We start from the raw sequence: 57,671 nt of genomic DNA, 5'->3' as shown, positions 1-57,671 counted from the left end.
GTGAACAATCCCATTTTTCTGATGGCCGAGGCCCCAGTGTCGGATACCGTAGTTATTGGCATTTTCTTCCAACGCTTTTAACTGATTGGCAGAAAGCGGATCCGCCACCGGAAGGTGTTGGTTGATGGTAGGGGTATTATGGTCGGCCGTAGCAAAGGTACGTTCAGGATATAGCACTTTAATGCCACGGTTTTTTAAACCTAGAAAGGCTACCGGACTGGTAACCTCATGGATTAAATGACGGTCGATAAATAACACGTCGGGACCTCCCTCTATCTTCCGTACTACATGTGAATCCCACACTTTATCAAATAACGTCTTACTCATTTTTATTTAGTTAGATTTTGTTTTTTTGTTGTTTAGTGTCTCAAATTTTTTTCGATTCATCATATCAGATTTCTCGCTCCATTACATATCGCTCGAAATGACGATAAGGATGTCTTATTTACACAAACTTATTCAATGCATCCAAGTAAGCATTCGCAGAAGCTCTTACGATATCTGTACTGAATCCGTATCCCATGTACGACTGATCGTCGTGAATGACACGCATATCCACTTTGCTTACATCATCACTTCCTCCGTGAATGGAATGGATATTGAATTCTTTGATTTCATTGTGACTTCCGATGATACTTTCGATTGCTTTAATGGTAGCGCTGACAGGCCCGTTACCGGATGCCGTTGCTTCCTGCTCTGTACCTTTGTAGTTTAGTTTAATAACCGCTTGAGGATCGCTTTGATCGCCGGTGATAACCTGTAGCGAGCTGATTGTAACGCCGTTTTTAAAGTTCGTTTCTGCTTCGTCTCCCATCAGGCGTAACAAATCGTCGTCTTTAATTTCTTTCTTTTCATCGGCCAATACGAGGAAACGCTGGTAAGTCTGATCCAAATCAATGCGTTCAATCGCGTAGCCCAGTCGTTCTAGGTGATGTTTAAGCGCATGCCGGCCACTACGGGCGGTCAGGATAATTTCCGATTGATCTATACCAACATCTTCCGGATTGATAATTTCGTAATTTTCGCGGTGTTTAAGTACACCATCCTGATGAATGCCGGAGCTATGTGCAAAGGCGTTACGTCCAACAATAGCCTTATTGGGCTGCACAGGCATACGCATCATCCGGCTTACCATGGCACTAAGCGGATATAGTTGTTTGGTATTAATATTCGTCTGGAATTGGAGCGTTTGGTAATGCGTTTTCAGTGCCATTACCACCTCCTCTAAAGAGGTATTGCCGGCGCGTTCGCCGATGCCGTTTATTGTACATTCTACCTGCCGAGCGCCGTTTTGAATTCCCGAAAGACTGTTAGCGGTAGCAAGACCTAAATCATTGTGGCAATGAACGGAGATAATCGCTTGATCAATATTCTTGACATTTTCCTTTAGGAAGCGGATTTTAGCGCCGTATTGTTCGGGCAGGCAATAGCCGTTAGTATCAGGGATGTTCACAACCGTTGCGCCGGCAGCGATTACTGCTTCAATCATTTGAGCCAAATACTCATTGTCTGCTCTTCCGGCATCTTCCGCATAAAATTCGACATCCTCCACAAATTGTTTGGCATATTTCACCGCTTCCACAGCGCGTTCGAGAATGGCCTCACGGGTACTGTTAAATTTGTATTTTATGTGCATGTCCGAAGAACCGATACCCGTGTGGATACGGGGGCGCTTCGCATATTTTAAAGCCTCTGCTGCACAATCGATATCGCCTTTATTTGCACGCGTGAGCGCACAAATGATGGGTTCTCGGACAGCCTTTGATAATTCAACCACACTTTGGAAATCACCTGGACTGGATATAGGAAAGCCCGCTTCGATAACATCTACCCCCAACGATTGCAGTGCCTCGCCAATAATGATTTTTTCGGGTGTAGTAAGTTGCGAGCCTGGAACCTGTTCTCCATCACGCAGCGTGGTGTCGAATATGTATAAGTGATTAGGGTTATGTAACATACTGGGTGTTTTTTATTTCTCTTGTGTATTATAGGATAGCGGTTGTCTGTTCTACTATCTTTTGTATTGTTTTTACTGCACCTTTCTCTAGTACTATTTTATTGTCCAAACAGCTAGGTAATTGTGTCTCATAGTGACCGACATAAATCAATGTTTTTCCAAAGCTACAAAGTTCATCGACAACCGTATTGAAATGTTCGGTCTGCGCATGATCCAGTCCTTGACAGGGTTCATCCAATATCAAGAGTGATGGATTTTTAATAATAGTTCTGGCCAATAAAACGAGGCGCTGTTTGCCTAATGGCAGCGAGGTCAACAGTCTGTCTTTATCGGCTGTAAGCTCAAAGAAATCCAGGAGTTGCGTCACCTTCTGTTGCTGCTCATAGCTCAATTGTCGGAATAAGCCGATACTGTCGTAAATACCGGAGGCGATTGCTTGCCAAACCTTTGCCGTTTTATCAAAGTACCAATGTAACTCGGGCGATACGATGCCTAAGCGTGCCTTAATATCCCAGATGCTTTCTCCACTTCCCCGCTTTTTGCCAAAAAGATGAATTTCATTTGCATAAGCTTGCGGATGATCGCCGTTTATAAGGCTTAACAAGGTGGATTTTCCCGAGCCGTTATGTCCCTGAAGAAGCCATTTTTCGCCTTTGCGTACAGTCCAGCTGATATTCTTTAATACTTCTTTTTCTCCATAGCGAACATGGATATTTTCCATGTGAACCAATACGTCGGCAGCTTCCTTTGCCTCTTGCTGTAGGAAATAAGGCAAGGGCTTTTGTTTACGCATCTCCTCTTTGGATAGATGGTGAATGGATGGCAAACGTTTTATTTGTCCGTTTTCAATTTCCGCAAACCGGTTGATACAGCGGGGTATGTTTTCATCATTTGTGATGAGGACCAAGTGTACCCCTGCTTCGACGAGTTCCTCCAAAAACCGATTCAGCTTGTCGCGCGACGCTTTATCCAGTCCGGTATAGGGCTCGTCAATAATCAACAGTTGTGGTTTTAGCCAGAGCGCTCTTATCAATTGCAACTTTTTATGCTCACCGCTCGACAGCTCAATAAGCTGCGTGTTCTTGAAATCGATAAAGTCAAAAAGGCTTAAGTACTTTTCGACTTCTTCGAAGGCTAGGTTTTCCTCTTTGGAATAATGCATTAACTCAGCATATACCGTTAAGGTATCGTTTCGTTGTTGCTTGTTGTAACGCTGTTGATAATAAAAGTTCCGGTCGCCTTCCAGATTTGTAAACTGATACCAGTTAGACACATATAAGGCTCTTGCGGGGAGGCTGGAAGATTCACTGAAAAAGAACTGCATGTCACCGCTTGTTTTTTCAAGTCCAGCCAGTGCCTTTCCCAGTGAACTTTTTCCGGAACCGCTTTTTCCTCCAATAAGCCAATGCTCCCCCGGAAGGATTTGCCAATTTAGCTGATCCAATACAACATGATGTGCATATTGAAGACTCAAATGGGTAATATGGACGACGGGATTAATCATAGCCTACTGGGCTGAGTGCCTTTTTAATGTAATATCTTTGTTCTGTGATGCAAACTTATATAAATTGCTTTTTATATACAATCAAGCCTTTTTTAGTACTGTAAAGCGCAATTTGAAATGGGACAGTTTAAAAGCTGTTACTCGATATCGGCCAAAAGACGACCAAGTCATGCTTTTTTATGCTGTTTTAATGGCCTTCATCGCCGTCATTGCTTTTCGTAATACTGCGCCTACTTTTTCTACAGGATGGTTGCGGATGGCATCATTAACCGCAATTAATTCCTGATTGTCAACCGCTCCATCTTTTCCTTCGTTGTAGTTTTTTCCGATGATATCGGTATCCACAGTTTTCATGAAATCAGCTAATAGCGGTTTACAAGCGTGATCGAATAAATAACAGCCATATTCAGCCGTATCCGAAATGACGCGATTCATTTCAAATAGCTTTTTACGGGCGATGGTATTAGCGATTAACGGTGTTTCATGTAAAGATTCATAATAAGCTGACTCCGGTTTAATGCCTGCTTCTACCATGGTTTCGAAGGCCAGTTCCACGCCGGCTTTAATATAAGAAACCATAAATACCGCATGATCAAAGTACTCTTGTTCTCCAATCTTGACATCGCCGGCAGGCGTTTTTTCAAAGGCTGTTTCACCTGTAGCGGCGCGCCAAGCCAATAAGTTTTTGTCGCCATTGGCCCAGTCTTCCATCATGGTGCGGCTAAATTCGCCACTCATGATATCATCTTGATGTTTTTGGAATAGGGGACGCATGATGGTTTTAAGCTCTTCGGAAACTTCAAAGGCCTTAATTTTGGCTACATTGCTTAATCTATCCATCATTGCCGTGATACCTCCTTGTTTTAACGCTTCCGTAATGACTTCAACACCATATTGAACAAGTTTTGAGGCATAGCCTGGTTCGATTCCTTTTTCTACCATTTTGTCGAATGATAGGATAGAACCCGTTTGTAAAAGTCCGCATAAGATCGTTTGCTCGCCCATTAGGTCCGATTTTACTTCAGCCACGAAAGACGAACGCAGTACGCCTGCTTTGTGGCCACCAGTGCCTACGCAATAGGCTTTGGCTTCCGCTAGCCCCTTACCTTGTGGATCGTTTTCGGGGTGAACCGCAATGAGGGTAGGTACACCGAAACCACGTAAATATTCAGCTCTCACTTCTGAGCCCGGGCACTTCGGTGCAACCATAATCACGGTGATGTCTTTGCGGATCTGTTTTCCTTCTTCAACAATATTGAAACCATGCGAATAAGACAGTGTAGCACCTTCTTTCATTAAAGGCATAACGGCATCAATGACAGCAGAGTGTTGTTTATCAGGCGTTAAATTGCTCACGAGATCAGCCGTTGGAATAAGTTCTTCATAGGTGCCTACCGTGAAGTTATTGTTGGTAGCATTTTTCCATGAGTCTCTCTTCTGATCAATCGCTTCTTTTCGGAGGGCGTAGGAAACATCCAGCCCGCTATCCCTTAAGTTGAGCCCTTGATTTAAGCCTTGAGCACCGCAACCTACGATGACGATTTTTTTACCTTTTAATGCGCTCACTCCATCTGCAAACTCGCTAATGTCCATAAATTCGGCGACGCCTAATTGATTCAATTTCTCTCTCAGTGGTAGGGTGTTAAAATAATTTGCCATTGTTTTATCTAATAATGTTTATCTTCTATTGTGTTTGTTGTTTTTTTATTGCTCTTCGTTGTGCCTGTGCATAACCGAAATGGAGATTGTCGTGGCCAACGGATGTCACCAGTACGGATTCTATATCCTGCAGCAATGCACCATAAGTGGCGGTCTGATAAGCCTGAACGTTTTGAAATACGCCTGCCTTATAGTCGTCCTCAATTTGCTGAATAGTACTTAAGCTCAGCTCTTTTAATGCTTCGACTTCGGCCGCCTCCACAAAATATGTCGGCTTAGAACCTTTTTCGTAGGTGCCGACAAATTTTACACCGGATTTATCCGTCCAAATGCCTGTACGCACATAGCTCAGCGTTTGGGTACTCACTACGATATGTCCGAAGTTCCATATGATGTTGTTGTTAAACCCTTCAGGAATCTGATTTAATTCGGCTATGGATAATCCATCTAGCAGTTCGATGAAAGCCTTGCGGGCGTCGATGATAAATTTAAATACAGTCTCCATAGCGCTTACATGGTAAATACTTTATCCTGTTTATTGAGGTATTCATTTTCAACCACCTCTTCTGCTGGCTCAGCTTGTTCAAACTGCTTCAATTTTTTATGGAATCCTTCACTGTCCTTAATGATGGCAATGCGCGCACTTCTCACAAATTCAATTAAGTTGTACTCCGCCAAAGCCTCTGTAAGCTTGTCAATTTCCTCCCGATGTCCGGCGGTTTCAAAAACGGTGTAATCATTTCGGATTACGACCGCATGTGCGCCATATTCACGTAATAAACGTTCGATGGGGGCCTTTTCTGTCACGATACTTGTAGGAACCTTGTACAGCGCCTGTTCTTGCCAAATAACCTCATCGTTGGTATTGTAATAGGTTTTCAATACCTCGACTTGTTTTTCAATTTGCCTGCACAGTTTGCGCACCACTTCCTCCGATTCGGTAATTACAATGGTGAAACGGTGGATGCCATGTACCTCTGAGGGAGACGTGTTTAAGCTCTCAATATTGATTTTACGACGAGAGAATATGATGGCAATTCTGGTGATCATGCCGATGCTGTTCTCTGTGTAAACGGTGATGGTATATTCTTGTTTTTCCATTCTTTTAATTCAAAAGGTAAAATTCAAAAGTTAAAAACTAGGCAGCTTTGTTTTTTAAGACAATGGTTGCAAGGATCTTTGCTATCTCTTCAACTTCTACCACCAAAGAATCTGTTTTATTTTTATCTATGTTTAATGTTGGTCAAAGATTGAAGAAAAAGTCATATCAAATTTTGTGTCTTTTACAAACAAAACAATCTGTTTCGAAAAGAGAAATGTCCTTTCCTTTATATCATATATTTTGTTGACTCCAAAAGACATTTTTTCACTTTTACCATCCCTAAGGGGAACTTTTTATTTTTGAATTATTGATGTCTTGGTTATTTTAATAAGGCATCAATGAGCCCTTCGGGGTTTTTACTTTTTATTTTTGACTTACTTTAGTCTTATTTCACTCACACTACTTCCTTGCGGTACCATTGGGAAAACATTGTTTTCTTTGCCAACCATGACCTCTAAAAGGTAAGCGCCGTCGTGGTCTAGCATTTCCTGCAAGGCCTCGCGCAGTTGGGCGCGTTGATCGACGCGTTTTCCGGGAATGTAGTATCCCTTAGCTACGGCTACGTAATCGGGGCTTGTGATATTCACAAAAGAGTAACGTTTATCATGGAACAGCTGTTGCCATTGACGTACCATACCTAAGAATTGGTTGTTTAGAATCAGGATTTTAACCTTCGCGCCGAATTGCATAATGGTGCCCAATTCCTGAATCGTCATTTGTATGCCGCCGTCACCGATAATGGCAATCACATTGCGTTCAGGCGCACCATACCAAGCGCCTATGGCCGCTGGAAGACCGAAGCCCATAGTGCCTAAGCCACCAGAGGTTACATTGCTTTTCGACTGTTTAAAGCGTGCATAACGGCATGCTACCATTTGGTGCTGGCCAACATCGGTTACGAAGACCGCGTCGTCATGTGTTAATTCGTTCAGTATATTGATCACTTCGCCCATGGTCATCTCGCCTTCCTCTGGTTGCAGCTCGCTGTTGATGACTTCTTTCACCTCTTCTTGTTCGAGCGTGCGGAATTTTTCTAGCCATTCTTGGTGTTGATTGGCTTGAACTAACTCGGTGAGTAAAGGCAATGTCTCTTTACAATCGCCCCATACCGGTACGGTAGCTTTTACATTTTTGTCGATCTCAGCCGGATCGATATCTAAATGAATGATTTTGGCTTGTTTTGCATATTTATCTAAGCGCCCCGTCACCCGGTCGTCAAAACGCATACCGATGGCAATGAGTACATCGCACTCGTTGGTTAAAACGTTTGGAGCATAATTTCCGTGCATCCCCAGCATTCCCACATTTAAGGGATGTTCTGTTGGTAAGGCGCTTAAGCCCATAATCGTCCATGCAGCAGGAATCCCTGTTTTTTCTATAAAAGCTTTAAACTCCTGTTCCGCTTTGCCGAGAATGACGCCTTGACCGAAAAGGACAAAAGGCTTTTTTGCTTGGTTGATCAATTCGGCCGCTTGCGCGATATATTCTTTACGAATGATGGGCGCAGGGCGGTAGCTTCTTACATGATTGCAAGAGGTGTAGCCCTCGTAATCAAATAATTGTAACTGTGCGTTTTTTGTAATGTCGATCAGAACGGGGCCAGGACGACCGGTGCTCGCTATATAGAATGCCTTTGCAATGGCCGCTGGAATTTCGCAGGCGTCGGTTACCTGATAATTCCATTTTGTTACGGGTGTAGTAATATTGATCACATCGGTCTCCTGAAAGGCATCGGTACCTAGTAGATGTGCAAAAACTTGCCCTGTAACACATACAAGGGGGTTGCTGTCGATCATGGCATCAGCCAAACCGGTAACCAAGTTTGTTGCGCCCGGGCCGCTGGTTGCAAATACTACGCCTGTTTTACCGGATGTGCGGGCATAGCCCTGTGCGGCATGGATACCACCTTGCTCATGACGCACCAATATATGTTTCAGTCGATCGTTGTAATCATAAAGCGCATCATAAATAGGCATAATTGCGCCTCCTGGATAACCAAATATAGTGTCTGCACCCTCCGCAATAAGTGCTTCCAATACGGCTTGAGAGCCTGAAATCTTTCTCGTTTTTGCCTTTTCCTCTAGCGTCGCTTGAGGTGCGTCTTTCGTTACTTCGAGCGTATTCATATCCTTTTTGTTATGGGTTGTTTGTTACTCGTTATTTTTATTAGTTGTCAGCTTTCAGTCGTCGCTTGTCAGCCGCCCTGCGCGTGCTGACATTGCTTTTATTCATCCGTTACGCAACCTTCAGCGGCATTAGAAACGGTCTTAGCATATTTATACAGTACTCCTTTGCTGACTTTCAAGCTGGGTTGTTTCCAGTTACGTCTCCTTTCAGCGATGATTTCCTCTGAGACCTTTAGCGTAATGGTATTATTGACCGCATCAATCTCGATGATATCGTCGTCTTCCACCAAACCGATTAATCCTCCTTCGTAGGCTTCCGGTGTGATATGTCCGACTACAAAACCATGTGTACCGCCGCTAAAGCGTCCATCCGTGATCAGCGCTACCGATTTACCCAAACCGGCACCTATAATAGCCGAAGTCGGTTTTAGCATTTCGGGCATTCCCGGAGCTCCTTTAGGGCCTTCGTTTTTTATAACCACAACATCACCTGCTTTCACTCTGCCATTGGCGAGGCCGGCTACTAGATTCTTTTCGCCGTCAAACACCCGTGCGGGCCCTTCAAAGCGTTCTCCTTCTTTTCCGGATATTTTGGCAACACTTCCCTTTTCCGCCAAGTTGCCATATAAAATCTGTAAATGCCCGGTAGCTTTGATCGGGTTGTCGAGGGTTTGCACGATATGCTGGTTCTTCATGTTGATGGGCTCCACGTTTTCCAGATTTTCCGCTAAGGTTTTGCCGGTAACCGTGAGGCAGTCGCCATGAAGCAAACCCTCATTTAATAAGTATTTCATCACGGCCGGCGTGCCACCGTGTTGATGAAGATCTTGCATCAGATATTTACCGCTTGGTTTGAAGTCCGCTAACACGGGGGTTGTATCGCTCATCCGTTGAAAGTCGTCCTGCGTAATTTCAACACCTATGCTTTTACCCATCGCAATAAAATGCAATACCGCGTTGGTGCTGCCTCCCAGGATAATGATGACACGTAATGCATTTTCAAAAGCCTTGCGGGTCATAATATCGGAGGGCTTAATATCCTTTTCCAAAAGAATACGGATATATTTACCTGCTTCCAGGCACTCTTTTCTTTTTTCTTCACTTACAGCAGGATTAGAAGAGGAGTAGGGAAGACTCATTCCCAAAGCCTCAATGGCAGAGGCCATGGTATTCGCGGTATACATTCCACCACAGGCGCCCGCGCCGGGACAGGTATGTTTGATGACTCCTATAAAATCTTCCTCACTAATGGTTCCTGCTATTTTCTTTCCAAGTGCTTCGAAAGCCGATACAATGTTTAAATCCTCTCCCTTATAATGCCCCGGGGCAATCGTTCCGCCGTATACCATGATCGATGGACGGTTAAGTCTTCCCATGGCCATAATAGATCCCGGCATATTTTTATCGCAACCTGGGATAGTAATGAGGCCATCGTAATATTGCCCCCCGCAGATAGCTTCGATACTATCGGCAATAATATCGCGGCTTACCAGCGAATAGCGCATACCATCTGTTCCGTTGCTCATCCCGTCACTCACGCCAATGGTGTTAAACACTAAACCAACGAGGTCACTGTCCCATACGCCTTTTTTGACTACTTGTGCCAGGTCGTTCAAATGCATGTTACAGGTATTGCCATCATAGCCCATGCTCGCGATCCCGACTTGCGCCTTATTCATATCTTCGTCGGTAAGGCCGATGCCATAGAGCATGGCTTGGGCAGCAGGTTGTGTCTTGTCTTGTGTAAATACCTTGCTGTATTTGTTTAGTTCAGTTTTTTGTTCAGTTAGCATGTCGCTTTTGATATATTGTTCTCTGTTATTTGCTTGTAAATATTACTGATCGGCTTTGCCTTGTTTTTTACAGGTTTTATGTGTCACATATTATTTCCCAAAATAGTAGCTTATAATTACAACGGCAATAGCTATATAGCATTTGTTAAATTTGATACTTTGTTTCCTTATTTTTGTCCTGTTCCGAATTTTATTTTGCTTTATATAGCCTTTTTGTTATTTAAATGGTAAGTAAATAGACTAAAACCTAATTCGGTATACGGTACATATTTATGCAAGCATAGTAAATTTTGCTGGTTTTCTTCCTAAAATGAGTCGAAGGGTAAAAAAACTTGTAAAAAAGAAGGCCCGGTAACCATTTGATTACCGGGCCTTCTTTTGCTTGCGACACTTTTAGTTATCGGCTGTTACAACACCTTCAGCTAGCACGGTAATTTTATTGTTGAGTACCTCGACTACCCCGCCTTTAATAATAATGACCTCAATATCTTTGTTCGTACGGATAATAACCTGGCCGTCTTCTAAGGTAGAAATAATGGGGGCGTGATCTTTCAAAATCTCGAAAGAGCCAGCGCTTCCCGGTACGGTTACAGATTGTGCCTGTCCGCTGAATATTGATTGGTCTGGTGTAATAATATTAAGTTCCATATATATCAGGTAATGCGTATCGGGCTTGTGGCCCGATACGCGATACTATCATTTTTACGCGTTTGCTTCTTCTAAAAGCTTTTTACCTTTTGCAATAGCGTCTTCTATGCTGCCTACCAAGTTAAATGCGGCTTCTGGATACTCATCAACTTCGCCATCCATGATCATGTTGAACCCTTTAATGGTATCTTTGATATCGACGAGTACGCCTTTTAATCCTGTAAACTGCTCTGCAACGTGGAAAGGCTGCGATAAGAAGCGTTGTACCCGGCGAGCGCGGGCTACTACCAGTTTATCCTCTTCCGACAGCTCGTCCATTCCTAAGATGGCGATGATATCTTGCAGCTCTTTGTAACGTTGTAAAGTTTCCTTAACACGTTGAGCGGTGTTATAGTGCTCTTCTCCCAAGATAGTAGGATTCAAGATACGGGAAGTTGAATCCAATGGGTCTACTGCCGGATAGATACCTAGCTCGGCTATTTTACGCGACAATACAGTAGTTGCATCTAAGTGTGCAAAAGTAGTTGCCGGCGCGGGGTCGGTTAAGTCATCCGCCGGTACGTATACTGCCTGTACAGAAGTGATGGAGCCTCTTTTTGTTGAAGTAATACGTTCCTGCATTAAACCCATCTCGGTCGCTAAAGTCGGTTGATAACCTACCGCCGAAGGCATACGGCCTAATAGCGCGGATACTTCCGATCCTGCTTGTGTGAAACGGAAAATGTTATCGATAAAGAATAAAATATCCTTTCCAGCACCTTCGCCGTCTCCATCGCGGAAATATTCAGCGATCGTAAGGCCAGAAAGTGCAACCCGTGCACGAGCACCGGGAGGCTCGTTCATCTGACCGAAAACGAAGGTGGCTTTTGATTCTTTTAAGGCTTCTGTATCTACTTGCTCCAGATTCCAATCGCCTTTCTCCATGCTATGTAAGAATTCATCACCGTATTTGATAATACCCGACTCGATCATTTCACGAAGTAAGTCGTTCCCTTCACGGGTACGCTCGCCCACACCAGCAAATACCGATAGTCCGGAATAAGCTTTCGCGATGTTGTTGATCAATTCCTGGATGAGTACGGTTTTACCTACACCGGCACCGCCAAATAAACCGATTTTACCGCCTTTAGCATAAGGTTCCAGCAAATCGATTACTTTGATACCTGTATAAAGTACCTCGGTTTCAGTAGAAAGGTCTTCGAATTTTGGAGGTAAATTGTGGATGGCACGTCCGCTTGATTTATCGAGTTCTTTAATACCGTCAATGGCATCTCCAACTACGTTAAACACACGGCCCTTAATATCGTCGCCAATCGGCATCTTGATAGGAGCTCCTGTATCTTTTACAGGCATGCCACGAACAAGACCATCGGTAGAATCCATGGCGATAGTACGTACGCGTTCTTCTCCCAAATGTTGCTGAACCTCTAAAACGATACGTTGTCCGTTTGCTTTTTCGATTTCCAATGCGTCGAAAATTTTCGGTAATTTAGCATCGCCTGCGAAGCTGACGTCTACTACTGGTCCGATTATTTGCGCTATTTTTCCGGTGTTGGACATATAAAGAAAAATGTTTTTTAAATAATGTACAGATTTATTGCCATTTAAGGGCTTTATTTCGGATTGCAAAAATACGTTTTCTAGTGGAATATCAAATACTTAAATGAAAAGATTTTTTATTCCTGAAAATTGCTCATCGAAGGATGTGTATTCTGACGTGTATTACAGGTGTTTTTTGAGCTTTTTTCTTTGTAATCAATTGTTTATAAAGGAATTCAATGTGATGACATAGTTAGAACCTGAGATCGAATATTATTTTCTGCTCAGACCGCTTTGCAATGGTTAGATTCAACAAAAAAGGACCAAGGAATAGCGGACTATTTCGAGGAGTTTTTAGGAAGAAGATGGACGGTAACTGCGAAGCATTGATGAGGGCCTATGAATGCAGAAATGCCGAATAAACCTTCACAAAGGAACCTTGCCCAGGATGGTTGTTGTATTTCTGAGCTCATAAAGAATAGGCGAACCCGGATTTAAAGATTGTAAGTGCTAGGTGGCTTATGAAAGAAGTAAATTTGAAGCAGTGAAAAACAATTGTTCCGTAAAATGTCTTAGAGTTAAAAGAATGGATTAAATTGTCCGGTTTAAAGTCTGTCCCGGTGTAAGGACGATGTTAAATTGTATATAAATGAAAAAACTATTAGTTACAGGAAGCAATGGTTTACTTGGGCAAAAAATAACGGAGGCTATATTGAAGTATGAACAGCCGCCGTTTGAATATATCGCCAGCTCAAGAGGTGTCGATCGATATGGGGAGTCGGCCTATCTATACCTCGATTTGGATATCACCCAGTATGAGCAAGTGGCAGAAGCTATCGACCGCCATCAGCCGGATGTTATTATCAATACAGCAGCGATGGCAAATGTGGATGCCTGTGAGCGGAATCCGGAAAAGAGCTATGAAGTAAATGTAAATGCGGTATCGAATTTGGTCGGCATATGTGAACGAAAGAACATCCATTTTATCCATCTCTCGACCGATTTTGTGTTTGATGGTGAAGAAGGACCCTATGAAGAGGACGACCTTCCGAATCCGGTGAATACCTATGGCAAGCACAAGCTTACAGCTGAAAAGTTGATCCAACAGTCTACGTGCCGATGGTCAATTGTACGCACGATTTTGGTTTATGGCATCGTGCGCGACTTAAGTAGAAGCAATATCGTGTTATGGGCAAAGAATGCTTTGGAAAGCGGACAGTCAATCCGTGTAGTAAATGATCAATGGCGTATGCCGACCTTGGCCGAGGATTTGGCAAAAGCCTGTCTGACCATCGCTGAAAGAAGTGCTACCGGCCTTTACCATATATCGGGCAAAGACATGTTCAGTATCTGTGAAATTGTAGAAGCGGTGGCGGAGCATTATCACCTCGATGCTTCCTTTATATGTAAAGAGCAGTCAGCGTCGCTAGGTCAAGATGCCAGAAGGCCAAAAAGAACAGGGTTTATCCTCGAAAAGGCCTATGAACGACTTGATTATGTGCCGCACAGTTTTGGAGAAGGTTTGAAGTTGCTGGATGAGCAGTTAAAGCTTTTGCAAGCTTAATACTGCCGCATCGATTACATGGGTTTGGATCCGCGTTTTACTTTTTAAATTCGCCGGCTTTCGGCACTTAAAAGCGGACTCGTTAAGTTTTGTGTTATTAATTTCTCAATCAGGGTGTAAAACCTTATCTTTAACCTTTAACCTCAAAACTATTTAAACGTATGGATCCATCTTTATCTCCGATATTACTGATTGTAGGCGCTGTTATCGCGCTGTTTTTATTGTTATATGTATTGCCGGTGAACTTATGGTTTACAGCGCAGCTTTCCGGGGTACGCATCAACCTTTTAAGCTTGGTACTGATGCGGTTACGGAAGGTTTCCCCTTCTTTGGTGGTTAACGCCATGATCACCTCCACTAAAGCAGGATTAAACATTACTTCCAATGATATCGAAACACATTATTTGGCAGGGGGCAATGTGAATAATGTGATAAAAGCATTAATTTCTGCAGACAAAGCGAACATTCCTTTAGATTTTAAGTTGGCCACGGCCATAGATTTGGCGGGGCGGGATGTGTTTGATGCGGTTCAACTGTCGGTAAATCCGCGTGTGATCAATACCCCTCCGGTTGCAGCAGTTGCGAAAGACGGGATACAGCTGGTCGCGAAAGCCCGGGTGACCGTACGTGCGAATATTAATCAACTGGTTGGAGGGGCTGGTGAGGAGACCATTTTAGCCAGAGTAGGAGAAGGCATTGTGACGACGATCGGCTCAGCGGGTAATCATAAGGAGGTTTTAGAGAATCCCGATAGAATATCTAAGACGGTGCTGGAAAAAGGATTGGATAGCGGTACAGCCTTCGAAATCCTTTCCATTGATATTGCTGATATTGACATCGGTGAGAACGTTGGAGCGAAATTGCAAACCGATCAGGCGGAAGCCGATTTAAAAGTTGCTAATGCCCGAGCTGAAGAAAGAAGGGCGATGGCAGTAGCCTCCGAGCAGGAAATGCGTGCCAAAGCACAGGAGGCGCGCGCTAAGGTGATCGAAGCGGAATCGCAGATCCCGCTAGCGATGGCCGAGGCTTTCCGAAGTGGGAATTTAGGCGTGATGGATTACTATAAAATGCAAAATATACAGGCGGATACCGATATGCGCGAATCCATTGCTAAACCGGGTACTGAAAATAAGGGGAAGAATAAGTAATAGCTTAAGCTGCCGAAAGTCGGCCTATAGTAGGCCATTTCTCCTCTGATTATGAACTTTGGGGGCGTATTATAACGCAGCACTTACTACGTATAAATAAAACCTTTTCCTAACTTTGCCCACTATATGAGCAATGTGAGTCGACCCATTACAGATGGAGATGTACTTTACGAGGACAATCACCTGATCGCTATTAATAAACGTGCCGGAGATATTGTGCAGGTGGACGATACAGGAGATGAACCGCTTGATGAAAAGGTAAAGCAATATCTTGCCAAAAAATATAACAAGCCAAATGGCGCCTTTCTCGGTGTGGTGCATCGTTTGGACCGGCCAGTAAGTGGCGTTATCCTATTTGCAAAAACAAGTAAGGCTTTAGATCGTATTAATAAGATGTTCAAAAGCCGGGATATGCATAAAACCTATTGGGCGGTAGTACGTAATAGGCCACGGGAGGATGAGGGAACTTTGATCCATTGGCTTGTTAAAAATTCTAATAAGAATGTAACCAAAGCTTATGATCAGGAAGTTAAAGGAAGTCTGCGTGCGGAGTTGCATTACAAGTTGATCGGCGAACTGAATGGCTATTATTTAATTGAAGTGAATCCGGTAACCGGTCGACCTCATCAGATACGTGTGCAATTAGCATCCTTGAATTGTCCGATAGTAGGCGACAATAAGTATGGTTATCCTCGCGGAAGCCTAAAAAGAAGTATTTGTTTGCACGCCCGAAAATTGATTTTTGAACATCCGGTTAAAAAGGAAGAGGTCCAGATCTTTGCAAGCTTGCCCAAGGATGGCTTTTGGGAACGTTTTGAGGTTTTTAGTTAAGTAGCGAGTAGTTAATAGTGAGCAGTGAAGTAGTGAACAGTGAGTAGTGAAGTAGTTATACTAGGGCTCAGCTTGTACCATCCCTTCGGGAGGCGAGCTTTTTGACTTTTGAATTATTGATGTCTTGCTTATTTTAATAAGGCATCAATGAGCTCTTCGGGGTTTTGACTTTTTACCATCCCTTCGGGAGGCGAGCTTTTTACTTTGATGGGGAAGTTGTAGTAGGGACTAGTTAATAGGTGTTGGTAGGCGTTAACAGTTAGCGTTTAGGTATTAGATGTAAAACCGGCACGTCTGACAGGCTTTTTGACTTTTTACTTTTGAATTTTTACTTTATAAAGCATGGAACGAATTTGGATATACCAGGGAGCAAAGCCTTTTTCTGATGAAGAGGAGGCCTTCATTCTCGAGAAATTAGCTGCTTTTACGTCCCAGTGGAAAGCGCATAAGGAACAACTGGCTGCGAAAGTAGAAATTAGATATCATTTGTTTATCATCATCAGTGTCGACCAATCAGTAGCCCTACCGAGTGGCTGCTCCATTGATAAATCGGTTCATATATTAAAAGAACTGGAACAAACGTTAAACATCTCGCTTTTTGATCGAATGCAAATAGCCTATCGTCAGGGAGACGAGATTCGGGTTGTACCTCGTGCAAGCTTTGAGCGGCTGTTGGCGGAAGGACAAATTAACGAAGACACGTTGGTCTTTAATAATATGGTTGATAACCGAAACGATTTGATAACTAAGTGGGAAGTTCCTTTTAAAGATAGCTGGCACGCTCGCGTATTTGCTTAGTTAGGGATTTTACTGTGCCCCATATAGCGGACGATCGTGTTGGCCTTTCTGTTAATGTAGGGCGTTGGTTTGGCGGGCGACCAGCGTCTTGGATTGGGTAGTACCGCAATAATAAGGGCGGCTTGCTTTTTCGTCAGCGAAGAGGGACCTTTTTTAAAATAGTTTTGTGTTGCCGCATATGCGCCGTAGAGGCCATCTCCCGTTTCGATGACATTGAGATAGACTTCCAGAATTCTCTTTTTGCCCCATAATAATTCAATGAGGATGGTAAAGTAGCTTTCAAATCCTTTTCGGACCCAAGAACGACCAGGCCATAGAAAAACGTTTTTTGCTGTTTGTTGACTAATCGTACTGCCTCCGCGCATGGCTTTGCCCGCCTGATTCTTTTCGTAAGCTTCTCGAATGGCCTTGATGTCAAATCCCACATGATTCATAAAATGAGCGTCCTCTCCTGCAATGGCTGCTCGCTTTAGGTTGTCAGACAAATCCTCGTAACTCACCCAACGCTTTTCGAGCTTCCAGTCTTTTCCATCTAATTTGCGTTCAACGCCGCGCTGCAACATAAGCCAAGTGATCGGCGGATTAATAAAACGTAATAGAAAGACCCAAGCCCCGGTAACGATGATAAAACATAAGGCTATATAGGCTAAAAACGGGCCGAATTTTCGCTCTCGAAGAAACGCTAATAATCGGTCTTTGACAGGAAACGCGCGCTTGCTCTTTTTATTTTTATACGAACTTTTCTTCCGAAATTGATTCTTTTTCGGCGTTCTTTTTATTGCCATTAGTAATAGGTAGTGTTGACTTTATCTGTAATCAGGGTGCAAACCTAAAAATAAAATATGACTATCCGATATTATATCTAACTAGAGGCAACCGCATTCAAATACAATAGCATGGTTGTGTTANTAACTAGAGGCAACCGCATTCAAATACAATAGCATGGTTGTGTTAAACCCAGAATACGCATTAGCTCATGAACTGCAATGAAATGCTCCTTTACATCCATTTCAATAGCTCATTCGCCATACCCCAGTATGTCTTATCCATATTTCATGCCTGTTTTTTCTGAGCGTGTTCGTTTTCAGAGGCCAGAAAGAACCTTTTGTACGAAATTCGTAATTCGTTTGCATACCTGCATGAAGGTTTTGGATCATTCCCTTTCGTTTTAATTCCCAACGCGTAATCTGGGTTAAAAGAGTTTAATTTGCGGTTTAATGGCAGCGACAGCGCCCAATACAAAAAGGTTAACTTAATAGACGAAAAAGCTAAAAAGGTTGAACAATAGTTCTTTAAGAATCGATATTTTTGTTTTGGTTCGGCCTAGCGCCTGCCGCTTATAGCCCTATACGCTAATATCCTATAATTTGAAGCAAATATATTATAAGAAACGTTTCCACGGGCCAGATAACTTTGTGGTCGTTCTAACCTTTATTTAAACGCCAAAGACGATTAACCGATTGTAATGAGAAAGAAAGAAAAGGATTTTATTCCCATCGCATTTATGCTATATCCCGAAAACGGGTCAATAGATTTTAATGGGCTCCGCCTTTTGCTGAAAAATTTAATGATACAATTTAAGTGTATACACCGTGGGCTTGGGATGCTTTTTCTACTTTTGAACTTATGTTTATCTTCTTTTGGTCAAAATAACTCTTTCGTATTAACAACCGATGCTTTAAAAGAACATGTGGCGTATTTTAACAGCATTGATTCGGAGGCCGTGGTAAATTTCATTCCAAACAGTCAGTCATTCAATTGGCTGGCCGAAAACATTCCCTTATTCGACTGTCCGGATTCCGCCATTGCACAAACCTATTACTATCGCTGGTGGAGTTTCCGCAAGCATTTAAAAGAGACCCCCGACGGTTTTATTTTTACTGAATTTATTGAGCCAGTGAAACATGAAGGAAAATATGGAGCTATCAGTTGTGCTCTAGGGCACCATATTTACGAAGGCCGTTGGCTGCGGAACCAAGCATATATCAAACAATACATCGATTTCTGGTTAATCAAAGAGCCGACATTTAAACCGTCTAAATTCCATTCTTTTAGCAGCTGGTTGAGCGACGCGGTATATAACTTATATCTGGTGCAGCAAAACAAAGAGCAGTTGGCAAAGTGGTTGCCTCTATTAGATAAAGACTATAAAAGATGGGAACAGGAACGTCAATTGCCCAGCGGATTATTTTGGCAATTTGATGTGAAAGACGGAATGGAGGAATCTGTAAGTGGCGGTAGAAGAATACAAAACAGAAGGCCTAGCATCAATAGCTATATGTATGGGAATGCCCAAGCTTTATCGGAAATGGCTAAATTATTCCGGATAGACAGTTTAGTAGATAAGTATAACCGCAAAGCAGACATACTTAAGAAATTGGTAGTGGACAGCCTTTGGGATCGAGAAAGAAAGTTTTTCAGCACGCGTCATCCAGATGGTCAATTAGCCGCAAGGGAGGCGATCGGGTTTATCCCCTGGTATTTCAACTTACCGCCTGATGAAAATGAATACGCGGAAGCATGGCTCCAACTTACGGATACTGCAGGATTTGATGCGCCTTGGGGTATAACCACCGCAGAGCGAAGGGAACCTACATTCCGCACACGCGGCACAGGGCATAGTTGTGAATGGGATGGAGCTGTTTGGCCCTTTGCTACGACACAAACCTTAAAAGCATTGTCAAATTGGCTAACGGCGTATAAACGGCACCAAAAAGTAGACGCGACGGTTTTTTTTGAAAAGCTTCGTCAATATGCAGTTTCTCATCAAAAAGACGAAAAACCGTATATCGGTGAATATCAGGATGAGAAAACAGGTTACTGGTTGAAAGGAGACAACCCTCGAAGCACTTTTTATAACCATTCCGGATTTTGTGATTTAGTAATCAGTGATCTGATAGGCTTAAAACCGGCTAATGGAAGTCGTATAACTGTAAAACCGTTGGTGCCTGCTGGTGAATGGGACTGGTTCTGTCTGGATAACCTATCCTACCAAGGCAGAACGCTGACGATTCTATGGGACAGAACCGGCGAGCGATATGGCCGAGGGAAGGGATTTCTGTTATTCGTGAATGGTAAACGCGTCGCTTCCAGCAAGAATCTGGGCGAACTGAACGCTAAAATCAATTAAAATGCGCTGCTTATATCTCTTACTAAGTTGTATATTGTTTTCTTCCGCCGCACAGGCTCAGCTGACATTGAACGTGTTAGACTTTGGTGCAAAAAATGATAGCTCAGCCCTCGCAACTCCTGCTATTAAAGAAGCCATTACAGAAGCCTCGCAGGCCGGCGGTGGAACGATTTATTTTCCCCCGGGGACGTACCTGACGGGCCCCATTCACTTAAAAAGCAATATTACCTTATTTATTGAGGCCGGGGCGGAACTGTGCTTCAGTGATGATTTTGATCATTACTTGCCGATGGTGCCGAGTCGATGGGAGGGAACGATGGTTACCAATTTTTCTCCTTTGATTTATGCCTATGAAGCCGAAAACATAAGCATTATCGGCCGGGGTACACTCAACGGAAATGGAAAGAAATGGTGGGCTTATTCGGAAGTTCACGTCAAGAATTCCCCGGAATCCAAGTGGCAGAAAGAATTCCATAAGCTGAATAAAGATGTATTGCATCCGGATTTACCAGGCTGGGTAGAACGAGGCTTCTTAAGACCTCCCTTTATTCAGCCCATGCATTGCAAAAATGTTCGTATAGAAGGGATTACCATTAAAAATTCTCCCTTTTGGACGGTCAACCCCGAGTTTTGCGATAATGTCACCGTGGACGGGGTAACCATCAACAATCCGCCCTCACCGAATACCGACGGCATCAATCCCGAGTCCTGCGCCAATGTACACATCTCCAATTGCCACATCAGTGTTGGCGATGATTGTATTACGATTAAGTCGGGGAAAGACCGTTCGGGGAGGAAAGAAGCGCGCCCTGCCGAGAATTATACCATTACCAATTGTACCATGTTATCCGGTCATGGCGGCGTCGTAATCGGTAGTGAAATGTCGGGCGACGTTAAAAAAATCGTTATTAGCAATTGCATTTTTGATGGTACCGATCGTGGGATTCGTATAAAAACCGCCAGGGGCCGAGGTGGCGTTGTCGAAGATATTCGGGTGAGTAACATCGTGATGAAAAATATTAAACAGCAGGCGATCGTGTTGGACATGCAATATGCCAAAACGGATCTTGAGCCCGTTTCCGAACGAACGCCGCAGTTTAGGAATATTCACTTAAGTAATATTACGGCGCAAGGCAAGCAAGCAGGTTATTTAAACGGACTGGAAGAAATGCCTATTGAGAATGTTTCTTTTAGCGACCTCGTCATGGAAACGGAGGAAGGCTTCGACGTACGGGCTTCTAAAAATGTAGCATTTACGAACGTCTTCATTAAACCGTCTATCGGCTCTGCAATCGTAGCCACAGACGTAAGCGGTTTACAAATAAACGGACTTCGAACGGCCGCCACTTTTAGTGGAAATGCGGCGTTGAAATTAAATAATGTAAAGCGGGCTTTTATTAGCAACTGTTTCGTTATGGAGCCTATAAAGACTTTTCTCGAAGCAGCTGGAAGCCAAACGGAAGCAGTGTTACTCAAGTCAAATGACCTCCGCCTCGTTCAAAACCGCTTGTTAATAACAGATGCCCCAAAAAATGCCATTATATTAGAAGAATGAATCAGATTAAAAAATATCGCCGCTTTTTTTTTCTTGTCGCATTGTTCGCATTGCTAACAAATAAACTGTATGGGCAAGATTTAAGCTTATGGTATGATCGGCCAGCTGTCGAATGGACCGAAGCGCTTCCCATAGGGAATGGAAAATTGGGAGCCATGGTTTTTGGCGGCGTAGAGGAAGATAGGATCCAATTTAATGAATCCTCCTTATGGACAGGAGGGCCTAGGGACTACAATCAAGCAGGAGCGAAGGATTACCTTGCTGAAATACGAAAACTATTAGCGGAAGGCAAACAGAAAGAAGCGGAAGACTTGGCTGGTCGTCACTTTATGGGTACTAAAACAACGGCGGATCCGCCGGAACCTTGGTTAGCCAAACTAAGAGACATCGAACGTTTACCTCAAAATCCTTCGCAAGAACATTTTGATGATAGGCAATGGCGCGTAATGGAAATTCCTACGTATGATGGATGGGAAAAGGCCGGTTTGCAGGGACTGGATGGTGCTGTTTGGTTGCGAACTAGTTTTGATGTTCCGAAAAGCTGGGTCGGACAGGATTTGGTAATCGATCTGGGAAAAATAAGGGATCAGGATTTTACGTACGTTAACGGAAAAATGGTCGGAACTACCTACGATGCGAATCAGGGTAGACAATACACTATCCCCAAAGAGTTGGTAAAAGCACACAATCAACTTGCCATCCAGGTAATCAATTATGACGATAAGGGCGGTTTGGTGGGTTATAAGGATCAAGCACGCAAGCTAAGGGTATATCGTAAAGACGGCAATGACGATGCAGGTGTTGAGCTGACAAGCAGCTGGAAATATTGGATACAGAACGATGAGGCTCCCCCGGTTGGCAAATATCAGGAAGCTTATCAGCCTTTTGGCGATTTATGGCTTCAATTCAAGCCACATGCGTCTTACTCAAATTATAGACGGGAGCTCGATCTGGAGCGGGCAATCTGCAAAACGAGCTATCAGGATAAGGGAGTTTCATACGAACGGACGTATTTCTCCAGCGCAGCGGATGAATGTTTGGGCATTCATTTAACAGCAGATCAACCTGGAAAGATTAGCTTTACGGCATCGCTCACTTCTCCTCATAAAGCCTATACCGTCCGGAAAGTAGACGATTCCACGATACAATTTGCCGTGCAGGTTAAACACGGTGCTTTAAAGGGGGAGGGATTCCTAAATGTCCGTCACAAAGGTGGAACGCTTCGGGTTGCTGGCGGAAAAATCGAAATGTCGGGAGCGGATGAGGTAACTTTATTTCTAACAGCAGCAACGAATTACAAGAATTATGACGATGTTTCGGCGAATGCCGTGGAAATAGCCGGATTGCGACTGAAAAACGTAAGGAATAAAACCTATGATCAAATAAAGCAGGCACACATTCGCGATTACCAACAGTACTTCAATCGGTTCTCGCTAAACTTCGGGACGGAGTCTGCTCCCGCCATACCGACCGACAAGCGAATTGCTCAATTCCTGGATGGGCGTGATCCAAGTTTGTTGGCTTTATTTGTTCAATACGGACGTTACCTTTTAATCTCCAGCTCGCGCCCCGGCGGTTTGGCCCCTAATTTACAGGGCATATGGAACGATCTGCTATCGCCCCCTTGGGGAAGCAAGTATACAACCAATATCAATGCAGAAATGAATTATTGGCTAGCAGAAAGTACCAACCTTTCTATGTTACAGGAACCTCTCTTCCGCATGATAAAGGACCTTAGCATAACCGGACAGAAAACCGCAAGCGTATACTATGATGCGCCTGGATGGGTGCTCCATCATAATACCGACTTGTGGCGTGGGACTGCGCCGATAAACAACCCAAACCACGGTATATGGGTAACAGGAGGAGCCTGGTTATGTCAGCATTTATGGGAACATTTTCTCTACAGCGGCGATAAGCGCTTTTTGCGCGAGCAAGCCTATCCTATAATGAAAGCTTCTGCCTTATTTTTTGATCATTTTTTAATTACAGATCCTAAAAGCGGGTGGCTGATCAGCAGTCCGTCAAACTCTCCGGAGCAAGGAGGTTTGGTTGCAGGGCCAACGATGGACCACCAGATTATAAGGCAGTTATTCAGAAATGTAGCCTCGGCAGCAACTACTCTCGGCGTAGATGAGGGATTTGCTGCACATTTGTTAAACAAAAGTGCCAAAATAGCACCCAACCAAATTGGGAAGTTCGGGCAGTTGCAGGAATGGCTGGAAGATGTGGACGATCCTGATAATAAACATCGGCACGTGTCGCATCTCTGGGCAGTATATCCGGGCAGTGAAATCAACTGGAAAGATAGTCCGAAATTAATGCAGGCAGCAAAAAAATCCTTGATTTTCAGAGGAGATGGTGGGACGGGATGGAGCTTGGCATGGAAAATTAATCTGTGGGCCCGTTTTAGAGATGCCGAACATGCTTATAAGATGGTCAGCAGGTTGCTGAGTCCGGAGGCGACGGGTGGGGGCGTATATCCCAATCTTTTTGATGCGCATCCACCCTTTCAGATTGATGGAAACTTTGGTGGCGCAGCCGGTGTGACAGAAATGCTGGTACAGAGCCATCTAGATGCTATTGATATACTCCCAGCCTTGCCAAACGCTCTTAATACCGGTGCAGTTAAAGGAGTCTGTGTGAGGGGCGGTTTTGAGTTGAGTTTTCAATGGAAAGAAGGAACCTTAACGCAATTGGAAGTACGCTCGCTGTTCGGCGGAAGCTGTTCAGTCCGATACCAGGATAAAAAAGTCCAATTTCAAACAGAAAAAGGGCAAAGATATGTATTGGATGGAAGCCTGAAGCTTCGTTAAATATTCAAATGAGGAGCTAATTGTTGGCTACCATGGTGAAGGGTACCGCAGGTTTAGCTTCTAAGCCTGTTGATGTCTTTTTTTTCAAAGAGGATCTAAGTGATTTTTCATATTGTAAAACGATTACGAAAACATGCATAGCATCAAGAGCAGCCTTATCTGTATACTGATCCTTATTAATTTTCAGTCGCTCGCACAAGAAGCCCGTAAGCGATATGATTTATCAAGAGATTGGCTAAGTGTGATGCACGAGACCGACTCATTGGCTTATTGGGGTTTCGAAAACAACGAATACAAACCAGTAGATTGGACGAGAATCGAAGTGCCCCACAATTGGGATACCTATGCGGGGTATCGCCGCTTAGTCCATGGCAACCGGCATGGCTACGCCTGGTACCGAAAGAAGTTCCGAATTGAAAAAGAGGGCGATCATAAACGTTATTTCCTTTATTTTGAAGGTGTGGGATCCTACGCTTCCGTATGGCTAAACGGAAAGAAGGTGGGCTACCACGCAGGAGGGCGAACTAGCTTTACGCTGGATATCAGCGATGCGATACGATTTGATGAAGACAATGTCCTTGCTGTACGAGCCGATCATCCGGCAGCTATCCGTGATCTTCCCTGGGTATGTGGAGGTTGCTCGGAAGAACGCGGCTTTTCCGAAGGTTCACAACCATTCGGCATCTTCCGTCCTGTACAATTATATGTTACCGACGCAGTCCGCATCGAACCCTTTGGTATTCATATCTGGAACGATACAACGGTTAGCTCAAAAGATGCCACCTTAAACCTTCATACAACGGTTAAGAATTATAGTCGGAAAACTGAAGAGCTAATGGTAATTCAACAAGTGAAGAATGCCCATGGACAAGTATTGGCGGAGGTAAAACAAAACCAGGTTTTAGCGGGAAAAGATACTGCTAAGGTGAGGCAAGTGATCCGGCTGCGCGATTCGGTTAACTTGTGGTCGCCTAAGCAGCCTTATCTCTATACAATTGTGACGCAATTATATGCAGGGAGTAAACTTGTAGATCAGGAGGAAACGGCCTATGGCATTCGTTGGATAAGTTGGCCTATTGACAGAAAAGATAGCGATAAGCGATTTTTTATTAATGGGGAACCTTTTTTTATCAATGGAATCGCCGAGTACGAGCATTTATTAGGCGGTAGTCATGCTTTTGGTGATGAGCAAATAGACGCACGGGTACAGCAAATACGATCAGCTGGCTTCAATGCCTTCCGGGACGCACATCAACCTCATAATTTGCGCTATCAGCAACACTGGGATAGCTTGGGTATATTGAGCTGGACCCAGCTGGCGGCTCATATCTGGTTTGATAACGACGCCTTTAAAGCGAATTTTAAAAAGCTACTTAGAGATTGGGTTGTCGAGCGGAGAAATAGTCCCTCGGTAATATTATGGGGCTTGGAAAACGAAAGCACCTTACCCGAGGATTTTGCAAGGGAATGTACGGAACTTATTCGGGAATTAGATCCTACAGCCTCTTCCCAAAGGAAGGTAACCACCTGTAACGGAGGAAGCGGAACCGATTGGGACGTGCCGCAAAACTGGACGGGTACTTATGGTGGCGATCCGATGACATACGACCAAGATTTAAAAAGACAGGTTTTGGTTGGAGAATACGGTGCCTGGCGCACTATTGACTTTCATGCAGAGAAGCCTTTTACCAAGGAAGATGCCAACACAGAAGATCGGATGCGCGAGCTGATGGAAACCAAAGTGCTACTCGCCGAGCAGGTGAAAGACAGTGTGGCCGGACACTTTTTTTGGTTGTTCAATTCGCACGACAATCCCGGCAGAATACAGGGAGGTGAAGGTGTTCGGGAACTTGACCGTATCGGTCCGGTAAACTATAAAGGACTTTTTACGTCTTGGGATGAGCCAACCGATGCTTACTATATGTTTCGCGCAAACTACGTGGATGCCAACCAATCGCCAATGGTGTATATCGTTTCACATACCTGGCCAAATCGCTGGACAAGCCCCGGAGAAAAGGATAACATTACCGTTTACTCAAACTGTGATGAAGTAGAGTTATTTAATGATGTAGAAGGGCACTCCTTTGGGAGAAAGAAAAGAAAGGGAATTGCCGAGCCCTTTGTCTGGAGTAAAGTGCCCGTTCAGTTCAATGTATTGCGGGCAAAGGGATATATAAAAGACAAAGTAGTGGCAGAAGATCTGATTGTATTGCAAGGGCTGCCGCAATCCCCCACTTTTAAGCAGTTGTATACGGCTGAAGAGAAGGTGAAAGATGCCGACGGATACGCGTATATTTATCGGGTAAACTGTGGTGGCCCTCGTTATGTCGAGGCCAAGGGAAAGGTATGGGAAGCTGATAGACAGTGGACTTCCAATGATACTTGGGGATCTTTATCCTGGACTGCTGATTTTGATAACCTGCCCGCGGCTTTCGCCAGTCAGCGGCGCACCTTTGATCCTGTAAAAGGCACCCAAAACTGGTCGCTCTTGCAAACTTTCCGCTATGGGAGAGATAAGCTCAGTTTCCAGTTTCCGCTGCCAGATGGCGAGTATCTTGTAGAACTGTATTTTATCGAACCATGGTTGGGAACAGGAGGAGGCTTGGATTGCAAGGGATGGCGGCTTTTTGATGTCGCTATCAATAATGAAATCGTAGACAGCAATGTCGATATATGGAACGAAGTAGGGCATGATGCGGTATTGAAAAAGAGCTATAAGGCAAAAGCGAAAGACGGGCAATTGCTTATTGATTTTCCGCGGGTGGCATCTGGGCAAGCGGTGGTATCGGCAATTGCAATCGCTGCAAAAGCCGAGGTGAGAGCCGCGAAAGCGGCGTCTCTTATTGTCCAACAAGCGGCTTTTGATGGCGACTCCGTTCTTTTAGAGCCATCGACATGGCTTGATATCGGCGATCAAGTGTTTACAGGAAAGACCGATTATTTTACGGATATTCCAGCTAATCTTTTTGGCGCTACGTGGCTGCGATTTGCTGATAATTCAGCAGATCAGCGCAGATCGCTTTCTTTTCGTGTCTCTAAAGCGGCTGACGTGTTTGTTATGGTGCCGAAGTCGAATGATAAACATGCCGTTAACTTATCGGGCTATGAAGATACCCAAACAGTAATAGCAAGTGCCGGAGAGACCAACTCAACTTGGCGTGTTTATAGAAGGCGTTTCGACGACAATAGCTTGGTGAGGCTATCATTTGGCGGAGATAAGCCTCCATTAGCGCCTGTTATAGTTGTGCCGGTAAGCGATTTGCAGTCGGCCCACGATTTAAAACCCAGTGTTACTTATAAGCCGGCTACAGCGCAATTATCTGAAGAAATCATTCCCGTTCAGTATTTAGAAAAAGAGGCGCTTAAACTTCCCCAAAAGGGAGCTTCGCAGATCACTTGGCCAATAAAAACGGGTGTCGCCGATACCTACAGTATGACTATTAGATATGCGAATGAACTACAAGAAGCTATCGATGGAACATTGACCCTGTGCATGCCCGACGGCACGATTTTACATGAAGAAAAGGTTCAATTTACATCTTCCCGTATAGGAAAATGGAGTTATTTGTATAGCCAGACGGCTACTATGATCAATGCCGGACAGTACCTGTTGAAATTGAAGATATCGCCAGCAAAGGGCTTGATTATTTCGAACCTGGAGGTTCAATAGGGTCAAGAATTTAAACAAGCTGTTAAACTGATTCGGCTGCAATCGATTCCGATAAAATGTGATGCGGTGCTATGCTAACATTCTATAATAAGTAGATAATAATCGCTAAAAATTTACAATAGTAAGCCTTGATATTTGTATTACTAACCAGAAGGGAACTAAGTATAATATAAACCTGTTCCATAAAAATAAGAGAAAATGGAAGGATGAATAATTTTTCTTGCATAAAATGTCATTATAACACTACTTTGTGAAATTAACCAATATATTACCATGAAGGATTTTCAAAAAAAACATCGAATAATTTTAATTGCCATCTTATTTTTGACGGCCTTTATATCAGGGACATATGCGGTTGAACAAGACGATTATACGCAGGTTATCACTAAAAGAGCGCAAAAGATCGTCGACAAACTGCAATTGGATCCTAAGAAGTCCATCGTTATTCGGGATATCATTGTACAACAATACAGGGACCTAAATGCAATACATACCGATAGAGAACAAAATGAAAAAGCTCATCAGTTGACCGGAGATAAAAGTGAGGAAAAATTGGCTAAACTTCATGGGAAATACTTAAAGCGTTTGGGTAAGGAACTAAATGAAGAACAGATTGAGCAGGTAAAAAATGAAATGACTTATAATGTGCTGCCGATTACCTATAAGGGCTACTTAGAAATGCTTCCAAGTTTAACGGAGCAGCAAAAAGCACAGATTCTTGCCTATCTTACGGAAGCACGTGAAAAAGCGATGGATGCGGGATCCTCAGAAGCGAAACATGCTTGGTTTGGTAAGTACAAGGGGAAGATCAACAATTATCTGTCGAAAGAAGGCGTGGAAACAAAAATTGCACGACAGGTTTGGGAGGAGAAGTTAAAGGAACAGCAACGGGGACAACCTAATTAATTCGCAGCAACAACCAAGCGTATTACTAACTAACCAAATAAAAATTAGATAACCAAACCTTATGAACTTTTTAATAAAAGAACCAGTTTCTGGCAGGGGCAAGCTCGTTTTATGGTGGCTGGTATGGTGTAGTATAATACCCATTTCGCAAACGTGGGCGACATCGAAGTCTATTCCAACCAGCAAAGGAAGAGCGCTGTTTGCGGCACGGATCAATATTCAAGGGACCGTAAAGAATGAAAAGGGTGAACCATTGCCCGGTGTAAGTATCAAGCTCAAGGGTAGCAAAACGACCACTACAACAGATCAGAATGGGGTGTTCCGATTGAATTTGCCCACAGGGAATGAGGTCTTGATCTTTAGTTATGTAGGGTACAAATCGAAGGAAATTGCTTTGGGCGGCCAACGCGCCATAGAAGTAGTTTTGCAGGAAGATAACAGTGCTTTAGATGAAGTAGTTGTAGTGGGCTATGGCACGCAAAAGAAAGCACATCTGACAGGGGCTGTGGAAACAATAACAATGAAAGATATTGAGGATTTACCTGTTAGTAATGTAGGGGCTGGTTTAGCGGGCAGAATATTAGGCGTGGGCGTAAGCGGGGGTACCGCACGCCCTGGTGTTCCGGCAACGCTTAGACTTAGGAATCCGGTGTCTATATCGAAAGATGGAGGTAATGATCAGCCACTGTATGTCATCGATGGAATTATTCAAGTCACCTCTCAAGGTATGCCAGACAATACGCTTTTTAATAGCCTGACTAGTGCCGAAATCGAAAGCATCAGCTTTTTGAAAGACGCTGCTGCAGCAATATACGGATCGAGAGCGGCTAATGGCGTTGTGTTGGTGACAACAAAAAAAGGCACTAAAGGTGCACCACGGATTAATTATAGCGGCTCATACGCTATTAACGACGAGGTTTATCGAACAAAGATGATGAGCGCTTATGATTTTGCAATGTACATGAACATCATGAACGGGCCAAACGGGGCGAATCAACAGCGGGAGGAAGATTATTTTTTTAGCGATGATGAGTTGGCGCATTTTAGGACTATCAATCATGATTGGCTAGATCCAGCATGGTCTTCTGCCTATAACACACAACACTCCATCAATGTCAGCGGAGGCTCTGATCGTGCCACTTATTTTTCCAATGTAACCTATTTTAAACAAGACGGAAATTTGGGTACCCTTAACTATGATCGTTGGAATTTTCGAGCAGGCTCGGATGTACAGGTAAGTAACAATTTCAAGGTGGGTTTGCAGGTTTCGGGAAATTATGTGAATAACGTAAAGACATGGAACAAAGTGGCTGGTGAGAATGACAACAATGATTATAAAACCTTGTTGACCATTCCGCGCTATATTCCTATGTATGTGGACGGTTATCCGGTAAAAGTTCCAGGAACTAATAATGATTTGTCTCAATATCATTTTTATGAAATACAGCGTCTCAATAACCTAAATACAGGGGTCACGAAAGGTATGACAGTGAATGTAAACGCGGAATACCAATTACCTTATGTAGAAGGTTTAGCTGCGCGCTTGAACTACGGACTGAATCTGGGAAATACGAACGCACAGCGTATCGGTACCACCTATACGCTATATCAATTTGACAGGCTCGGTCAGTTTAATCATATTTATGATGGAGCGACTACGAATGGGGAGGTAAATGTTAAAAACGAGAATCGGCTATCTTATATCAACGAAAATAGTAAGTCCTATCAGCTGAATTTTTCACTTAATTATGCCCGGACATTTGGTGATCACGATATCAGCGGATTATTCAGTGTTGAAAAATCAGAGGCGGAGTCTAATAGACAGGATGTGTCAAAGGATGATCCGATTTTGCAAAACAATGGCCAGTTTAATTCGGCTTTTGGAGAGATCGGCGGTGATGCAAGGGCTTATGAATCCGGCGCCTTGTCATACATCGGTCGACTGAATTACGCTTATAAGGATAAATATTTAGCGGAGTTCTTATTCCGTACAGACGCTTCCACCAAGTTTGCGCCCGAGAATTATTGGGGTCGGTTTTACTCAGGATCAGTAGGGTGGGTGCTGTCGCAAGAAGATTTTTTCAATGCAGAATGGGTTGACTTCCTGAAAATACGTTATGCCTTTGGTTTGCTTGGTAAAGACGATACACAAGCTTGGCTTTGGCGGCAACGTTATACGACCCAAAATGGTCAGGGCGCTGTTTTCGGTGGAAATAACGAGAACACAATCGGGATGAAGTTGGAGAAGTCTCCCAATCGCGACGCGACTTGGAGCGATGAATTTAAAAATAATATTGGGATTGATGCTCGATTTTTGGACAATCGACTCGCTGCCAATATTGAGGGATTTTATAATAAGTCGACGAATATGCTAATGGAGCCGACTGGGAATATTCCCGTTACTGTAGGAGGATCTATCGCTTCTGTCAATTTTGGAGCCATGGATTCCTACGGTATTGAGATTGGAGCTGGCTGGAGTGATCAGATAGGCAACGATTTCAATTATGGCATTGACTTGCGGTTCAATTGGTATGATGATAAGGTTAAAATCGGGAATTTCAATGACGTCGATTTGTTGAAGCCCTGGATGCCAAAGCCCGGTCAATCGAGCGATTACGGGATGTGGGGGCACGACTATCTTGGAATGTTCAAAACACAAGCGGATATTGATGCATACGTGAGCGAATACGGTATTACACAAGTGTTTGGTACGAATGCAGCTGACCTAAAGCCGGGAATGTTTTATTACCGCGATATACGGGGACAATTACAGCCAGACGGAACGTATTCCGGCCCCGACGGTATTATTGATGAGAATGACCAAATTAAGTTGGCTAATAAACAGAACAGCCACTATGGCTTTGGTACGACCCTTCGCGCTTCTTATAAGTCGCTAAGCTTTTCTTGTGTAATCAGTGGTTCTTGGGGAGGATGGTCTGAAATTGATGGTGCATCACGTAACAAATTAAATAACCAAATCAGTAGGATCTTTGAAAGCCGACCTGTGTTTTGGGGAGATATATATGATCCGGTATTAAATCCAACAGGTGTATATCCGAATCCAAATTGGGAGAATATCAGCTTAGCACCAACTTCGGAATTTTGGCGAGTAAGCTCTTTCAGAATGCAGATGAGAAGTTTCAACGTTAACTACAATTTGCCTAGGCAATTGGCTGATGCGATCAAGGTGAGCAATGCGCGGATATTCGTGTCTGCGATGAACCCCATAACGTTTTACAACCCCTTCGATTTTAAAGATGCAGATTTAGCTTATGATAGTTATCCAAATCTGCGCACCTATTCTTTAGGCCTAAATATAACCTTTTAATGCAATAACCATGAAAAGATATAAGTTAACCAGCCTGATACTGCTTGTAGTCGGTTTGATAAGCGGCTGCAAAAAGGATTTTTTGGAGGAGAAGAGAGATTTTACCGGCTATAATGAAGAAGTTTTTGCGGATCCGGTATTGGCACAGGCCTATGTGGATTATGTATATGGCTTGTTTTTGCCAAATGGAGGTAATAGCCAGTCGCTCATGTGGAACTTGGCAACCGGCGGTAGTACTTTCAGTCAGACTACAGAAGAACTAGCCGGAGAAAATGATTTCAATAAGCCCTGGGCACGTGTATCCTACCTACAAAGCCATGCGCTGCCTTATTTTGGAAGAAGAATCAACTCGAGTATCAATAATACTACATGGACTAGGCTGCGGCAAATCAATATATTTATTGATGAAATTGATAATCATGGGTTAGATGCTTCGGTTACCGGGCCTCTGAAAGGCCAACTTTATTTCTGGAGAGCTTTTCAATATTTTGATATGGTGCGTCTCTACGGCGGAGTACCTATTGTATTACATGTACAGAATGCATCTCCTGATAACAACGAAGCCAATTCGGTGCCTCGAAGCAAGACTTCAGAGTGTATTGAACAGATTATTGCTGATTTGGATATGGCGATGTCGCTATTGCCAGGTTCTTGGGATGGCTCCAATTGGGGGCGCATCACAAGCGGCGCTGCAGCCGCGTTGAAAGGTCGGGTTTTGTTAACCTGGGCAAGTCCGCTTTTTAATAGAAATGATGATGTTACTCGCTGGGAACGGGCTTATCAAGCCAACCAAGAAGCAAAAACTTTGCTTGAGTCGAATGGGTTCGGGCTTTACAAAAAAGGAGATTTGACAAATGGAGAAGCTTGGGCAAGCATGTGGTTTGAAGAAGTAAATAACCCCGAAGCAGTGCTTGTCTATGGTTTTAATGATCGAACAACCGATCAACTTAAGAAAAACAACTTTTGGGAGAAAGCGGTTCGTCCGAAAGAAGTGAATGGAGACGGCTCTATATCACCCACCCGTCAAATGGTGGAGGCTTTTCCAATGAAAGATGGAAAGATGCCGGAGCAATCGGCCTACACCTATGATGAAAAGAAATTTTATAAAAATCGCGACCCCCGATTTTACAAAACCTTTATTTATAATGGCGCACCTTGGCCTTACAATGATAATCCCAACTATATCCAGTGGTCGTACCGTTGGTTTAACAACAACGATATAGCCGAAGGTGTACCCGATTTGACCACCGAGACACGAGGAGCGAATAACAGCGGTATTTATCTGTGCAAAGCCAGCAATTTAAGCGCCGCTTTAGGCGTGTCAGGGCGTTTTGAAGAAAACGGCACGGATGTGATGGAAATGCGTTTTGCGGAAGTCGTACTGAATCTCGCGGAGAGCGCTATTGGGGCGGGTCATCTTGCCGAAGGATTGGAAGGAATCAAAACTATTCGGGAACGTGCCGGGGTTGAGAATTTAGATGGAAACTATGGGGTGACTGCTACAGGAAGAGATGAACTGTTTGCCGCTGTATTAAATGAAAGGAAAATAGAATTTGCTTATGAAGGCAAACGCTTTTGGGATTTAAGGCGCTGGATGCTTTTCGATCAGAATAGCCCAACGGTAAGTCGTTTAGGCTTGCAAGAGCAGGCTTTGAACGGCACTAGAAGGACCGGCTATTATTTCTTAGTTAAAAATCAGGACGGAAGCTATTATGTAGGAGAGCAAGACCCCATGATTGCCGGTGATTCAAATGCTCCCGTGATCGACAGGAATCCAGAAAACTATCCTGCCGGGATAGATAACTATGAGGAATATTTAGATTATTTATATGATAACTACTTTGAAATTACCGTAAAAGACGACTTGGATCGAACAAATGCAACGCCTACCTGGCAATTTACCTGGTACGATGAATATTATTTTTTTGGTTTGAATGAAGATATATTAAGCGGTTCTCCCTATTTGGAGCAAACACAGGGTTGGGATGGTATCAACGGTATGGGCACTTTCGATCCGTTGCAATAATAGACGACCTGGAGTGCAAACTTGCTGGCAGTTGACTATTCTTTTTTGTAATACATTAGTTTAATTTTTGGTGATCTGCGGTACAACTTGGATGGTTGTGCCGCTTTTTTGTTTCATCCCTATGGGCGCGGGCAGAGACTTGCGTCACTATATGTTATGGTGTTCGTGTTAAAAGAAGGTTATTTTATCGACTTTTCTTGACAAAAGTCGAGCAAACCGAAGAGCGGAGCATAGGATATTGACTAGTTTAGTTTGTGCGACAATAAAACTTTCTGATACACTATTGAATGTCCATTGTAGAATAATCGACTAATCGGAGTACGATTACAATGAATGTAATAAATTTGTGAAAGATAATATATTATAATATCGCGTCAATATACTATAAGATATTTCGTGTCAAGTTGACGATATTTGATACTGTAAGTTAACCAATGGCCCTTACTTTCGTGAGTCAAATAGACGGCCGGCCTTAGCGTAAATATGATAAACTGATGAAGAGACTTTTTTTAGTATTACCTTTTTTTATTGGGATCGTTGCTACAACTTACGCCCAATATCCAAAAATACCACAAGATGTGAAGCGGAGGAGTGATTCGATGATGAAGGCTGCTGAATGGCAATCTGAAATTGCGTGGCAGAAGGCCTTGCCAATTATTGAAGAAGAAGCTAAGAACGGGAAGCCTTACGTCCCATGGGCGTCAAAGGCAATTGATTTGCCGCAGTCCGATATCCCGGCATTTCCGGGGGCTGAAGGTGGGGGAGCCTACTCATTTGGTGGACGTGGAGGAAAGGTGATTGTAGTTACCAGCTTAGCCGATAGTGGTCCGGGGACTTTGCGCGAGGCCTGCGAGCAAGGGGGGGCACGTATCGTTGTCTTTAATGTTGCAGGAATCATTCGCTTGAAAACGCCGTTAATTATCCGGGCTCCCTATATCACAATTGCTGGTCAATCCGCTCCGGGCGATGGTATTTGTGTAGCTGGTGAATCGGTTTGGATCAACACCCATGACGTAATTATCCGTTTTATGCGTTTCCGTCGAGGAGAAACCTGGGTTGGACGAAGAGATGATGCCATCGGTGGAAATCCGATCGGAAACATTATGATCGATCATGTTTCAGCAAGTTGGGGACTGGACGAAAACATGTCCATGTATCGGCACATGTATAATGACAGTACGGGTAAAGCGTCGGAAGAGAAGCTTGGAACCGTAAACATTACCATTCAGAATTCAATCTTCTCAGAAGCCTTGGATACCTGGAACCATGCCTTTGGTAGTACCTTAGGGGGAGAGAACTGTACTTTCATGCGAAATCTTTGGGCAGATAATGCCGGTAGAAATCCTTCTATCGGTTGGAACGGCGTTTTCAACTTTGCCAATAATGTGGTGTTTAACTGGGTGCATCGTTCAACCGATGGAGGCGACTATAAAGCCATGTATAATATCATCAATAATTACTACAAACCCGGTCCGCTCACACCGAAAGATTCACCCGTAGGCTATCGGATTATTAAACCGGAATCGGGTAGAAGCAAACTGCCTTACGTGGTGTTTGGTAGATTACATGTTGCCGGAAATATTGTGGAAGGGAATGAACGGGTTACCAAGGACAACTGGGATGGCGGTGTGCAGATCGAGGGGAAAGACGGAAATGAAATGAGCTTGGAAACAGCTAAACCTTATTTTGCGAAAATGCGCTATGATAAGCCCCTTCCGATGCCTGAAATCAGTATCTTACCTACCAGGGAAGCATACGATTATGTCTTAGAGCATGTGGGGGCAACACTTCCAAAAAGAGATCCGGTGGATACACGCGTCATCGAGCAGGTAAGAACAGGAAAGATAAACTACCTAAAAAATGTAAAATTGCCGGAGACGCAATTTGAACACCGTCGCTTGCCAATTGATTCTTATAAACAGGGTATTATTACCGATATTAATCAAGTAGGTGGCTATCCCGAGTATAAAGGAGCGCCTTATACGGATAGCGACAAAGATGGTATGCCGGACGAGTGGGAGAAGAAGAACGGATTAAATGCAAATGATCCGAGCGATGCATCGAAATATGCAGCAAATGGCTATACCAATATTGAAAATTACCTGAATAGCTTGGTAGACATAAAAACAGTGACACCCGCTTTAGTAAAGAATTAAGATTATCGCTGGTTGCGATTTCGTTAATATGGTTTATTGTGGTTTTAGTAGTTGGTTAGTGTGGTCCCTTACCTTTGCGCTCTGCTTAGGTAAGGGTAACCCACTTTATGCGCAAGAACGAATTGACTCTCCACTGAAATGGGAAGAAAACAAATTAGTATATGTGCCTGACAGTTTGGGCAATCGTATTCCTGATTTTTCCTATAGTGGTTATAAAGGAGGAGAAGAAGCGATTCCTTTCGTTGAAGCGTCAGCGCTGGTTAAACACCATATGGGAGATGCTACAGCCACTATCCAGTCGGCCATTAACTATGTTGCCCAGTTACCTCTTAATCAAGACGGATTTAGAGGCGCTATATTGCTTGAAAAAGGCACCTATGAAATTGCCGGAAGTTTAATAATTCCTGCTACCGGTATCGTTTTGCGCGGAAGCGGCGCGGGCAAAAATGGTACGGTATTAATTGCTACGGGAACAAGTAGAGAAACCTTGATCCGGATTAGCGGAATAATGGATAGTGTGCACCGACATAGAGCGGATATGACCACACCTTATGTCCCAGTGAATGCCATGTCTTTTGAAGTGAAAAAAAGCAGGGATTTTAAAGTTGGCGATGAGATAACTATTCATAGAGGTTCGTCTACAGCCTGGATTAAAACCTTGGGTACGGATCATTTTGGCGGTGGCATTACTGCTTTAGGCTGGAAACCGGGGCAACGCGATATCTACTGGGACAGGAAGATTGTCAAGCTCGAAGGAAACAGAATTTATATTGACGCACCTATTACGACAGCGCTCGATCATCGTTATGATACAGCAGAAGTTAGTGTTTATCAATGGAAGGGGCGCATTAAGCAAGTCGGCATTGAAAATCTAAGCTTGGAATCGAGCTACGATATGGCTAACGCTAAAGACGAAGATCACCGTTGGATGGCTATTGCCATGGAAAACGTAGAGGATGCTTGGGTAAGACAGGTCAATTTTAAACATTTCGCGGGCTCAGCGGTATATATCGCTGAAACAGGTAAGCGTATAACAGTTGAAGATTCTAAATCAACAGCTCCTATATCAGAAATTGGCGGGCAGCGGAGGAATACCTTTTTTACCAATGGGCAACAAACCTTATTTCAACGTCTCTATGCTGAAGATGGCTATCACGATTATGCGGTTGGCTTTATGGCCGCCGGGCCCAACGCCTTTGTGCAGTGTCAATCGGTGCAACCTTTCAGTTTTAGTGGAGCGGTTGATAGCTGGTCGTCGGGGAGCTTGTTCGATTGTATAAATCTTGATGGTCAAGCCTTGCGCTTTGCTAATTTGGAACAGGACGGAAATGGAGCAGGTTGGGCTGCTGCAAATAGCGTTTTTTGGCAGTGTTCAGCGGCTCGTGTGGAATGTTATCAACCACCAACCGCTCAAAACTGGGCTTTTGGAACTTGGGCACAGTTTGCGGGGAATGCTTATTGGGAACAATCTAATGAACATATTAGGCCCTATAGTCTGTATTATGCACAGTTACGAGAGCGTTTAGGCGAAAGTGTGGCGAAGCGGACATTCTTAATGCCAGAAGAAACGGAAGCGTCCAGTAGCCCCTCGGTGCAAGTTGCCGAGGAACTGACACAATTAGCCGCTAAACCCAAATGGACATTAAGTCAATTTATTGATCAGGCAAGCGAGCGGAACCCTATCTCATTGAAGGCAAACCATGCAAAGCTCATGGCTGCTGTTTCGCCGAAAGACCAGACCTCCGTTACTTCATCGTCAACTATCCATATAGAAAACGGTTGGCTTGTAGGTAAAAACGGTGTACTAACCGGAAAGCGCCAGGATGTACAATGGTGGAATGGCGGTGCACGACGCTATTGGTTGGATAAAGCCCGCCCCCATATTACACGATTTGTTCCGGGACAGATCGGTAATGGGCTAACAGATGATTTAAATGCTGTTATCGATACCCTGAAAAATCAGCAGGTTGTTGCTTTTGAACATAATTATGGGCTTTGGTACGATCGGAGAAGAGATGACCATGAACGTATACGCCGTATGGACGGCGATGTATGGCCTCCATTTTACGAGTTACCCTTTGCCAGAAGCGGGAAAGGGCAGGCTTGGGATGGTTTAAGTAAGTACGACTTAACTAAATATAATAAATGGTACTGGTCGAGGTTAAAGACCTTTGCCAGTCTTGCCGAAACAAAGGACATATTGCTTGTTCATCAAAACTATTTCCAGCATAATATTATCGAAGCGGGCGCACATTACGCCGATTTCCCATGGCGAACGGCCAATAATATAAATCAAACAGGTTTTCCTGAACCTCCGCCATATGCAGGAGATAAACGCATCTTTATGGACGCCCAATTTTACGATGTCAGCAATCAACATCGGGCTTCCATCCATAGAGCCTATATCCGGCAATGTTTAGATAATTTCAAAGACAATAAGAACGTACTTCAATTGACTGGCGCTGAATATACAGGTCCTTTGCATTTCGTGCAATTCTGGTTAGATGTTATCGCCGAATGGGAAACGGAGAACCAGCAGAAGGCACTGATCGGACTAAGTACAACGAAAGATGTACAAGACGCGATATTGGCCGATGCAAACCGTAACAAGGTAGTCAACCTGATTGATATCCGATATTGGTATAAACAGGCGGATGGTAGTACTTACGAACCCAAAGGGGGGCAGCATTTGGCGCCGCGGCAGCAGGCGAGGTTGTTTAAACCGAAGAAGACGTCCTTCGAGCAAGTTTATCAGGCTGTTTCCACTTATCGGGAACGGTACCCTGATAAGGCAGTGATTTATTCGGCAAACGGCGCTGAAAGTAATGGCTGGGCGGTATTCATGGGCGGAGGTTCATTGGCAAGCATTCCAAGTGCATTACCTAGCGGTTTTTTATCCGCTGCCTCACAGATGAAGCCGCAAGCAAGCGGAAAGGAGGGTTTGTATATCCTACGGGGAGAACTTGCGGAGCAAATTATTTACGTTGATGGCCTAAATGAATTGGAAGTCGATCTGTCCAGCGCCAAGGGTCGATACATTGTGCTCTACCTCGATCCAGATACGGGAAAAGTTAGGGGAGAACAACGCATACAGGGAGGCAAAAAACAACAGATTCAAATAGGAAATACTAACCAGAGCATTGTGTGGTTACACCCTGCTTAATGACCGACATATTATGACTAGAATTAGCAACTATGTTTTCATATTGGCCTTTTTTTGCTTTATAAGTTGTGCCGACAAAGACGAAAGAGAGAACTCCCTTCCACAGCTAAAAGTGGCTGAAAATGGGCGTTACATTGTGACAGAAGACGGTAAGCCTTTTTTCTGGCTGGGAGATACCGGCTGGTTATTATTCAGCAAACTTAGCAAAGAAGAAATTGACCGATACCTGGAAGATCGGCAAGAGAAAGGTTTTAATGTGATTCAAGTGATGCTATTGCATATGTTGAAAACTAAAAATGCTTACGGTGATTCGGCTCTCGTCATGGGAAATGTAGGAAAACCGGTAATAGGAGATACCACGCAACAAGATAGTACACGGCTAGCGTATTGGCAATTGGTTGATTACGCAGTTAAGAAAGCTGCCGAAAAAAATATATACCTGGCTTTGGTGCCTGTTTGGGGCACCAATGTCAAAGAAGGTGGGGTAAGTGTGGAGCAGGCAAAGGCCTATGCTACCTTTCTAGCCAATCGTTATGCCTCTGCACCAAATATAATCTGGTTAAACGGAGGAGATCTAAAAGGAAGTGACTCCATTGAAGTTTGGAAAACAATCGGAAATACACTAAACCAACTCGATACGAATCATCTTATTACTTTTCATCCCCGGGGGCGTACTACTTCTTCTGAATGGTTTCATCAAGAACCATGGCTAGACTTCAATATGTTCCAGTCGGGCCACCGGCGCTACGACCAAGACACATCGGCAAATGAGACCAATCATTATGGCGAAGACAATTGGCGTTTCGTACTAGGGGATTATCAGTTACAGCCTACCAAGCCCACCATTGACGGTGAACCTTCTTATGATGGAATTCCACAAGGTTTGCACGATCCGAAGGAGCCGAGGTGGACCGATAAAGATGTACGTCGTTATGCCTATTGGTCGGTATTCTCCGGGGGCTTCGGCTTTACCTATGGAAATAATTCCGTTATGCAGTTCCTCAACGAAAACGATACCGATTCAACTGCTGCCTATGGCGCAACGGAGTTGTGGCAAGATGCCTTACAGAATCCGGGTGCCGGACAGATGCGTTATTTAAAGGAGCTGATCTTGTCAAAATCCTTTTTAGATCGCGTGCCCGATCAATCGCTATTAGCTGAAAATGGCGAGCGGTATGATTATAAAGTCGCAACACGAGGTAAAGATTACGCTTTGATCTATACCTATAACGGAGGAACTATTAAGGTTAATCCTGTAAAATTATCAACGGGCAAATTGAAAGCATCTTGGTTCGATCCGCGTACGGGTGCATATACGGCGATTGGCGAGATACAAAATACAGACGGGCAAATTTTTGAAGCACCGGGCGGAAAAAAGGAGGGGAATGATTGGGTGTTGGTTTTGGAGGCGATTTAGTTTTACCAGTTGTGAGTTATCAGTTGTGAGTTGCCAGTTGCATGCGAACGCTAAAAGTTAAATAATGATATCACTGTTAAAATACATACTACTGACTATATTAATAGGATTCTTTTCCTCTTGTTCCAAGGATATATATATGTTTACTTCTTTCCATGAGCCGGCGGATGCGGGTCTACGTTTGTTATACAGTGAAGATGCCTATCACTGGAAAGATTTGAACCATGTATTTTTGAAACCTACGGTTGGTACTCAGAAGGTGATGCGTGATCCCTCCATTGTTCGTGGTCCTGACGGAATATTTCATTTGGTATGGACCTGTAGCTGGAAAGGAGATAAAGGTTTTGGGTATGCGGAGTCAACTGATTTGATACATTGGTCTGAACAGCGCTTTATCCCCGTTATGGAACATGAACCGGAAACGGTAAATGTGTGGGCGCCTGAATTGTTCTATGATGACGAGGAAAAGCAATATATCATTATATGGGCTTCCACTATTCCATATCGCTTCGAAAAAGGAGTGGAAGAGGAAAAGAACAACCATCGCATGTACTATACAACAACAAAGGATTTTAAAACCTTCGCTAAGGCACAGTTATTTCTCGACCCCGGCTTTAGCGTGATCGACGCGGTGATTGTTAAAAGAAAAGCAAATGATTATGTGCTGGTGCTGAAAGATAATACACGACCCAATCGTAATTTAAAGGTGGCCTTCGCTGAAAAAGCTTTGGGCCCGTATCATGATGTTTCTCAACCTTTTTCAGGCGAAAAAACGGAAGGACCGAGTGTGGTTAAGGCAGGAGAAGATTATCTGATTTATTTCGATTCATATGGTGATAAAAAATATAAAGCAGTAAGTACAAAGGATTTTAAGCAATTTAAAGCTATTGACAATCAAATGAATATCCCGGAAGGACATAAACATGGTACCATTTTCAAAGCAAGTAAAGGTGTTTTGAAGGGATTGAAAAAGGAAGTGGAATAAGGAGGGATGATATGACTGCTTGGTTGTACCTCCTCGCAGTGACGATACTATGTACGTTCTCGCGAACCGAAGCGATTGGTTATGACATGGGAGTAAAGCAATCTTAACTATATCGTTTTCAGGTGTAACGATTGCCATAAAGGAAAATGACTATCGGAAGTTTACCTAAGAAGAATTTGCTAGGCAGTCACTGGTCGTCAGCGATAAATCCGGCCTAGAAATATCCGGATAGAAGAGGCTAAGGAATGGCAGAAGCTTTCATAGGAGATTTCAAGCCGGGAGTTTATGAATGATCTAATAGTTTTTAAGGTATTCATGAGAACGCTACGCTAAGTTTTGGTTACTTTTTGCGGAAAAAAGTAACACGAATTTAAAAATAGGGTTTTGGGTATGATACCCGATAGTCATTAAAAGAATCTATAAAATGATATTCAAACTAAAAATAACAATGGTATTATTGAGCCTGTCCTACCTACTTCAAGTAGGAAAGGCAGCCGCTCAGGATACGGTAAAGTACATTGGTACCACTTTATCCAATGTCGATTATCATCATGGGCAATTAAGTCCTGCCGTAGGTGTTCATAACATTCAGGTTTTCCGGGCAAACCGCGAACATCCGGAGCTTGCAGGTAAGCACGGGTGGACCTACAATCATCAACCCATGCTTGCTTATTGGAACAAACAATTTTTTTTGGAGTTCTTGAGTAATCCCGTTGGCGAACATATTCCTCCGGGCGAGAGCCTATTGCAGACCTCTAAAGATGGTTATCATTGGACAGACCCGGTGGTAGTATTTCCTCCTTATAAAGTTCCGGATGGCTGGAAGAAGAAGGGAAATGATCTAGTTGCGAAAAACCTGTATGCGGTGATGCATCAACGAATGGGATTTTATGTCTCAAAGAGTGATCGTTTATTTGTACTGGGCTATTATGGAGTAGCCATGGATGCAAAGGATGACCCCAATGACGGAAATGGTATCGGCAGAGTCATTCGCGAGATCTACAGAGACGGCCGTTTTGGCCCGATTTATTTTATCCGTAATAATTCCTCTTGGGATAAAAAATTATCAGCCTTTCCATTCTATACAGAAAGTAAGGATAAGGGATTCGTGAAAGCCTGTGACGAGCTGTTGGCGCAGCCGCTGATGATGCAACAATGGGTAGAAGAAGCGGATCGAGACGATCCGTTGGTTCCACTGAAGCGCGCCATTAAGGCATTCAATTACTATCGCCTTCCAAATGGGCAGGTGGTTGGCTTATGGAAGCATGCCCTGACTTCGGTCAGTACCGACGGAGGCAAAACATGGGCTTATGATCCGCTGCGCGCTCCGGGATTTGTGAATAGCAATGCCAAAATATGGGGGCAGCGCACAGAAGATGGGCGCTATGCCACGGTGTGTAACCCTTCCGAATTCAGATGGCCGCTTGCGGTATCAACCAGTGATGATGGAATTCATTATAAGGATTTATTGCTAGTAAATGGCGAAATCTCACCCATGCGTTATGGGGGGAACTATAAATCGTATGGGCCACAATATGTACGAGGAATTGTGGAAGGAAATGGTAACCCTCCAGACAAGGACATGTGGGTATCTTATAGCATGAACAAGGAAGATATGTGGGTTGCGCGTGTTCCCGTTCCGATTACTTCCAAAGTCTCGCAACCGGTAAATGAGCTGTTTAACCAGATGAGCGATGGCGAGGAATTAACTTACTGGAACCTCTACAGTCCACTTTGGGCACCCGTGAAGATCGAGAAAACGGCTAGTGGAAATAAGGTCTTAGCGTTGCGGGACAAAGATCCTTACGAGTATGCAAAGGCAGAACGGGTTGTCCCCGAAGGTAAAAAACTGTCGGTAAAGTTTACCGTGTTGCCGCAGCAAGTTGACCACGGACTTCTCCATATAGAGTGCCTGGATGCAAAGGGGCAAGCGGCCGTACGTCTAATACTAGACAAAGATAGTCTGTTAAAAATTAAAGCGGGTTACCGCGATTCCAAGTTAAGTACTTATCAGGCAGGTGAAGCTTTACAAATTGAATTAAAACTGGATGTAAGTAGTCGTTCATACACCGTCGCAGTGAATGGCGAGCAGAAGGGCACGAAAATATTTTTTGCACCCGTAGCTAGCATTAATCGTATTGCCTTTCGAACGGGTGAAGTGAGGCGCTTCCCGGATGCGGATACGCCGACGGATCAAGACTTTGACCTGAAAAACCCGGGAGATCCGGTGAAAGAAGCGGTTTATTTTATTCAAGATTTCAGTGCTGAACCCTTAAGTAAATGAGATGAAGAAGCCTATTGTATACCTTTGTTTTCTATTCGGATCACTCTGCCTTTTCTTTTCTTCGCGAGCGCAAGAAGTGAAACGCGTTTATCTCTCGGGTACAGGAAAAGACGATCGGGTAAACTGGGAATTCTATTGCACAGGCGGAGCTAACGCGGGAAAGTGGACTACGATTCCTGTTCCATCCAATTGGGAATTAGAGGGTTTTGGAACGTACAATTATGGCTTTGATAAAACCGAGAAGGTAGGAAAAGAGGAGGGTTTATATAAATACCGTTTTCCAATACCCCGTGAATGGAAGACGCAGCATGTTAACATCGTGTTTGAGGGCGTGATGACGGACGCTGAAGTGAAGATTAACGGTCAGTTGGCCGGTCCGATCCATCAAGGAGCTTACTATGCCTTTAAATACGATATCTCGAAGCTCCTGCATTATGGAAAAGAGAATGTGCTCGAAGTGAAAGTCGCTAAACATTCCGCCAATGAATCGGTAAACGCCGCTGAGCGGAAAGGCGACTTCTGGATTTTTGGCGGCATTTTCCGTCCAGTATGGCTGGAAGTACTGCCCGAGCGACATATTGGGCATGTTTCCATCAATGCTTTAGCAAATGGGGCTTTCGAATCTATCATAGAAATTAATGGAAGAGCCGATAGGGTCCAAGCACAAATATATACACTGGAAGGCGAGGCGGTCGGAAATCCAATGCAGCAATCACTCGCAGCGGATCAAGCGCAGATCCGTCTTCAAAACCACATCGAAAAGCCCCTATTATGGTCGGCCGAATTTCCCCATCGTTACCTAGTTGTTTTTGACCTATACGATAAAAACAAATTGATACATCGGGTTAAACAAAAGTTCGGTTTTAGAACGGTGGAAGTAAAGCAGCGGGATGGTATCTATGTCAATGGGGTAAAGATGAAGTTTAAGGGGGTTAATAGACACTCCTTTTGGCCTAATTCGGGAAGGACAACCAATAAAGCCCTAAGCATTGAAGACGTAGAACTCATGAAAGCCATGAATATGAATGCCGTTCGGATGTCGCATTATCCCCCAGATGATCATTTCCTGGAAGTTTGCGATTCGCTTGGACTATATGTCATGGATGAACTGGCGGGATGGCATGGCCATTACGATACACCTACCGGTACAAAGCTGTTAAAAGAAATGATGGTTCATGATGAAAATCATCCATCCATTGTGCTATGGGCCAATGGGAACGAGGGCGGGCATAATTTTGATTTAGATAGCATTTTTCTACAGGAGGATCGGCAGAAACGCCCCCTTGTACACCCCTGGCAATTGTTCGGCGGTATCGAAACGCAACATTATCGTGAGTTTAATTACGGTATTGGGAATTACGATCATGGGAAGGATATTGTTATGCCTACCGAGTTTCTCCATGGTATGTACGATGGCGGTCATGGTGCCGGACTGGAAGACTATTGGAAGCATATGTGGTCGGAACCCCTTGCTGCCGGAGGATTTTTATGGGATTTTGCTGATCAAGGGGTGGTACGAAAGGATAAAAAAGATTCCATCGATACAGATGGTAATCGTGGTGCCGACGGCATTGTGGGGCCGTATCGGGAAAAGGAGGGCAGTTTCTACGCGATCAAAGAGATATGGAGCCCGGTCTTTATAGAGCGTCGGGAGATCACACCTGCTTTTGACGGTACATTTAATGTTGAAAACCGTTATGCTTTTACCAATTTAAACCAATGTTCCTTTACGTGGAAGCTGAAAGCCTGGTCGAGCGATGGTGTCGCCACGGATTCTATTCGTGGAACTATAACTTCCCCGGAGATCAAGCCGTTTGAAAAAGGAAGGTTACAGATAGAACTACCTGCCAACTGGCTAAGTTATCAAGTATTGTATCTCACGGCCTTTGATCCTTATGAAAAGGAACTGTTCACTTGGTCCTTCCCGGTACAAAGTCCGAAGAATGTCGCAAATCAATTGATTAAAGAAAGCGGAACGAACAAAATAAGCCATGAGGAGCAAGATAGCTTACTTTTAGTAACTATCGGAACACTGCGGTTAACCTTGCATAGACAAACGGGCAAGTTGTTGCAGGTAACCAATGCGAAAGGAGAGATTCCCTTCCGTAATGGACCTATCCTGCAGCAAGGCGTTAATAACTTCGGCAACTTTCAACTGCATCAAGACGGAGCCAAACTCGTTTTTGCTTCTACGTTCGACAAGAAAGTAAATTATAACACTTTGGAATGGACGTTCTACCCCTCCGGCTTGGTAAAGCTTTTCGTTCGCTATTTTCCGGGCGACTATTTTACCGATTATGTTGGCCTGAATTTTTCACTTCCCGAAAAAGAAATGTTAGGCCTTCGGTATATGGGTAAAGGCCCCTATCGCGTGTGGAAAAATAGAATGAAGGGACAAACTTTAGGCGTGTGGGATAAGGCATACAATACAAGTGAAACAGGCGAAGCTCCTTGGTTGTATCCTGAATTTAAAGGTTATCATGCTAATCTATACTGGGCACTCATTAAGACCAAAAGTCATGCTTTCAAAGTAATGACTCCCGATGAAGATATCTTTCTGCGACTGTACACACCGGCTTTTAAAGAAGACCCGTGGAAAAACTATGATCTCGTCTTCCCTTCGGGTGACATCTCCTTTATGCAGGGGATCTCAGGAATTGGGACAAAAACCCAAAAACGAGAAAACACAGGACCGATGGGCATGAAAAATATCTTCTATGATTATGAAAAGGACCCGAGCAGGGCAAAAGAGTTGACTTTGTATTTTGATTTTAACGAATAATAATAAGATGCGAAACAAGCGTTTATTGGTTTTTCTTTTCTGTACCTTATGGGTTGTATCGGCAGTTTTTGCCGAGACAGGCAGTGTGCAGTTAAGCAATCTACGCTGCGAATCATTGACCAATCCTTTGGGGATCGACCAACGCGTTCCCCGATTAAGCTGGCAGCTAAAAGGCGATAGACGCGGTCTCATGCAAATCGCCTACCAAATTCAAGTGGCATCTTCCTTGGATTTGTTGAAACAAGGGCAAGCAGATCGATGGGATTCCGGTAGGATTCCGAGCGATAGCAGCATACAGGTTTCTTATAAAGGAAAAAAACTGAATAGTCGCGACCAATGCTATTGGCGGGTAAAGGTTTGGACAAATGATGGGGAAACTGCTTGGAGCGAGCCTGCTTATTGGACCGTTGGCCTTTTAAAATACAATGACTGGAAAGGTAGATGGATTGGTCTCGATCGATCCTTCGAGTGGGACCGCGAAGATCAGTTTTCCAGGTTATCGGCACGCTATTTTCGGAAGGAGTTTCAAACCGGTAAAAAGATTAAGCAGGCGATTGCCTATATGATGGGCTTGGGCTTGTACGAACTTTATATAAATGGTGAAAAGATTGGAAAGCAGGTGCTAGCACCCGCTCCTACCGACTATACAAAGGAAATAAAGTACAATACTTTTGATGTAACCCAATATCTTAACCGGAACGGCAAGAATGCCCTTGGTGTTATACTGGGCAATGGTCGTTTTTATACGATGCGACAAGCCTATAAGCCGTATAAGATCAAGACGTTTGGCTATCCAAAGATGCGCTTGAACCTTGATGTATGGTATGAAGATGGCACGAAGGAAACGATTAGTACGGACGATACCTGGAAAGTGACAGCGGATGGTCCGATCCGGACAAACAATGAGTATGATGGAGAAGAGTATGATGCACGAAAAGAATTACTTGCTTGGCATCAGGTAGGATATAATGACCAAGCTTGGCTGAAGGCTTCTTTTGTACAGGAACCGGGAGGTATGCCGCGCGCGCAAATGAACGAATATATGCAGGTAATGGACACCTTGCGTCCGAAAGCCATTCGTCCACTTAACAAAAACACCTATATCGTCGATATGGGACAGAATATGACCGGCTGGTTGAAAATCCGTGTAAAAGGTGCGTTGGGAACCGCCGTGAAGATGCGCTTTGCCGAATCCCTTCAAGCGGACGGTGGCCTGTTTGTCGCCAATTTAAGAGATGCGAAAGTAACGGATGTATATACTTTGCGAGGTGGCGAAATGGAATATTGGGAACCCCGATTTGTATATCACGGCTTTCGATATGTAGAAATAAGCGGATATCCCGGTGAACCTACTTTAGATGATCTGCAAGGCTTGGTTATCTATGATGCATTAGCAACTACAGGTACCTTTACAAGCGATCAGTTGACATTGAATACGATTTACCAAAATGCGTGGTGGGGTATTGCGGGCAATTATAAGGGTATGCCCATCGACTGCCCGCAACGGAATGAACGGCAGCCTTGGCTTGGGGACCGTACAACGGGTTGCTATGGCGAGAGCTTTTTGTTTGATAACGCGAAATTATACGCCAAATGGCTCGACGATATACAGGGCGCCCAAATGCCAGATGGAAGTATTCCGGACGTAGCACCTGCTTTTTGGCGTTATTACAGCGATAATGTAACCTGGCCCGGGACCTATCTGACCGTGGCGGATATGTTGTATCAGCAATATGGAGATGTATATGCCATCAGAAAACATTATCCATCCATGAAAAAATGGATGCAATATATGTGGGAAAACTATGAAGAAAATGGCTTGATCACAAAGGACAAGTATGGTGATTGGTGTGTGCCGCCTGAATCCAAAGAGCTAATACATTCCAAGGATCCCCAACGTCAAACGGAAGGGGTATTGTTGGCCTCTGCAAGCTATTACTATTTATTACAGCTGATGCAGCGTTTTGCAGCTATTGTAAACAATGAAGTGGATAAACGATTTTTTGAAGTCAAAGCTGCGGATATAAAGGAAGCGTTTAACCAAAAGTATTTGAACAAAAGTTTAGGTCAGTACAGCAATAGTACCGTGACAGCGAATTTACTTCCGCTTTATTTCGATATGGTTCCCGATGAATATCGGAAGGCGGTTTTTGAAAACATGGTTACCAAAATAAGCCGCGACAATAAGGGGCATATCAGTACGGGCGTTATCGGTACGCAATATCTAATGAGAGGGCTCAGTGATAACGGGCGCCCTGACCTTGCCTTTCAATTGGCGACAAACACAAGCTATCCGAGTTGGGGTTACATGGTGGAGAAAGGAGCGACCACCATTTGGGAGTTGTGGAATGGAGATACCGCAAATCCTTCTATGAATTCTCAAAACCATGTTATGTTACTGGGTGATTTATTGATCTGGTATTACGAAAATTTAATCGGCATAAAAGCCAATAAACCCGGCTTCAAGCAAATTGTCATGAAACCTGATTTCAATTTACCGCTAGGCCAGGTAGATGGAACCCATCGTTCAAGTTATGGTCTGATTAGAAGCAGTTGGAAAAAGGGAAAAGATAAACTGCAATGGACTATTGAAGTACCAGGCAATGCAACTGCGTTGGTTTATTTTCCAACAGCAGATCAAGAAAAAATCCGTGAACATGGAGAAGGAATAAAAGGTGTGGAAGGTCTTCGATTTGTGAAAAAAGAAAGTAGCCATAGTGTATTTGAGGTGGGAGCAGGAACGTATCAGTTTAGTGTTGAGTTAAATAGGAGTGATGAATGATCAGTTGCGAGTCGCCCGTTGTGAGTTGTGTGGATTCGTAACACGAGCGTCATCTCGACCGTAGTGCCTGCCCGTCGTAGGTAGGGAGAGATCAATACGAGCGAATAGAAAATAAAATTATTTACAGATGAAACAATTAAAAAATATCAAAACCTTAAGTTCTCTGTTTGCTTTGTTACTATTCGCCTTTGCGGGTTATGGTCAGAACGAAGCTGCGATGCGCCTGGCAAAATCGGATGCCGAGCAGCTTAAGAAAGCACAAGAATGGATTGGAAGTTTCGCTTTGCAAGACAAAGCGAAAGAAGAACGTTTAGTGCAAGTGGTAGTGGGGCATCTAAAGGCCGTACGTGATTGGCACAATAGTCATCCATTTACGGAGGTGCCTGCGGGAATTAACCCTGCCACGGGGAATAAACTAAGTGAGCTCGATCGGCAAATCATCGCGGATAGCGCCATGCCAACAGAAGTGCACCAGCAGCTGATGGACGGCTTACGAAAAGAGCTAACCGAAGAGCAGGTAGCGGCTATTCTTGATAAATACACGGTCGGCAAAGTTGCTTTTACAACGAAAGGTTATGAAGCGATTGTTCCCGATTTAACAGCAAAAGAACGTGAAGTGATCCGGCAAAATTTAGAGCAAGCGCGAGAGCAGGCGGTGGATTATAAAAGTATGAAGCAGATATCTGCCATTTTTGAGATTTATAAAACTAAAATTGAACAATATTTCAATGCGAATGGACGGAATTGGCGTCAACTATTTAAAGCCTATGTGGATGCGGCAAAAGCGAAGAAAGCAAAGGAGAAAAAGTAATGGATAAAAAAATGAAGATTAAATTATTGACCTTGTTCATGCTCGGTTTATTTATAGGAACGCATGCTCAAGAAAAGCATCCTTGGAAACAAGGCATTCTGAAAGAGGAATTCCTATATGAGAAAGCCCCTTTCCCTTCGTGTCATTCGGCAACGATTGCCGAAACACCTACCGGTTTAGTAGCTGCCTTTTTTGGTGGTACTAAAGAGCGTCATCCCGATGTTGAGATCTATGTTTGTCGGTTCGAAAACGGCACTTGGACGGCTCCGGCTTCGGCTGCAGACGGCATACAGGCAGAAGGTAAGCGGCTACCTACCTGGAACCCCGTGCTCTATCAAGTGCCAGGAGGTGATTTACTTTTATTTTACAAAATCGGTCCTAAACCTTCGGAGTGGTGGGGTATGTTAAAACGCTCGAAAGATGGCGGAAAAACTTGGTCGGTCGCCGAAAAACTACCCAATGGCCATATCGGTCCGGTAAAAAATAAACCCGTCTTACTTGATAACGGTCAACTTTTTTGTCCTAGCAGTACCGAAGGCAACGGATGGAAAATCCATTTCGAAGTGACACCGGATTTTGCTAAGACTTGGCGTAAAATCGGTCCGTTAGCAGCGAAGGATAGCATTGATGCAATCCAACCAAGCGTCCTCGTGCATGGTAATCGTACCTTACAGCTACTAGCCCGTAGTCGCAACAGAGCTTTAGTGCAGTCTTGGTCGACCGACAACGGTGAAACCTGGTCGCCACTCGAAAAAACCAACTTACCGAATAATAACTCAGGAACCGATGCAGTTACCATGATGGATGGTCGCCATGTATTGGTTTATAACCATGTACTTCCTCCGGGCAATCTGGCAAAAGGTCCTCGGACACCTTTAAACGTATCGGTATCAAAAGACGGAAAGAGCTGGTCGGCAGCACTGATATTAGAAGATTCACCCATAAGCCAGTATTCATATCCTGCCGTAATCCAAACCAAAGATGGCTTGTTGCACTTCATTTATACCTGGAGACGACAAAAAATAAAACATGTTGTGGTTGATCCAAAGAAACTCAAGTTATTGCCTATTAAAAATGGCGAATGGCCAAAAATAAAGGGCTATACAGCTCCCAAATTAGAAAAATACAAGAAAGAGGAAGATTAATTATGACAGGTCGGATTTCGTTTATATTGCTCATATCGCTAGTCGTAGGCCAGTTGTGCTATATGCGGCCAGCTCGTGCGCAGGACAGCGATCGTAAATATCAGATGCCGCTCAAGGTAGTACTAAAAGAAATTGAATCTCGTTTCGGTGTCAAGATCAAGTATGATGAAAAACAGGTAAAAGATCGGGAGTTAACATATGCCTTATGGCGGTTTAGACCAACCGTAGATGAAACACTGTCGCAGGTACTGACGCCCTTGGATTTAAAAGTGAATAAGGAAAAAGAAGGAGTTTACAAGTTAAAAGAGTATGAATACTACCGTTGGCCGGTTCAAGAAGGCTGGGAGAAGCTCGATACATTGGCGTCCCGATATCATGACAAAGCAAGCTGGGAATTAAGAAAAGACAGCCTTAGAAAGGAGTTATGGAAAGCATTAAAATTAAGTCTATTGCCTGCTAAGCCTATTTCCAAACCCATAGTTACACCGGTACGGAAAATGGATGGCTATACGGTTCAGAATATCGCCTTGGAGATATTGCCGGGAGTTTATGTGAACGGATCCTTATATCGACCGGCAAAAGCAAAAGGAAAGACACCTGTCGTCTTGAGTCCGGATGGACATTGGCAAGGCCATCGCTTCCGTAAAGATGCGCAGATCCGTTTTGCCATGACAGCTAGAATGGGTGCAATGGCTTTTAGTTACGATTTGTTCGGTTGGGGAGAGTCCGGCTTACAATTTAAATACGAGGATCACCGAAAGAGCTTGTCGCAGACCGTGCAGACCCTGGGGGCTCTACGTATTCTCGACTATTTGTTAAGCTTGCCCGATGCGGATACCACACGCGTAGCTATTTGCGGAGGCTCTGGTGGTGGTAGTCAAACCGTATTGATGGCAGCCCTCGATCCCCGTATTAAATTGAGCATTCCCGTTGTTTCGCTATCCTCCTATTTCTATGGGGGATGCCCGTGTGAAAGTGGCATGCCGATCCATTTATGTGGTGGGGGAACGAATAATGTGGAGCTAGCCGCCATGGCTGCCCCTAATCCCCAACTGATTATATCCGATGGAGGTGATTGGACTGCCCATATGCCCGAATATGACTTCCCTTATTTGCAGAAGTTATATGGCTATTATGGGAAACCAAAACTGGTAGAGAATGTACATTTGCCGCAAGATGGGCACGATTTCGGCTTTTCCAAGCGCAAACCGGTATATGATTTTATGATCAACCATTTCGGTTTAGATGAAAGAGCCGTGAAAGATAAGCAAGGGAATTATGACGAAAGTAAATGTACGATCGAAGATGAAAAGATACTTTATGTATTTGGTGAACAAGGGGAAAAACTTCCTGCAAATGCCCTGAAGGGTTATGAAAATTTAGAGAAATTATTTTAATGAAATATGTTTGTCACTTTTTTCCGCAAAAAGTGACGCAAAAACTCGCCACTTGGATCTCCTGCTGCAACTGCAGTGCATCAACCTGCAAACCGCAGAATATCCGAGGTGGCATTTAAGTAGAACGGAGAGGTTTTGCAGATACCTAATAAAAAATAAGTGACTAACAAATAAACCGTGTTGTGAAAAAGATTAATACTTCTGGTTAAAAGCAGATGCCTTGGTATACGAAAATGTCGCCTCCAAAATTTACATTGTGCAATGGGAAGCACTAACGATCCTGTAAATTTTGCAGCGACGAGTTTTTTTGAATACTTTTTTTGCGGAAAAAAAAGTATTTGGCGCTGTCGCTGCCATTAAGCGACAAACAAAATGCTCTTGACCCTAATATTTCAACTGTGTTATCAGTAAAATCCAGATTTATGAAATCAAGAATAAGTCGAAGAAAATTTTTACATCAAGCCGCTGCGATGGCCTTGGGAACAGCTTTATTACCTAATACGATCTATGCCTCCGCTAAAAGCCCTTATAAAATAGGCGTAATAGACCTGATGATGCTGAAAAGGCAAAAAATCAGCGCGCTGGATTTAACGCATGAACTCGGTGCTGACGGTGTGGAGGTTGATATGGGCGGCTTGGGCAATCGGGATACTTTTGATAATAAACTAGCCGATCCGGCAATTCGGACAGCTTACTTGGATAAACTAAAAGCGTTGAATATTGATATATGTTCTTTGGCCATGACCGGCTTTTATGCACAATCCCTTGCGAAGCGTCCCACCTACCAACAAATGGTGCAGGATTGTATTGACACGATGAAGGCCATGCGTGTGAAGATTGCTTTTCTTCCTTTGGGTATACAATGTGACTTGATCCAATACCCCGAACTTCGGCCAGTCTTAGTGGAGCGTCTGAAAGTTATAGGGAAAATGGCAGCAAAAGCAAAAGTAACGATCGGCATCGAGACAGCGCTGGATGCCAAAGGAGAGAAGGAATTTTTAGATGATATTGGTTCTTCCTCTGTTCGAAGTTATTTCAACTTTTCAAATGCCCTGAAAAATGGGCGCGATTTACATGAGGAATTGCGGATCTTGGGAAAGGAATATATCTGCCAAATACATTGCACGGATGAAGATGGGGTCTGGCTCGAAAATAATAAACGCCTGAATATGGTAGAAGTGAAAAAGACCTTGGATGATATGGGATGGAGCGGGTGGTTGGTCATTGAACGATCCAGAGATGCCAATAACCCACGCGACGTACGGGGAAACTTCGGTGCGAATACACGTTATATGAAGAAGATTTTTCAAGCATTATGAGTTTCGTTCAGCCTTTTGTCAGCTCTATATTGCTCTTAGCTTGCTTGCTTCAAGCTTGTAACAGCCGAAAAGAAAAAAAGGAGCAGCAGGTGCATGCTATCCCTACGACTGGGGAAGTTGGCGCGGCGCGCATGCCGGATACGATTGCACCGATAAAAGCACCTTTTTCCATGGAGCATCTGAAGAGGCCCGTTTTTCCCGATCAAAACAAAAATATAGCGGACATAGGAGCGAAAGAAGGCGCCATGGTTACGGCGATTATTCAACAGGGTATAGATGAATTATCAGCCAATGGTGGGGGAACACTACGTATACCGAAAGGAAAATGGAAGACAGGGCGGATCACCCTGAAGAGCCATGTTAATTTACACCTTGAGGAAGGTGCAGCGCTTTATTTTAGTGGGGAAATCAAAGATTATCTACCTGTTGTTTTCACCCGTAATGAGGGCGTGGAAGTGATGTCTTTAGGTGCCTGTATTTATGCGAATAACCAAGAGCACATCGCCATTACGGGTAAGGGACGACTCATCGGACCGGCAGATGGATCGGTTCGGAATCAAATCATGACGCACGATGTGATTGAAAATGTGGTTCCACATGATAAACCGGTAGCCGAACGTATATATGATGGGAAGGGCGGCAGCTTTATTTTTCCTCCCATGTTCATCGCACCTATTAACTGTAGGGATGTGCTTATTGAGGGAGTCCGACTGGAACGGACGGCATTTTGGAATATCGTGCCGCAATATTGTGATCGGGTCATTATCAGGGGGGTGACTATTCATTCGATCGGTATTCCGAGAGGTGATGGCATTGATATCGAGTCGTCTAAGAATGTATTGATCGAATATTGCACCTTGCAGACGGGGGATGATTGTTTGGCGATGAAAGCAGGTAGAGGTTGGGACGGATTACGCGTCAATCGACCTACCGAAAAGGTGGTGGTGCGCTACTGTTTGGCAGAAAAGGGACATGGCGGTATTACCATTGGAAGTGAGACGGCCGGTATGATTCGCAAATTATATGTACATGATTGTGTTTTTAACAACGAAGGAAATGGCATCCGTTTCAAAACGCGAAGACCGAGAGGAGGGGGTGGAGAGCAATTGTTTTATGATCGCATTCGCCTGCGTGTAGGAGAAACTGCACTGCGGTGGGATATGTTGGGAAGTGCTCAGCATGTAGGAGCAGCTGCCAATCGTTCTCAAAAAGTTGAACTTAATGAACTAACGCCTCATTTCCGGGATATTCAGATCAGCAATCTAATTGTTGAAGGTGCCGCACACTTTGTTCGCATAGATGGTATCCCCGAAGCGCCACTTGAAAAAGTGCAGATTAGCCATGTCAAGGCCAAGACTCAAAAGCTTTTTGATATAAAAGATGCCAAGCATATCGCCGTAGAAAATACAGAATTGAACAGTCAGGATTCTATGATTAATCTGGTGAATACGCGTGACATATCTTTTAACAAGGTAAACTTTGCTATCCCGGCCAAGCAAATTTATCAGCATATTGCAGTAGCTGGTGGGGATTCGGTTATTTTGAAAGATGTCAGCTATATGAAAATTGAGGGGGTGAAGTAGGTGAAGCGTTTCGGTTAGAACTATTTAACATTCACGGTGGACGAATGAAGTGAGTAACAAGCTAAAAAGAAACAAAAGTTTCCGTATTTTGTAAACTTTTGTTAATTTAGTATAATGAGCGTATTGGAGGTATCTACTGGTCAGCGGTATCATATAAAAGTAATTAAAGTGGAAGCTGCTGATTTTAAGGTGATATCAAATAAACGTTATTTTTTTAATTGGAATGAAGAGAAGGCATACGAGATCGTCAAACTGACACTCGTTGATAACAAAGATATTTTGGGGTTAATGTCCTTTGAGTACATAGATACTGAAAAGCGAATTCATGTCCGCTTATTGGCTGTATCCAAAGAAAATGTAGGGAAAAACAAGGTGTATGATGATATTGTTGGAAATCTATTGACATTTGCTGCGAAGAAAGCGGTGTTAAAATATGCTGAATGGGCTTGTATTTCTTTACGACCAAAAACTGAGCTGGTTCAGCACTATATTGATAAGTATAAGATGAATATAACAGGCATGACATTGAGTCTGGAAGTTCCTGAGATATTAGAATTGATAAACAACTATGACCATGAAGCATAAAGGGAAAAAAATAGATATTTTATATGATGTAGTAGATGCTCGTTATAGTTCAGAGGAGGAACAAAAAGCTGAAGCGTCTTTATTGATGGAAGCGAGAAAAAAGAGGATAGCCAACAGATCACAGTCGGATATTTTTAAGGCAAGGCTTATGCAGTTAAAATTGCAAATGGAAGAATTTCTGAATACGCCTGCTTATGATAAAAAACACTATTTTACCTCTTTTTTAGAGACTTATATTGATACCTTATACGATAAAAGAAGTGCCTTTGCCGATGATATAGGGATTACACCGGTGTCCCTTAGTCAGGTACTAAACAATCATCGTGAACCAAAGGAGGAATTCATGTTAAAACTGATGGTACATTCGGAGCGTGCATTTAAATCGCTTGGTAATTTTCATAAAAAAATGTGGTATCAGGTCTATTTTCAGGAAAAAATAAATGAAACTATAGCTAATCAGGAAAAATGGCGCCCTGAAGTTGAAAAGAAAGTTAAATTCATATCGCTGATTTAAACAGTAGACATCAAACCCTGATTTTCTACAATATCAAATTTATCTCAGAAGATCATTTCCAGTGGACGGCTAAATTTTTAAATATAACATCTTCGGTTCTTCCAGGCATTGCACGGCGATAAACCTTTAAAACGATAGCCTTTATGACCGGCGGCTGTTCCCGGATATCCGTAAATTCTATTTTGAATTTAACAGGGATATCGGGTTGGAGTTCTAATCGGGTCTCGTCTCCGAAAGTGATCTGATAGGCTTTGTGACTATTTCCTTGAGGATCAAAAAGATTTGCGTCAGCAGCTTGGATCGCCCGTTTAGCACCTTTATTTTCTATAATGCCTTCTACGAAAATCTTTTGTTGATTTATATTGCCTCTTACTCCATTAATTTTAAAAGAGATTTCTTCTGCCTCCGCTTCTATCGAAGCGCTCAAAAGCTTTAATGTCGTCTTTAAGTACGTTATTTCTTCTTTTTGCTTGATTATTTCACTTTCCAATGTAGCAATATGTTTATTTTTTTCTTCGGCATTTCCGGCTTGCTGAGCGTAGGCGAATGATGAAATTGATATGATGATGGATATACTGGCGCATACTGACCCCTCAAAATTGAATTAGATTTAGGGGTGTTTATTGCGTTTAAAGCCCATATCCGCCT

The 57,671-nt window shown here is 43.6% G+C and carries 37 protein-coding genes (1 of these 37 running past the window's edge); 25 read left to right on the top strand and 12 right to left on the bottom strand.

Annotation, left to right across the window (positions count from 1 at the left end; translation table 11 throughout):
- The 10 genes from leuC to atpD all read right to left on the bottom strand — a co-directional run.
- Positions 1 to 327: the beginning of a 3-isopropylmalate dehydratase large subunit gene (gene leuC / locus EPX21_RS05095; RefSeq protein ID WP_134088593.1), read on the bottom strand. The gene continues 1,068 nt to the left of window position 1, outside the view; 327 of the gene's 1,395 nt are visible here — the first part of the coding sequence; it begins with the start codon at positions 325 to 327; the stop codon falls past the left edge of the window.
- 118 nt (positions 328 to 445) lie between these two features.
- Entirely contained in the window at positions 446 to 1,957 is a 1,512-nt protein-coding gene (locus EPX21_RS05090; protein WP_134088592.1) for a 2-isopropylmalate synthase, read from the bottom strand.
- Between the two features lie 28 nt (positions 1,958 to 1,985).
- The gene (locus tag EPX21_RS05085) at positions 1,986 to 3,461 is read right to left on the bottom strand and encodes an ATP-binding cassette domain-containing protein (protein ID WP_134088591.1); all 1,476 of its coding nucleotides are present in this window, start codon (positions 3,459 to 3,461) and stop codon (positions 1,986 to 1,988) included.
- Between the two features lie 177 nt (positions 3,462 to 3,638).
- A complete protein-coding gene (ilvC, locus tag EPX21_RS05080; protein ID WP_134088590.1) occupies positions 3,639 to 5,120 on the bottom strand; it encodes a ketol-acid reductoisomerase in 1,482 nt (493 codons plus the stop codon).
- Positions 5,121 to 5,145: 25 nt separating this feature from the next.
- Positions 5,146 to 5,625 (bottom strand): DinB family protein, encoded by a 480-nt coding sequence (locus EPX21_RS05075; RefSeq protein WP_134088589.1) that lies wholly within the window; start codon positions 5,623 to 5,625, stop codon positions 5,146 to 5,148.
- A 5-nt stretch (positions 5,626 to 5,630) separates the two neighbouring features.
- The gene (ilvN, locus tag EPX21_RS05070; protein ID WP_134088588.1) at positions 5,631 to 6,221 is read right to left on the bottom strand and encodes an acetolactate synthase small subunit; all 591 of its coding nucleotides are present in this window, start codon (positions 6,219 to 6,221) and stop codon (positions 5,631 to 5,633) included.
- Between the two features lie 375 nt (positions 6,222 to 6,596).
- Entirely contained in the window at positions 6,597 to 8,348 is a 1,752-nt protein-coding gene (gene ilvB, locus EPX21_RS05065; protein WP_134088587.1) for a biosynthetic-type acetolactate synthase large subunit, read from the bottom strand.
- 98 nt (positions 8,349 to 8,446) lie between these two features.
- A complete protein-coding gene (gene ilvD / locus EPX21_RS05060) occupies positions 8,447 to 10,141 on the bottom strand; it encodes a dihydroxy-acid dehydratase (protein WP_134088586.1) in 1,695 nt (564 codons plus the stop codon).
- A 393-nt stretch (positions 10,142 to 10,534) separates the two neighbouring features.
- On the bottom strand, positions 10,535 to 10,789 hold the full coding sequence (gene atpC, locus EPX21_RS05055; RefSeq protein WP_134088585.1) for an ATP synthase F1 subunit epsilon: 255 nt from the start codon (positions 10,787 to 10,789) through the stop codon (positions 10,535 to 10,537).
- A 54-nt stretch (positions 10,790 to 10,843) separates the two neighbouring features.
- Entirely contained in the window at positions 10,844 to 12,349 is a 1,506-nt protein-coding gene (gene atpD / locus EPX21_RS05050; protein WP_134088584.1) for a F0F1 ATP synthase subunit beta, read from the bottom strand.
- Between the two features lie 628 nt (positions 12,350 to 12,977).
- Between atpD and EPX21_RS05045 the strand changes: the two genes are divergently transcribed.
- The 4 genes from EPX21_RS05045 (at position 12,978) to EPX21_RS05030 (ending at position 16,669) form a co-directional block, all read left to right on the top strand.
- Complete coding sequence (locus tag EPX21_RS05045) at positions 12,978 to 13,892, top strand: SDR family oxidoreductase (RefSeq protein ID WP_134088583.1); 915 nt, start codon at positions 12,978 to 12,980, stop codon at positions 13,890 to 13,892.
- 161 nt (positions 13,893 to 14,053) lie between these two features.
- The gene (gene floA / locus EPX21_RS05040; RefSeq protein WP_134088582.1) at positions 14,054 to 15,040 is read left to right on the top strand and encodes a flotillin-like protein FloA; all 987 of its coding nucleotides are present in this window, start codon (positions 14,054 to 14,056) and stop codon (positions 15,038 to 15,040) included.
- A gap of 126 nt (positions 15,041 to 15,166) precedes the next feature.
- The gene (locus EPX21_RS05035; protein WP_134088581.1) at positions 15,167 to 15,871 is read left to right on the top strand and encodes an RluA family pseudouridine synthase; all 705 of its coding nucleotides are present in this window, start codon (positions 15,167 to 15,169) and stop codon (positions 15,869 to 15,871) included.
- Between the two features lie 342 nt (positions 15,872 to 16,213).
- Positions 16,214 to 16,669 (top strand): ABC transporter ATPase, encoded by a 456-nt coding sequence (locus tag EPX21_RS05030; protein ID WP_134088580.1) that lies wholly within the window; start codon positions 16,214 to 16,216, stop codon positions 16,667 to 16,669.
- On the opposite strand, the gene mtgA is transcribed toward EPX21_RS05030, so the two are convergent.
- Entirely contained in the window at positions 16,666 to 17,454 is a 789-nt protein-coding gene (gene mtgA / locus EPX21_RS05025) for a monofunctional biosynthetic peptidoglycan transglycosylase (protein ID WP_206106000.1), read from the bottom strand. The genes EPX21_RS05030 and mtgA overlap by 4 nt on opposite strands.
- Positions 17,455 to 18,134: 680 nt before the next feature.
- On the opposite strand from mtgA, the gene EPX21_RS22595 reads away from it, so the two are divergent.
- The 21 genes from EPX21_RS22595 (at position 18,135) to EPX21_RS04920 (ending at position 57,023) form a co-directional block, all read left to right on the top strand.
- Positions 18,135 to 19,799: a glycosyl hydrolase family 65 protein gene (locus EPX21_RS22595; RefSeq protein WP_240768517.1), complete on the top strand. Its 1,665-nt coding sequence runs from the start codon at positions 18,135 to 18,137 to the stop codon at positions 19,797 to 19,799.
- 1 nt (position 19,800) lies between these two features.
- Positions 19,801 to 21,354 carry a glycoside hydrolase family 28 protein gene (locus EPX21_RS05015; protein WP_134088579.1) on the top strand — a complete coding sequence of 518 codons (1,554 nt, stop codon included), beginning with the start codon at positions 19,801 to 19,803 and terminating at the stop codon, positions 21,352 to 21,354.
- Positions 21,351 to 24,170, top strand: a complete 2,820-nt coding sequence (locus tag EPX21_RS05010) for a glycoside hydrolase N-terminal domain-containing protein (RefSeq protein WP_134088578.1) — start codon at positions 21,351 to 21,353, stop codon at positions 24,168 to 24,170. Before EPX21_RS05015 ends, EPX21_RS05010 begins: the two co-directional genes overlap by 4 nt.
- Positions 24,171 to 24,303: 133 nt before the next feature.
- On the top strand, positions 24,304 to 27,840 hold the full coding sequence (locus tag EPX21_RS05005; protein ID WP_134088577.1) for a malectin domain-containing carbohydrate-binding protein: 3,537 nt from the start codon (positions 24,304 to 24,306) through the stop codon (positions 27,838 to 27,840).
- Positions 27,841 to 28,113: 273 nt separating this feature from the next.
- Positions 28,114 to 28,746 (top strand): DUF3826 domain-containing protein, encoded by a 633-nt coding sequence (locus EPX21_RS05000; RefSeq protein ID WP_134088576.1) that lies wholly within the window; start codon positions 28,114 to 28,116, stop codon positions 28,744 to 28,746.
- 61 nt (positions 28,747 to 28,807) lie between these two features.
- A complete protein-coding gene (locus EPX21_RS04995) occupies positions 28,808 to 32,074 on the top strand; it encodes a SusC/RagA family TonB-linked outer membrane protein (protein WP_134088575.1) in 3,267 nt (1,088 codons plus the stop codon).
- Positions 32,075 to 32,084: 10 nt separating this feature from the next.
- Positions 32,085 to 34,100, top strand: a complete 2,016-nt coding sequence (locus EPX21_RS04990) for a RagB/SusD family nutrient uptake outer membrane protein (protein WP_134088574.1) — start codon at positions 32,085 to 32,087, stop codon at positions 34,098 to 34,100.
- A gap of 494 nt (positions 34,101 to 34,594) precedes the next feature.
- The gene (locus EPX21_RS04985; RefSeq protein ID WP_134088573.1) at positions 34,595 to 36,256 is read left to right on the top strand and encodes a polysaccharide lyase family 1 protein; all 1,662 of its coding nucleotides are present in this window, start codon (positions 34,595 to 34,597) and stop codon (positions 36,254 to 36,256) included.
- Between the two features lie 58 nt (positions 36,257 to 36,314).
- Positions 36,315 to 39,419: a DUF6298 domain-containing protein gene (locus EPX21_RS04980; protein ID WP_240768515.1), complete on the top strand. Its 3,105-nt coding sequence runs from the start codon at positions 36,315 to 36,317 to the stop codon at positions 39,417 to 39,419.
- Between the two features lie 13 nt (positions 39,420 to 39,432).
- Positions 39,433 to 40,836, top strand: coding sequence for a glycoside hydrolase family 140 protein (locus EPX21_RS04975; RefSeq protein ID WP_134088571.1), 1,404 nt, complete (start codon positions 39,433 to 39,435; stop codon positions 40,834 to 40,836).
- Positions 40,837 to 40,975: 139 nt separating this feature from the next.
- Complete coding sequence (locus EPX21_RS04970) at positions 40,976 to 41,821, top strand: glycoside hydrolase family 43 protein (RefSeq protein ID WP_240768513.1); 846 nt, start codon at positions 40,976 to 40,978, stop codon at positions 41,819 to 41,821.
- A gap of 424 nt (positions 41,822 to 42,245) precedes the next feature.
- Complete coding sequence (locus tag EPX21_RS04965; RefSeq protein WP_134088569.1) at positions 42,246 to 44,105, top strand: exo-alpha-sialidase; 1,860 nt, start codon at positions 42,246 to 42,248, stop codon at positions 44,103 to 44,105.
- A 1-nt stretch (position 44,106) separates the two neighbouring features.
- A complete protein-coding gene (locus tag EPX21_RS04960) occupies positions 44,107 to 46,887 on the top strand; it encodes a glycoside hydrolase family 2 TIM barrel-domain containing protein (RefSeq protein WP_134088568.1) in 2,781 nt (926 codons plus the stop codon).
- Between the two features lie 7 nt (positions 46,888 to 46,894).
- Positions 46,895 to 49,669, top strand: a complete 2,775-nt coding sequence (locus EPX21_RS04955) for an alpha-L-rhamnosidase (protein ID WP_134088567.1) — start codon at positions 46,895 to 46,897, stop codon at positions 49,667 to 49,669.
- Positions 49,670 to 49,796: 127 nt separating this feature from the next.
- Complete coding sequence (locus EPX21_RS04950; protein WP_134088566.1) at positions 49,797 to 50,480, top strand: DUF3826 domain-containing protein; 684 nt, start codon at positions 49,797 to 49,799, stop codon at positions 50,478 to 50,480.
- Between the two features lie 11 nt (positions 50,481 to 50,491).
- Positions 50,492 to 51,625, top strand: a complete 1,134-nt coding sequence (locus EPX21_RS04945) for an exo-alpha-sialidase (protein WP_134088565.1) — start codon at positions 50,492 to 50,494, stop codon at positions 51,623 to 51,625.
- Positions 51,562 to 53,022, top strand: a complete 1,461-nt coding sequence (locus EPX21_RS04940; RefSeq protein ID WP_240768511.1) for an acetylxylan esterase — start codon at positions 51,562 to 51,564, stop codon at positions 53,020 to 53,022. Before EPX21_RS04945 ends, EPX21_RS04940 begins: the two co-directional genes overlap by 64 nt.
- A gap of 422 nt (positions 53,023 to 53,444) precedes the next feature.
- Complete coding sequence (locus EPX21_RS04935) at positions 53,445 to 54,341, top strand: sugar phosphate isomerase/epimerase (RefSeq protein ID WP_134088564.1); 897 nt, start codon at positions 53,445 to 53,447, stop codon at positions 54,339 to 54,341.
- Complete coding sequence (locus EPX21_RS04930) at positions 54,338 to 55,924, top strand: glycoside hydrolase family 28 protein (protein ID WP_134088563.1); 1,587 nt, start codon at positions 54,338 to 54,340, stop codon at positions 55,922 to 55,924. The genes EPX21_RS04935 and EPX21_RS04930 overlap by 4 nt, the downstream gene beginning before the upstream one ends.
- Positions 55,925 to 56,038: 114 nt before the next feature.
- Complete coding sequence (locus EPX21_RS04925; protein ID WP_134088562.1) at positions 56,039 to 56,509, top strand: N-acetyltransferase; 471 nt, start codon at positions 56,039 to 56,041, stop codon at positions 56,507 to 56,509.
- Positions 56,499 to 57,023 carry a hypothetical protein gene (locus tag EPX21_RS04920; RefSeq protein WP_134088561.1) on the top strand — a complete coding sequence of 175 codons (525 nt, stop codon included), beginning with the start codon at positions 56,499 to 56,501 and terminating at the stop codon, positions 57,021 to 57,023. The genes EPX21_RS04925 and EPX21_RS04920 overlap by 11 nt, the downstream gene beginning before the upstream one ends.
- A 52-nt stretch (positions 57,024 to 57,075) precedes the next feature.
- Here the strand turns inward: EPX21_RS04920 and EPX21_RS04915 are convergent, their stop codons facing one another.
- On the bottom strand, positions 57,076 to 57,513 hold the full coding sequence (locus EPX21_RS04915; RefSeq protein WP_134088560.1) for a hypothetical protein: 438 nt from the start codon (positions 57,511 to 57,513) through the stop codon (positions 57,076 to 57,078).
- Positions 57,514 to 57,671 lie beyond the last annotated feature (158 nt).

The sequence above is a fragment of the Olivibacter sp. XZL3 genome, assembly GCF_004368405.1.
In the GTDB taxonomy this organism is placed as follows: Bacteria; Bacteroidota; Bacteroidia; order Sphingobacteriales; family Sphingobacteriaceae; genus Olivibacter.
Note: the sequence above shows the minus strand (reverse complement) of the source record. Positions and strands in the feature narration are given on the sequence as shown.

Bases quoted from the DNA above. Each gene is read 5' to 3' on its own strand.
- EPX21_RS05090 (WP_134088592.1), bottom strand. From the start codon at position 1,957: ATGTTACATAACCCTAATCACTTATACATATTCGACACCACGCTGCGT.
- EPX21_RS05085 (WP_134088591.1), bottom strand. From the start codon at position 3,461: ATGATTAATCCCGTCGTCCATATTACCCATTTGAGTCTTCAATATGCA.
- ilvC (WP_134088590.1), bottom strand. From the start codon at position 5,120: ATGGCAAATTATTTTAACACCCTACCACTGAGAGAGAAATTGAATCAA.
- EPX21_RS05075 (WP_134088589.1), bottom strand. From the start codon at position 5,625: ATGGAGACTGTATTTAAATTTATCATCGACGCCCGCAAGGCTTTCATC.
- ilvN (WP_134088588.1), bottom strand. From the start codon at position 6,221: ATGGAAAAACAAGAATATACCATCACCGTTTACACAGAGAACAGCATC.
- ilvB (WP_134088587.1), bottom strand. From the start codon at position 8,348: ATGAATACGCTCGAAGTAACGAAAGACGCACCTCAAGCGACGCTAGAG.
- ilvD (WP_134088586.1), bottom strand. From the start codon at position 10,141: ATGCTAACTGAACAAAAAACTGAACTAAACAAATACAGCAAGGTATTT.
- atpC (WP_134088585.1), bottom strand. From the start codon at position 10,789: ATGGAACTTAATATTATTACACCAGACCAATCAATATTCAGCGGACAG.
- atpD (WP_134088584.1), bottom strand. From the start codon at position 12,349: ATGTCCAACACCGGAAAAATAGCGCAAATAATCGGACCAGTAGTAGAC.
- EPX21_RS05045 (WP_134088583.1), top strand. From the start codon at position 12,978: ATGAAAAAACTATTAGTTACAGGAAGCAATGGTTTACTTGGGCAAAAA.
- floA (WP_134088582.1), top strand. From the start codon at position 14,054: ATGGATCCATCTTTATCTCCGATATTACTGATTGTAGGCGCTGTTATC.
- EPX21_RS05035 (WP_134088581.1), top strand. From the start codon at position 15,167: ATGAGCAATGTGAGTCGACCCATTACAGATGGAGATGTACTTTACGAG.
- EPX21_RS05030 (WP_134088580.1), top strand. From the start codon at position 16,214: ATGGAACGAATTTGGATATACCAGGGAGCAAAGCCTTTTTCTGATGAA.
- mtgA (WP_206106000.1), bottom strand. From the start codon at position 17,454: ATGGCAATAAAAAGAACGCCGAAAAAGAATCAATTTCGGAAGAAAAGT.
- EPX21_RS22595 (WP_240768517.1), top strand. From the start codon at position 18,135: ATGAGAAAGAAAGAAAAGGATTTTATTCCCATCGCATTTATGCTATAT.
- EPX21_RS05015 (WP_134088579.1), top strand. From the start codon at position 19,801: ATGCGCTGCTTATATCTCTTACTAAGTTGTATATTGTTTTCTTCCGCC.
- EPX21_RS05010 (WP_134088578.1), top strand. From the start codon at position 21,351: ATGAATCAGATTAAAAAATATCGCCGCTTTTTTTTTCTTGTCGCATTG.
- EPX21_RS05005 (WP_134088577.1), top strand. From the start codon at position 24,304: ATGCATAGCATCAAGAGCAGCCTTATCTGTATACTGATCCTTATTAAT.
- EPX21_RS05000 (WP_134088576.1), top strand. From the start codon at position 28,114: ATGAAGGATTTTCAAAAAAAACATCGAATAATTTTAATTGCCATCTTA.
- EPX21_RS04995 (WP_134088575.1), top strand. From the start codon at position 28,808: ATGAACTTTTTAATAAAAGAACCAGTTTCTGGCAGGGGCAAGCTCGTT.
- EPX21_RS04990 (WP_134088574.1), top strand. From the start codon at position 32,085: ATGAAAAGATATAAGTTAACCAGCCTGATACTGCTTGTAGTCGGTTTG.
- EPX21_RS04985 (WP_134088573.1), top strand. From the start codon at position 34,595: ATGAAGAGACTTTTTTTAGTATTACCTTTTTTTATTGGGATCGTTGCT.
- EPX21_RS04975 (WP_134088571.1), top strand. From the start codon at position 39,433: ATGACTAGAATTAGCAACTATGTTTTCATATTGGCCTTTTTTTGCTTT.
- EPX21_RS04970 (WP_240768513.1), top strand. From the start codon at position 40,976: ATGTTTACTTCTTTCCATGAGCCGGCGGATGCGGGTCTACGTTTGTTA.
- EPX21_RS04965 (WP_134088569.1), top strand. From the start codon at position 42,246: ATGATATTCAAACTAAAAATAACAATGGTATTATTGAGCCTGTCCTAC.
- EPX21_RS04960 (WP_134088568.1), top strand. From the start codon at position 44,107: ATGAAGAAGCCTATTGTATACCTTTGTTTTCTATTCGGATCACTCTGC.
- EPX21_RS04955 (WP_134088567.1), top strand. From the start codon at position 46,895: ATGCGAAACAAGCGTTTATTGGTTTTTCTTTTCTGTACCTTATGGGTT.
- EPX21_RS04950 (WP_134088566.1), top strand. From the start codon at position 49,797: ATGAAACAATTAAAAAATATCAAAACCTTAAGTTCTCTGTTTGCTTTG.
- EPX21_RS04945 (WP_134088565.1), top strand. From the start codon at position 50,492: ATGAAGATTAAATTATTGACCTTGTTCATGCTCGGTTTATTTATAGGA.
- EPX21_RS04940 (WP_240768511.1), top strand. From the start codon at position 51,562: ATGGCCAAAAATAAAGGGCTATACAGCTCCCAAATTAGAAAAATACAA.
- EPX21_RS04935 (WP_134088564.1), top strand. From the start codon at position 53,445: ATGAAATCAAGAATAAGTCGAAGAAAATTTTTACATCAAGCCGCTGCG.
- EPX21_RS04930 (WP_134088563.1), top strand. From the start codon at position 54,338: ATGAGTTTCGTTCAGCCTTTTGTCAGCTCTATATTGCTCTTAGCTTGC.
- EPX21_RS04925 (WP_134088562.1), top strand. From the start codon at position 56,039: ATGAGCGTATTGGAGGTATCTACTGGTCAGCGGTATCATATAAAAGTA.
- EPX21_RS04920 (WP_134088561.1), top strand. From the start codon at position 56,499: ATGAAGCATAAAGGGAAAAAAATAGATATTTTATATGATGTAGTAGAT.